This window comes from Mesorhizobium sp. M0904 (genome assembly GCF_040319475.1).
Classification (GTDB): domain Bacteria; phylum Pseudomonadota; class Alphaproteobacteria; order Rhizobiales; family Rhizobiaceae; genus Mesorhizobium.
This window is the reverse complement of sequence record NZ_JAMYOC010000004.1, coordinates 228,261-284,177: the sequence shown is the minus strand read 5'-3', so window position 1 is coordinate 284,177 and position 55,917 is coordinate 228,261. Positions and strand designations below refer to the sequence as shown.

General features: G+C 64.0%; 54 protein-coding genes and 2 pseudogenes (1 of these 56 cut by a window edge). 26 read left to right on the top strand and 30 right to left on the bottom strand.

All coding sequences use genetic code 11. The annotated features are described in order from the left end of the window. Nucleotides 1-213, top strand: a 213-nt coding sequence (locus NKH80_RS06990) for a transposase (RefSeq protein WP_352990421.1), incomplete at its 5' end; no start/stop codon positions are given. Between the two features lie 160 nt (nt 214-373). On the opposite strand, the gene NKH80_RS06985 is transcribed toward NKH80_RS06990, so the two are convergent. From NKH80_RS06985 to NKH80_RS06970, 4 genes are all read right to left on the bottom strand, one after another. Continuing rightward, nucleotides 374-1,972, bottom strand: a complete 1,599-nt coding sequence (locus tag NKH80_RS06985) for a peptide chain release factor 3 (protein WP_502900916.1) — start codon at nt 1,970-1,972, stop codon at nt 374-376. A 157-nt stretch (nt 1,973-2,129) separates the two neighbouring features. Then, nucleotides 2,130-2,432, bottom strand: a complete 303-nt coding sequence (locus NKH80_RS06980; RefSeq protein WP_352990416.1) for a DUF1127 domain-containing protein — start codon at nt 2,430-2,432, stop codon at nt 2,130-2,132. A gap of 108 nt (nt 2,433-2,540) precedes the next feature. Beyond that, nucleotides 2,541-3,056, bottom strand: a complete 516-nt coding sequence (locus NKH80_RS06975) for a hypothetical protein (RefSeq protein ID WP_352479870.1) — start codon at nt 3,054-3,056, stop codon at nt 2,541-2,543. 16 nt (nt 3,057-3,072) lie between these two features. Beyond that, a complete protein-coding gene (locus NKH80_RS06970; RefSeq protein ID WP_254816139.1) occupies nt 3,073-3,354 on the bottom strand; it encodes a DUF4242 domain-containing protein in 282 nt (93 codons plus the stop codon). Between the two features lie 188 nt (nt 3,355-3,542). Between NKH80_RS06970 and NKH80_RS06965 the strand changes: the two are divergent. Then, a pseudogene (locus NKH80_RS06965) lies at nt 3,543-3,827 on the top strand (winged helix-turn-helix domain-containing protein); the annotation flags it as partial. Nucleotides 3,828-3,977: 150 nt separating this feature from the next. Further along, the gene (locus NKH80_RS06960; protein WP_352990464.1) at nt 3,978-5,363 is read left to right on the top strand and encodes an ATP-binding protein; all 1,386 of its coding nucleotides are present in this window, start codon (nt 3,978-3,980) and stop codon (nt 5,361-5,363) included. A gap of 23 nt (nt 5,364-5,386) precedes the next feature. On the opposite strand, the gene NKH80_RS06955 is transcribed toward NKH80_RS06960, so the two are convergent. Both NKH80_RS06955 and NKH80_RS06950 read right to left on the bottom strand, forming a co-directional pair. Beyond that, nucleotides 5,387-6,304: a haloalkane dehalogenase gene (locus NKH80_RS06955; RefSeq protein ID WP_352990413.1), complete on the bottom strand. Its 918-nt coding sequence runs from the start codon at nt 6,302-6,304 to the stop codon at nt 5,387-5,389. 4 nt (nt 6,305-6,308) lie between these two features. After that, the gene (locus NKH80_RS06950; protein WP_352990410.1) at nt 6,309-6,899 is read right to left on the bottom strand and encodes a TetR/AcrR family transcriptional regulator; all 591 of its coding nucleotides are present in this window, start codon (nt 6,897-6,899) and stop codon (nt 6,309-6,311) included. Between the two features lie 117 nt (nt 6,900-7,016). On the opposite strand from NKH80_RS06950, the gene NKH80_RS06945 reads away from it, so the two are divergent. Then, nucleotides 7,017-8,093, top strand: a complete 1,077-nt coding sequence (locus tag NKH80_RS06945) for an NAD(P)/FAD-dependent oxidoreductase (protein WP_352990407.1) — start codon at nt 7,017-7,019, stop codon at nt 8,091-8,093. Here NKH80_RS06945 and NKH80_RS06940 read toward each other — a convergent pair. Together NKH80_RS06940 and NKH80_RS06935 are read right to left on the bottom strand one after the other, a co-directional pair. After that, nucleotides 8,087-9,460: an amidase gene (locus NKH80_RS06940; RefSeq protein ID WP_352990461.1), complete on the bottom strand. Its 1,374-nt coding sequence runs from the start codon at nt 9,458-9,460 to the stop codon at nt 8,087-8,089. The genes NKH80_RS06945 and NKH80_RS06940 overlap by 7 nt on opposite strands. 168 nt (nt 9,461-9,628) lie before the next feature. Next, on the bottom strand, nt 9,629-9,844 hold the full coding sequence (locus tag NKH80_RS06935) for a DUF6356 family protein (protein ID WP_023717932.1): 216 nt from the start codon (nt 9,842-9,844) through the stop codon (nt 9,629-9,631). Between the two features lie 115 nt (nt 9,845-9,959). On the opposite strand from NKH80_RS06935, the gene NKH80_RS06930 reads away from it, so the two are divergent. From NKH80_RS06930 to NKH80_RS06920, 3 genes are all read left to right on the top strand, one after another. After that, a complete protein-coding gene (locus NKH80_RS06930) occupies nt 9,960-10,430 on the top strand; it encodes an Lrp/AsnC family transcriptional regulator (RefSeq protein ID WP_254816142.1) in 471 nt (156 codons plus the stop codon). An 84-nt stretch (nt 10,431-10,514) separates the two neighbouring features. Further along, the gene (dut, locus tag NKH80_RS06925; RefSeq protein ID WP_254816143.1) at nt 10,515-11,000 is read left to right on the top strand and encodes a dUTP diphosphatase; all 486 of its coding nucleotides are present in this window, start codon (nt 10,515-10,517) and stop codon (nt 10,998-11,000) included. Beyond that, a complete protein-coding gene (locus tag NKH80_RS06920) occupies nt 11,000-11,656 on the top strand; it encodes an HAD family hydrolase (protein WP_352990404.1) in 657 nt (218 codons plus the stop codon). Before dut ends, NKH80_RS06920 begins: the two co-directional genes overlap by 1 nt. 33 nt (nt 11,657-11,689) lie before the next feature. Here NKH80_RS06920 and NKH80_RS06915 read toward each other — a convergent pair whose 3' ends face one another. Next, entirely contained in the window at nt 11,690-12,274 is a 585-nt protein-coding gene (locus NKH80_RS06915; protein ID WP_352738676.1) for a TetR/AcrR family transcriptional regulator, read from the bottom strand. Nucleotides 12,275-12,355: 81 nt separating this feature from the next. Between NKH80_RS06915 and NKH80_RS06910 the strand changes: the two genes are divergently transcribed. The 4 genes from NKH80_RS06910 (at nt 12,356) to NKH80_RS06895 (ending at nt 15,593) form a co-directional block, all read left to right on the top strand. After that, complete coding sequence (locus NKH80_RS06910) at nt 12,356-12,766, top strand: SRPBCC family protein (RefSeq protein ID WP_352990401.1); 411 nt, start codon at nt 12,356-12,358, stop codon at nt 12,764-12,766. Nucleotides 12,767-12,841: 75 nt separating this feature from the next. Further along, nucleotides 12,842-13,699: a hypothetical protein gene (locus tag NKH80_RS06905; RefSeq protein ID WP_352738678.1), complete on the top strand. Its 858-nt coding sequence runs from the start codon at nt 12,842-12,844 to the stop codon at nt 13,697-13,699. Between the two features lie 77 nt (nt 13,700-13,776). Beyond that, nucleotides 13,777-14,580: an isocitrate lyase/PEP mutase family protein gene (locus tag NKH80_RS06900; protein ID WP_352506934.1), complete on the top strand. Its 804-nt coding sequence runs from the start codon at nt 13,777-13,779 to the stop codon at nt 14,578-14,580. Between the two features lie 14 nt (nt 14,581-14,594). Further along, complete coding sequence (locus tag NKH80_RS06895; protein ID WP_352990399.1) at nt 14,595-15,593, top strand: proline racemase family protein; 999 nt, start codon at nt 14,595-14,597, stop codon at nt 15,591-15,593. On the opposite strand, the gene NKH80_RS06890 is transcribed toward NKH80_RS06895, so the two are convergent. Together NKH80_RS06890 and NKH80_RS06885 are read right to left on the bottom strand one after the other, a co-directional pair. Continuing rightward, nucleotides 15,590-16,285: a sulfate transporter family protein gene (locus NKH80_RS06890; RefSeq protein ID WP_352738681.1), complete on the bottom strand. Its 696-nt coding sequence runs from the start codon at nt 16,283-16,285 to the stop codon at nt 15,590-15,592. The genes NKH80_RS06895 and NKH80_RS06890 overlap by 4 nt on opposite strands. Before the next feature lie 83 nt (nt 16,286-16,368). After that, nucleotides 16,369-17,259 carry a DMT family transporter gene (locus NKH80_RS06885; RefSeq protein ID WP_502899816.1) on the bottom strand — a complete coding sequence of 297 codons (891 nt, stop codon included), beginning with the start codon at nt 17,257-17,259 and terminating at the stop codon, nt 16,369-16,371. Nucleotides 17,260-17,467: 208 nt separating this feature from the next. On the opposite strand from NKH80_RS06885, the gene NKH80_RS06880 reads away from it, so the two are divergent. Further along, on the top strand, nt 17,468-18,460 hold the full coding sequence (locus NKH80_RS06880; RefSeq protein ID WP_352644526.1) for an adenosine kinase: 993 nt from the start codon (nt 17,468-17,470) through the stop codon (nt 18,458-18,460). A 14-nt stretch (nt 18,461-18,474) separates the two neighbouring features. Here the strand turns inward: NKH80_RS06880 and NKH80_RS06875 are convergent, their stop codons facing one another. Next, entirely contained in the window at nt 18,475-20,754 is a 2,280-nt protein-coding gene (locus tag NKH80_RS06875; RefSeq protein WP_352476062.1) for an NADP-dependent malic enzyme, read from the bottom strand. A gap of 202 nt (nt 20,755-20,956) precedes the next feature. Between NKH80_RS06875 and mutS the strand changes: the two genes are divergently transcribed. After that, complete coding sequence (gene mutS, locus NKH80_RS06870) at nt 20,957-23,605, top strand: DNA mismatch repair protein MutS (RefSeq protein WP_352990458.1); 2,649 nt, start codon at nt 20,957-20,959, stop codon at nt 23,603-23,605. 86 nt (nt 23,606-23,691) lie between these two features. On the opposite strand, the gene NKH80_RS06865 is transcribed toward mutS, so the two are convergent. From NKH80_RS06865 to NKH80_RS06855, 3 genes are all read right to left on the bottom strand, one after another. Next, the gene (locus tag NKH80_RS06865) at nt 23,692-24,537 is read right to left on the bottom strand and encodes an aldo/keto reductase (RefSeq protein WP_352990395.1); all 846 of its coding nucleotides are present in this window, start codon (nt 24,535-24,537) and stop codon (nt 23,692-23,694) included. A 109-nt stretch (nt 24,538-24,646) separates the two neighbouring features. After that, nucleotides 24,647-25,033: a CopM family metallochaperone gene (copM, locus tag NKH80_RS06860; protein WP_352455040.1), complete on the bottom strand. Its 387-nt coding sequence runs from the start codon at nt 25,031-25,033 to the stop codon at nt 24,647-24,649. A gap of 42 nt (nt 25,034-25,075) precedes the next feature. Next, nucleotides 25,076-27,580: a heavy metal translocating P-type ATPase gene (locus NKH80_RS06855; protein ID WP_352506928.1), complete on the bottom strand. Its 2,505-nt coding sequence runs from the start codon at nt 27,578-27,580 to the stop codon at nt 25,076-25,078. 228 nt (nt 27,581-27,808) lie between these two features. Between NKH80_RS06855 and NKH80_RS06850 the strand changes: the two genes are divergently transcribed. The 5 genes from NKH80_RS06850 to NKH80_RS06830 all read left to right on the top strand — a co-directional run bounded on the left by NKH80_RS06850 (nt 27,809) and on the right by NKH80_RS06830 (nt 35,133). After that, nucleotides 27,809-30,607, top strand: a complete 2,799-nt coding sequence (locus NKH80_RS06850) for a [protein-PII] uridylyltransferase (protein WP_352506927.1) — start codon at nt 27,809-27,811, stop codon at nt 30,605-30,607. Nucleotides 30,608-30,653: 46 nt separating this feature from the next. Further along, the gene (gene murJ, locus NKH80_RS06845; RefSeq protein ID WP_352506926.1) at nt 30,654-32,252 is read left to right on the top strand and encodes a murein biosynthesis integral membrane protein MurJ; all 1,599 of its coding nucleotides are present in this window, start codon (nt 30,654-30,656) and stop codon (nt 32,250-32,252) included. Nucleotides 32,253-32,533: 281 nt separating this feature from the next. Continuing rightward, nucleotides 32,534-33,610, top strand: coding sequence for a tryptophan--tRNA ligase (gene trpS, locus NKH80_RS06840; protein ID WP_352506925.1), 1,077 nt, complete (start codon nt 32,534-32,536; stop codon nt 33,608-33,610). Nucleotides 33,611-33,793: 183 nt separating this feature from the next. Next, complete coding sequence (locus NKH80_RS06835; protein WP_023717912.1) at nt 33,794-34,285, top strand: universal stress protein; 492 nt, start codon at nt 33,794-33,796, stop codon at nt 34,283-34,285. A 278-nt stretch (nt 34,286-34,563) separates the two neighbouring features. Further along, entirely contained in the window at nt 34,564-35,133 is a 570-nt protein-coding gene (locus tag NKH80_RS06830; RefSeq protein ID WP_023676386.1) for a NifU family protein, read from the top strand. Between the two features lie 110 nt (nt 35,134-35,243). Here NKH80_RS06830 and NKH80_RS06825 read toward each other — a convergent pair whose 3' ends face one another. The 4 genes from NKH80_RS06825 to NKH80_RS06810 all read right to left on the bottom strand — a co-directional run bounded on the left by NKH80_RS06825 (nt 35,244) and on the right by NKH80_RS06810 (nt 36,893). Then, nucleotides 35,244-35,861, bottom strand: coding sequence for a L,D-transpeptidase (locus NKH80_RS06825; protein ID WP_352506997.1), 618 nt, complete (start codon nt 35,859-35,861; stop codon nt 35,244-35,246). 338 nt (nt 35,862-36,199) lie between these two features. Further along, a complete protein-coding gene (locus NKH80_RS06820) occupies nt 36,200-36,325 on the bottom strand; it encodes a hypothetical protein (RefSeq protein WP_352506924.1) in 126 nt (41 codons plus the stop codon). Beyond that, nucleotides 36,326-36,454: a hypothetical protein gene (locus tag NKH80_RS06815; protein WP_352506923.1), complete on the bottom strand. Its 129-nt coding sequence runs from the start codon at nt 36,452-36,454 to the stop codon at nt 36,326-36,328. A gap of 112 nt (nt 36,455-36,566) precedes the next feature. Continuing rightward, the gene (locus NKH80_RS06810) at nt 36,567-36,893 is read right to left on the bottom strand and encodes a GYD domain-containing protein (RefSeq protein ID WP_023676390.1); all 327 of its coding nucleotides are present in this window, start codon (nt 36,891-36,893) and stop codon (nt 36,567-36,569) included. Nucleotides 36,894-37,043: 150 nt separating this feature from the next. On the opposite strand from NKH80_RS06810, the gene NKH80_RS06805 reads away from it, so the two are divergent. Both NKH80_RS06805 and NKH80_RS06800 read left to right on the top strand, forming a co-directional pair. After that, nucleotides 37,044-37,343 carry a DUF1330 domain-containing protein gene (locus NKH80_RS06805; protein WP_352990392.1) on the top strand — a complete coding sequence of 100 codons (300 nt, stop codon included), beginning with the start codon at nt 37,044-37,046 and terminating at the stop codon, nt 37,341-37,343. A 77-nt stretch (nt 37,344-37,420) separates the two neighbouring features. Further along, nucleotides 37,421-37,921: an MmcB family DNA repair protein gene (locus NKH80_RS06800; protein WP_352990455.1), complete on the top strand. Its 501-nt coding sequence runs from the start codon at nt 37,421-37,423 to the stop codon at nt 37,919-37,921. Nucleotides 37,922-38,318: 397 nt separating this feature from the next. Here NKH80_RS06800 and NKH80_RS06795 read toward each other — a convergent pair whose 3' ends face one another. From NKH80_RS06795 to NKH80_RS06745, 10 genes and pseudogenes are all read right to left on the bottom strand, one after another. Continuing rightward, the gene (locus NKH80_RS06795; RefSeq protein WP_352990389.1) at nt 38,319-38,681 is read right to left on the bottom strand and encodes a nuclear transport factor 2 family protein; all 363 of its coding nucleotides are present in this window, start codon (nt 38,679-38,681) and stop codon (nt 38,319-38,321) included. An 84-nt stretch (nt 38,682-38,765) separates the two neighbouring features. After that, nucleotides 38,766-39,239 (bottom strand): carboxymuconolactone decarboxylase family protein, encoded by a 474-nt coding sequence (locus NKH80_RS06790; RefSeq protein WP_352990452.1) that lies wholly within the window; start codon nt 39,237-39,239, stop codon nt 38,766-38,768. Nucleotides 39,240-40,145: 906 nt separating this feature from the next. Beyond that, nucleotides 40,146-40,307: pseudogene (locus tag NKH80_RS06780) on the bottom strand (alpha/beta fold hydrolase); the annotation flags it as partial. Between the two features lie 173 nt (nt 40,308-40,480). Further along, entirely contained in the window at nt 40,481-40,900 is a 420-nt protein-coding gene (locus NKH80_RS06775; protein WP_352990386.1) for an alpha/beta fold hydrolase, read from the bottom strand. A 105-nt stretch (nt 40,901-41,005) separates the two neighbouring features. After that, a complete protein-coding gene (locus NKH80_RS06770; protein ID WP_352613832.1) occupies nt 41,006-41,314 on the bottom strand; it encodes a formate dehydrogenase subunit delta in 309 nt (102 codons plus the stop codon). Next, on the bottom strand, nt 41,304-42,134 hold the full coding sequence (gene fdhD / locus NKH80_RS06765; protein ID WP_352878293.1) for a formate dehydrogenase accessory sulfurtransferase FdhD: 831 nt from the start codon (nt 42,132-42,134) through the stop codon (nt 41,304-41,306). Before fdhD ends, NKH80_RS06770 begins: the two co-directional genes overlap by 11 nt. Nucleotides 42,135-42,137: 3 nt before the next feature. Beyond that, nucleotides 42,138-45,050 carry a formate dehydrogenase subunit alpha gene (gene fdhF, locus NKH80_RS06760; RefSeq protein ID WP_352990381.1) on the bottom strand — a complete coding sequence of 971 codons (2,913 nt, stop codon included), beginning with the start codon at nt 45,048-45,050 and terminating at the stop codon, nt 42,138-42,140. A gap of 12 nt (nt 45,051-45,062) precedes the next feature. Beyond that, nucleotides 45,063-46,619: a formate dehydrogenase beta subunit gene (locus tag NKH80_RS06755; RefSeq protein ID WP_352990378.1), complete on the bottom strand. Its 1,557-nt coding sequence runs from the start codon at nt 46,617-46,619 to the stop codon at nt 45,063-45,065. Then, entirely contained in the window at nt 46,616-47,095 is a 480-nt protein-coding gene (locus NKH80_RS06750) for a formate dehydrogenase subunit gamma (protein ID WP_352644503.1), read from the bottom strand. The genes NKH80_RS06755 and NKH80_RS06750 overlap by 4 nt, the downstream gene beginning before the upstream one ends. A gap of 133 nt (nt 47,096-47,228) precedes the next feature. Beyond that, entirely contained in the window at nt 47,229-48,128 is a 900-nt protein-coding gene (locus tag NKH80_RS06745; protein ID WP_254816176.1) for a LysR family transcriptional regulator, read from the bottom strand. A 193-nt stretch (nt 48,129-48,321) separates the two neighbouring features. On the opposite strand from NKH80_RS06745, the gene NKH80_RS06740 reads away from it, so the two are divergent. Next, nucleotides 48,322-48,963 (top strand): DUF47 domain-containing protein, encoded by a 642-nt coding sequence (locus NKH80_RS06740; protein WP_254816177.1) that lies wholly within the window; start codon nt 48,322-48,324, stop codon nt 48,961-48,963. Then, nucleotides 48,963-49,967, top strand: coding sequence for an inorganic phosphate transporter (locus tag NKH80_RS06735; protein WP_254816178.1), 1,005 nt, complete (start codon nt 48,963-48,965; stop codon nt 49,965-49,967). Before NKH80_RS06740 ends, NKH80_RS06735 begins: the two co-directional genes overlap by 1 nt. A gap of 38 nt (nt 49,968-50,005) precedes the next feature. Here NKH80_RS06735 and NKH80_RS06730 read toward each other — a convergent pair whose 3' ends face one another. Further along, nucleotides 50,006-50,383, bottom strand: coding sequence for a VOC family protein (locus NKH80_RS06730; protein ID WP_352990449.1), 378 nt, complete (start codon nt 50,381-50,383; stop codon nt 50,006-50,008). Between the two features lie 195 nt (nt 50,384-50,578). On the opposite strand from NKH80_RS06730, the gene NKH80_RS06725 reads away from it, so the two are divergent. The 4 genes from NKH80_RS06725 to chrA form a co-directional block, all read left to right on the top strand. Further along, a complete protein-coding gene (locus tag NKH80_RS06725; protein ID WP_352476039.1) occupies nt 50,579-51,763 on the top strand; it encodes an Mrp/NBP35 family ATP-binding protein in 1,185 nt (394 codons plus the stop codon). 235 nt (nt 51,764-51,998) lie between these two features. After that, nucleotides 51,999-53,804: an IlvD/Edd family dehydratase gene (locus tag NKH80_RS06720; protein WP_352739367.1), complete on the top strand. Its 1,806-nt coding sequence runs from the start codon at nt 51,999-52,001 to the stop codon at nt 53,802-53,804. 271 nt (nt 53,805-54,075) lie between these two features. Beyond that, a complete protein-coding gene (locus NKH80_RS06715; protein ID WP_352739369.1) occupies nt 54,076-54,909 on the top strand; it encodes a chromate resistance protein ChrB domain-containing protein in 834 nt (277 codons plus the stop codon). Further along, nucleotides 54,906-55,917: the 5' portion of a chromate efflux transporter gene (gene chrA, locus NKH80_RS06710; protein ID WP_352739371.1), read on the top strand. Its footprint extends 377 nt past the window's final position; the window shows 1,012 of its 1,389 coding nt (coding positions 1-1,012); it begins with the start codon at nt 54,906-54,908; its stop codon lies beyond the right edge, outside the window. The genes NKH80_RS06715 and chrA overlap by 4 nt, the downstream gene beginning before the upstream one ends.

The following is a 55,917-nucleotide window of genomic DNA, read 5'->3' as shown; positions in this document are numbered from 1 at the left end:
CCCAACAAGCACCATGCGCTGCCGCCGCGGCTCAAACATTACAACCGCCTGATCGCCAGACGGCGAGCGGCGGTGGAGACCACTTTCGCCACGCTCAAGAACCGCATGAAGCTGACCAATATCCGCTATGTCGGACTGGCGAAGGCCACCGCCCAGGTGACATTGGCGGCGATCGCCTTCAACATGCGCCGATGGGCCGCCATCACGGGATAGGTGCGCCCGCAGCCCGGCCGCCCGGGCCGAAACCGCCGCCGAAACCCCAAACAAGGGGGCGGAGCTCACAAAGACGAGCGAAATCCCTGCGATCCCGCCCCATCCAAACATCCCCGGTTACTGCGCAACAGGCCCACAAGGGGAGAAGGGAAGGAGCGCATCAAGCCGCTTTGTCGCGGACCTGATAATCCTTTACCGCCGCAAAGCTGATCGCCTTCCAGCGTTCAGCCTCGTAATTGAGCGAGAAAGCATGCTGGGCGAGGAACACCGGATCGTTGTCGAGATCGCGGGCAATGTCGCCGCGATGCGCCTCGATGAAGCGCTGGAGCTCGGCCTTATCGTCGGCCGAGATCCAGCGGCAGACCGAAAAGCGCGACATCTCGAAATCGACCGGCAGTGTGTATTCGAAGTTCAGCCGCTCTTTCAGGACATCGAGCTGCAGGGCGCCGACGACGCCGACGATGGCCGGCGAGCCGTCCTCCGGCGAGAACAATTGCACGACGCCTTCCTCGGCCATCTGGTGCAGCGCCTCCTTGAGCTTCTTGGCCTTCATCGCGTCGCCGAGGCGGACGCGGCGCAGGATTTCCGGCGCGAAATTCGGCACGCCGCGAAACAGGATCTCCTCGCCTTCGGTCAGCGTGTCGCCGATGCGCAGCGTGCCGTGGTTGGGAATACCGACGACGTCGCCGGCAAACGCCTCGTCGGCGGTGACGCGGGTGCGGGCGAAGAAGAATTGTGGCGCCGACAGGCTCATCGGCTTTCCCGTGCGCACCAGCTTGGCCTTCATGCCGCGCTCGAGCTTGCCGGAGCAGACGCGGACGAAGGCGATGCGGTCGCGGTGGTTGGGGTCCATATTGGCCTGGATCTTGAAGACGAAGGAGGTCATCTTGTCCTCGGTCGCCTCGACCTTGCGGCTATCAGCCTCCTGCGCGCGCGGCGGCGGCCCATAGGCGCCGAGCGCCTCGATCAGGTCGCGCACGCCGTAATTGCGCAGCGCCGAGCCGAAATAGACCGGTGTCAGATGGCCTTCGCGGAAGGCTTCCAGATCGAGCGGGCGGCAGGCCGCGCGTGCCAGCTCCAGCTCCTCGATGAAGGCCTCCCGGTCGTTCTCCGGCAGCAGGCCGGCGACGCGGTTGGAATCGGGGCCGTTGACCGGCGTGCGCTCCTTTTCGGCGTCGCCCTTGCGAACCGCGTTCAGCGCCAGATGGTAGGTCCCGGAAAAGGTCTTGGCGCGGCCGATCGGCCAGGTGATCGGTGCGGTATCAAGCGCCAGCTTCTGCTCGATCTCATCGAGGATGTCGAACGGGTCGCGGCTTTCTCGGTCCATCTTGTTGACGAAGGTGATGATCGGGATATCGCGCAGCCGGCAGACCTCGAACAGTTTCAACGTGCGCGGCTCGATGCCCTTGGCGGCGTCGATGACCATCACCGCGCTGTCGACCGCCGACAGCGTGCGATAAGTGTCGTCGGCGAAATCCTCGTGGCCGGGCGTGTCGAGCAGGTTGAAGACAGTGTCCTCATATTCGAAGGTCATCACCGAGGTGACCACGGAAATGCCGCGCTCGCGTTCGATCTTCATCCAGTCGGACCGGGTCTGGATGCGGTCCTTCTTGGCCTTGACCTCGCCAGCAAGCTGGATCGCGCCGCCGAACAAAAGCAGCTTTTCGGTGAGCGTCGTCTTGCCGGCGTCAGGGTGAGCAATGATCGCGAAAGTGCGGCGGCGCGATACCGCTTGTTCGATGTATTCAGCCAATTTCATGGAATCCTGTCTGTGGCGCGGGCTTTTAGCAGCGCTTTCTCTGCCTGTCGACGGTTTTGGGCTAATGGGCTCGGCCGAAGGGACATGCCGGTTTGTCGTTGCGACCGAATTGACGATAGGACCCTCCTAACGAGCCAACGGCACAGATTGCGGCTGTTCAGATGAGAAGATACTCTCCCGCTATGTCCACGCTACCATGATTTGCTTCTGGTAAGGGTGGCTGGTGGCCGACGCCCCTGCCGCCGAGCCAGGTAATCGACTGGATCTCCGAGCGGTTTATGCCGATGTCGCGCAACAGGTAGTCCGGCAGTTCGTAAAGCAATGCGCGGTCACGCCGGATCCGGATGATGCGGGCTAAGGCGCGTGGAACGGCGAGACACATTTCGACGATTGCGGCGACGAACCGCGAACTATCGGGATGATCGGCGATTAAATCCGGCTCTGTATGTCCGATCAGCATGGCAATATTTCCTGTGGTTCGAGGGATGGGAGACACGGTTCCGAGATGTCGGCCGCGAAATGTTGGGAGAGCCATGCAATGGCCCTCCTGGGCGCTGCGTAACACCAGTCAAGACATGTCGTGTTCGCAGCTCACATAAGGGTTCCAGTCGGCGAACATGCCGGCCGGATTGTGCCGCCAGTGCCAGACGTGAAGCTCGTAGTAGGGGTCCACGGGATGAACGCCCACCGTCGTCTTGCGCTGGAGAGTGCGTCCGAGAAACTCGGGAACGCCCTTGCCCTTCCAGTCCTTCTCGAAGACTATATATTCCATGCCAACGAGCTGCATGGAGCCGTCGGGCTCAGGTTCGTAGGTCAGCACGTCCGGCTCGCCGAGCACCAGCTTGCCGTCACCGGCACGACCGGGATGGATGAAGTGTACACCCATCGTGCCGTGCTCGTCATGTGTCGTGCATTCGAACAACTGCTGGTAACCGTCGGCTTTGGCGACCTCGATGCTGAGGTATTTGGCCGCCATCTCCCGCGACCGGTTGAGGACCGGGTCAGGTATGTCATGGGCATCCGCCGCGCCGCAGAAGAATGCCGAGATTGCCACGGCAAGCACAATATCTGAAAAGAGCTTCACGATCCGTCCCTCCCTGCTAGGCCTGCGCGTAGGCGGTCGTTGGATCGAACAGGCGCTTCACCTGCGTGATCTTTGTGGCCGGGAAGCCGCTCATCTTGGCATGGCGTTGGATGATCGCTTCGTCCTTCGCGAGGTAGACGCAGAACGTTTTGTCATCCGCAACGAACGACTCCACCCACTGGATTTCGGGGCCGAGTTCGGCAAGAACGGCGTTCGAAGCCTTGGATGCCTCGCGAAGCTGCTCTCGCTCGAAAGTGCCGACCTTCGGAATGTCCCTTTCAATGATGTACTTATGCATTTTCCTAGTTTCCTTGTGTTGGGTTCAAATGTCGCCGGACGGCGATCGCTGCCGATGACATCCCCGGGGCTGCTGAGCTAAAATGCTCCTTGGCCGGCCAGGCACATGAAGAATGACAGGAGGGGCGGCCAACAGTCCTTACGCCGCTCTTATCTTCTTCTGATCCTTTGCCCATTGTCGTAGGAGGGATGCTGCCGATGGGGATGTATTGCTTCGGCGACTTCGAGCTGAACGAGGAAGCTCGCGGCCTTCGCCTCGCCGGCAGGGAGATCGAGGCGCAACCTCTGGTCTTCGATTTCCTAGCCATTCTTCTGCGCCATCAGAGCCGGGCTTTGAGCAAGGAAGAGTTGCTCGAAACGCTGTGGCCGGGCGTCACGGTGACCGAAGCCTCGCTGCAGCGTGTTGCCAGCCTGGCTCGCAGCATCCTTCGCCAGGGCGGCATGGAAACGGCACTGCGCAACCTGCCGCGGTTCGGCTACCGGATGTGTCTCGATCCGCCAGCCGTTTCGGAACGAACGCCGGTTCTCCCTGATCCGTCGACTGCGCATTCGAGCGCTAGCTTGCAGATCTTGACCGCCGCGCGGGCGGCTGCTTCGGCCAGGAAATGGTATGAGGCCGCGGCTTTGTTCGCCGAAGCGGACACTGCCGACGAGCTGGTCACCGCCGATCTCGAGGAATGGGCGCTGGCTCTGGAATGCATGGGGCGGCCGGCCGAAGCCATCCCGCCGCTGACGCGTGCCGTGCGGGCATACAGCATTGCTGGGCAAGGTTCGCGGGCCGCTGCTCCGGCAATCACACTTGCGCGGATCCACCTAGAGCGAGGAGAGCTTGCCGTCGCCAAGGGCTGGCATCAGCGCGCGGCAGCATTGATCGGCACCGCCACCGATAGCCGGGAGCACGGCCTTTGGTGTTGGATGGGGTCGCGGATCAAGGCAGCGGACGCGGAACCGGAACAGGCGCTGGCGTTTGCCGAGCAGGCCTGCGTCGTCGGCAAACATCTGGAAGATCCGGTCGTGGAGTCGCTCGGCCTTGTCTATCGTGGTTTTTTCAAGCTTTGCCTTGGCGACACCCAATCCGGACTGGAAGATCAGGACGCCGCCGCCGCCCTCGGTTTGTCCAGCGACGTCGATCCGGTGGTCGGCGGAATTCTCTATTGCAACGTCCTTTGGGCCTGCCGAAATTTCGGCGACTGGTCGAGAGCAAACCAGTGGACCCTCGGTTACGAGAATTGGTGCAGGGGCCACGGGCTAGAGGATCTGTCGGGCTCGTGCCGGTTGCATCGGGCCGAGGTGCTCGGCGTGCACGGCACGCTGAAGGAAGCGGAAGCATTGGTGCGCACCGCCCTCGACCAACTTGCGCTCGATGCGCCTTGGGCGATGGGCGACGCGTTGCGCGTGTTAGGCGACATCCATCTTGCGGCAGGGGACCTCACCGAGGCGGAAGCTGCGTATCGTGGCGCCCATGCGGTCGGCTGGGACCCTCAGCCGGGCCTTGCATTGCTGCAGCTCGAGCAAGGACAGGCAGAAGCCGCGTTCAGCGCTCTCGATCGGTCCCTGATCGGGTCCGCCTGGCCGACCTTGCAGCGTCGGGGTTTGATTCTCGCCACTCTGGCAAAGGTGGCGGCACGAACGGATCGACTGGAGCGCGCGAAGCAGGTCATCGCCGAACTGGAAACCCAGCCACAGCGCTGGCCGATGGCATCTATCCGGGCGCTCACCTCGGAAGCCAAGGCCGAGCTTTTCATACGGGAAGGCCGCTTGGCCGAGGCCATTGGAGAACTGCAAGTTGCATACTCGCGCTGGAATGAGATCGGTTCGGCGGTTAATGCCGCCGACGCCCGGCTCTCGCTTGCGGCTTTGCTCATTCAACTGGGTGATCGCACCGGCGCAGAATTGGAACTTGGCACCGTGCTGACGGTCGCAAGGAAAGTCGGTTCGTCACGGCTTATGCGCCGATACGAAACCTTGAAGGCGCTGCTCGGCGGCACAAATAGAGAGGCACCCGCGTAAGAAGCTACGGCGGCGTGATAACGTCACGCCGGTTCGGCGGCATGGCTCTCGAAGGCTATCTCGGGAATCCACTCGGCAATGGCGGTACCGATCCTGTCGGCATGGTCCTCCTGCAGATAATGCGCGCCGGGTCCGAGATCGATCAACCGGCAGTTCTTCAGGCCCACCGCGAATTCCCGTGCCGCCTGCGGCGAGACGAGGGCGCCCGGATCGCCTGAGAAAAGCAGCTTCGGGTAGGAGGAAGCCCGGAGCGCCCGATGGTCGTGCTCACTGATGGCGGCGACATCGGCGGGCTGGCCTTCGATCGGCAGGTCGCGCGGCAGCCGCAGGATCGGCTTGCGCGATCGCGGTGTCGGGAACGGCGCCCGGTAGGCGGCCATTTCAGCATCGCTCATCGTGCGCAGAACCGAGGCCGGCAGCGCCTTTTCGACGAAGACGTTGTCTTCCAGAACAAGCTTCTCACCGATGCCAGGCGTGCGCATTGCCTTGAACAATTCGCGCGCCTGCGGACGCTGGTGAAAATCGTCCCAGCTCTCGAAGGGGCGGATGAACTCCATGAAGGCGAGGCCGAGGATCCGCTGCGGCCGCCGTGCGGCGAGATGGAAGGCGAGCGCGGTGCCCCAGTCCTGCGCGACGACCACCATGTCGGTGATGCCAAGCGTCTCGATGAAAGCGTCGAGATAGCGGACGTGGTCGAAGAAGCGATAGTCGATGTCCGGCTTGCCGGATTGGCCATAGCCGATCAGGTCGGGCGCTATGCAGCGGCCGAACGGCGCTACATGCGGGATGATGTCGCGCCAGATGTAGGACGACGTCGGGTTGCCGTGCAGGAAGAGTACTGTCGGGCCAGCCGTGCCTGCCTCGACATAGGAAATGGTGGAATCGAGTACCGCGACTTGCGAGCGCGGCAACATTCTGCGCTTTTCGAGTTTCGGGTTCATCGGATCAGCTCCTTTTTGCGAAGACTGTTTTGAAGACGATGTTCTTGAAACGCTCGAGCGGTTCGGGACTGCGCTCCACCTTCATGCGCAGCATCGCGCCTTGCCAGGAACTCAAAAGGAAATCGGCGAGATCCTCGGCATCGAACGCGTCGGTGATATCGCCGACCGCCTGGCCCTCGGCGATGCATTCGGCAAAGGGCTTGCGCCAGCGTTCGAAAATGGCGACGAGTTGCAGCCTCAGCGCCTCACTGTGAGCTGCCGTCTCGAGGCTGAGATTACCGATCATGCAGCCCCGTGCCCAATCATGCGCCTCCAGTTTCGACGTGATGATTTCGAGATAGCGGCGCAAGCGCCCGACCGGGGGCGTGCCGTCCCGGGCAAGGGCCTGCTCCACCAAACCGCTCACATAGGCGAAATAGCGGTCCAGCACCTCGCCGGTGAACGCCTCCTTGGAGGCAAAATGATTGGTGAAGGACCCCGGGCGGGCATCGGCCGCGGCGACGATATCGCGTACGCCGGCGGCCGAATAGCCGGAACTCCAGATGGTCTTGAAACCGGCGTCGAGAAGTTTTTCGCGAAGTGAATGTCTAGCCATGCCGGTATAATACGTACGTACGTATTAAAGTCAAGAAGCATATTTTATACCGCGCGCTCTTGGCAGAACCCACGGGCAATGGCATCGCAGCGGTGGCGTTGGAACGAGGAGTGAAGCATGGCAGCGGCGAAACAAGTCATCGTCATCGGCGCCGGCATCATCGGCGCCTCCATCGCCTGGCACCTGACCAGGGCCGGAGCAAAGGTGACGGTCATTGCCGGCAGCGGTGCCGGCGGCGTCGCGACGCCGAATTCCTTTGCCTGGATCAATGCCAGTTGGGGTAATCCGCAGCCTTACTTCCGGCTACGGACTCGATCGATGGCCGAATGGACGCGATTGGCGAACGAGGTGCCGGGCATCCCGTTGCAATGGTGCGGTGGCCTGTGCTGGGACCTGCCCGCGGCCGAACTGGAAGCCTATGCCGCCGAACATTCCCTATGGGGCTACGGCATCGAGCGTGTCGACCGTGCCGGAGCGGCCCGCATCGAGCCCAATCTGGCCGAACTTCCCGACTTCGCCCTTTATGTCGCCAAGGAAGGTGTCGCCGAGCCGGTCGCCGCCACGCAAGCACTGCTGGCCGACGCCGAACGGCGCGACGCGCGGCTGCTGACGGGAGTTACCGCGACCGCGCTTGTGCAGGCCAACGGCAGGATTGCCGGCGTCGATACATCCGGCGGGCCGATTACTGCCGACGAGGTGGTGATCGCGGCCGGAGCCGGCTCTCCGGCACTAGCGGCAACAGCCGGGATAGAACTCCCGATCGAAACGCCGCTCGGCCTGATCGTGCATTCGCGCCCCTACGAAAAGCTGCTCAACGGGCTGGTGATCGGCGACCGCCTGCATATGCGCCAGACAGCGGGAGGCCGCGTCATCGCCGGCTCGGATTTCGGCGGCGCCGATCCCGGCATGGATGCCGCGGCCACCGCCCGCGACCTGTTTGCAGCGATGAAGGCGATGCTGCGCGGCGCGGATGGGCTGGAACTCGATTTCCACACCATTGGCTACCGGCCGACGCCGGTCGATGGCTTTCCCATCATAGGCCGCGCCGAAGGCACGGGCGGCGTCTACGTCGCCGTTATGCATTCCGGCATCACGCTGGCGCCGGCCGTCGGCCTGTTCGCCGCCCGCGAAATCCTCGACGGCGAGCGCGATCCGCTGCTTGATCCCTACGGACTGGCGCGGTTTACTCAATAACCGGGTGGGCGGCGAAAGCCGCCGGCCAGCGGCTCGATGGCCCTGGCGATCCCGAGCAGGCGCGACTCCGACCAGCGTTTGCCAACAAGCTGTAGTCCGATGGGCAGGCCGTCGCGATCCTGTCCGCAGGGCAGCGACAGTGCCGGATGGCCGCTGTAGTTGAACACCGCGCCATAGGCCGGCAGCATCCAGTAGCTTTGCTTCTCGCCGTCGACCTCGATCGGCGTTCCCGGCTCGCAATGCGGGAAGGCGGTGACCATGGCCACCGGGCACAGCAAGGCGTCGCAACCGTCGAAGAACCGTTCCCATGCCAGGATGGAGCGGTCGCGGCGGGCGAGCGCCTCGAACCAGCGCGAGACCGGCGTCGGCTTCTCCGGTGGTTCGGGCTGCGCCGCCTCCAGCATCATGCCGATCAGGAGGCCGCCCTGCTTCAGGTCGTCGTGCAGGTCGAGCTCCGGCAATTCGGCTTCCTCGACGATGGCGCCCGCAGCCTGAAGCTCTTTTGCCAGACTTTCGACCGCCGCGCTGATCTCGCCGGCCACTGGAAAGCCCGGAAAGGACGGCGCGACGGCAATGCGCAAATTTTTGAGGTCCAGCTCAGGCATGGTTTCGACCGGGACCGGCGCAAGGTCGGTATCGCTTCCATCCGGCCCGGCAATGAGGCCGTAGATGAGCGCCAGGTCCTCGACGCTGCGCGCCAGCGGTCCGAGGCAGGACATCAGCCGCACGCTGCGCGGCGCCCCGCCTGGATCGGGGAAGGCGCCGGCGAGCGAGACGCGGTGCTCGGTCGGCTTGAGGCCGTAGACGCCACAAAAGGCGGCCGGCAGCCGGATCGAATCCTGCATGTCGGTGCCGACCTCGAACGGCGTCATTCCGGTGCTGAGCGCCGCCGCCGCACCGCCACTGGAGCCGCCGGCGGTGCGCTGGAGATCCCAGGGATTGCCGGTGCGGCCGAACAACGGATTGTTCGACTGCCAGTCACCGAGCATCGTCGCCACGTTCGTCTTGCCCACCAGTATGCCGCCTGCCGCCTTTAGCCGGGCAACGACCGAACTGTCTGCCCTCGGGGCATAGTCGGCGAAGGCCGGGAAGCCGACGGTGGTTCTCATGCCAGCGGTTTCGTGCGTGTCCTTCAGTGTGAACGGCAGGCCATGCAGCGGCCCAAGTGCCTCGCCGCGCGCCTGCGCTTCGTCGGCTTTCTTCGCTCGAGCGCGAGCCTCCTCCCTGTCGAGCGTGACGACGGCATTGGCCGCCTCATTGTGCCTGTCGATCTGCGCCAGATGCTCGTCCAGCACTTCTATTGCGGAAACCGTACGGTCGCGGATGGCCGCGGCCAGTTTGGTGGTCGAGGAAAAGACGATATCCATCATGACCGCTCCGGGCTATCGCGTCGCGCTCCTCAAAATGGTGGATTGCGGCGCGGCTTCAAGCCTGGCTCGGCATTTTGACGACGGCGGCGCTTGATCGGATTGCGCTGCCGGGATTTGTTGAGGGGGCGCTGTACCGCGGCCTCCCGCGATCGGCACCTCTACGGCTTACCGTCCCCTGTTATGCGTCCGTTCGTAGAGCTCACGGATGATGCCGCTTGCCGTGGTCTCGAACAGAAACGGCAAGAAAGCATGAATGAGCGCGGCAAAGGCCGCCATGAACAATCGCGACGAGAACCATGCGGCGAAAGCCATATGGCCGAAATAGCTCTCGCCGACCGCGGCCGGGTGAGAGGTGAAAAGTCTTGCGAGCCGTGCTGTCATGTCGATCCCTCCTGCCGGCATGAAGAGCCAGCGATGAATATCCTGCCACGGCTATCAGGGTCATCGGTCTCAAATTGTCCTTGTCTAAAGCCAAATTTTGGGACAAACATCCCGCATGATGGCGGAAATCGACGAAATAGACCGGAGATTGCTGGCCGAGCTGCAACGCGACGGCACGCTGTCCGTCGACCAGCTCTCGGCAAGAATATCGCTGTCGCGCAATGCCTGCTGGCGCCGGGTCAAGCGGCTGGAGGAAGACGGCGTCATTACCGGTCGGGTGGCACTGGTCGACGCCGACAAGCTCGGACTCGGCCTTTCGGTGTTCATCCTGATCCGCACCTCGAACCACGATCCCGACTGGCTGCAAAGATTCCGGGCGGCGGTGACCGGCTTTGCCGAGATCACCGGCGCCTACCGCATGTCCGGCGATCTCGACTATGTGCTGCGCGCCCGCGTCGCCGATGTGAAGGCCTATGACCGGCTCTACCAGCGGCTGATCGCCAAGGTGGCGCTGTCGGACGTTTCGGCCTCCTTCGTCATGGAGGAGATCAAGGAGACCACGGTCGTTCCGATGGAACTGCGCTGAGGCGGAACTGCGCTGAAAGAAAGCCGTTGATAGCATTGCCGCCGAGTTGACTGAACCGGCGTTCGCGACGATAGGATCAGCCTTATGCGCGCAGCACCTTATCCTACCTCCGTCATCGGTCCGGCTGTCGGTTTCGTCAGGCTGCCGCATGGCGAGGGCTTGCCGCTTCCCGCCTATGAGAGCTCGGGCGCTGCCGGCATGGACCTGCGCGCCGCCGTCCCCGACGACAGGCCGCTTTTGATCCTGCCGGGAAAGCGCGCGCTGGTGCCGACCGGGCTGGTCCTGGAAATTCCGGAGGGCGTCGAAGGCCAGGTCCGGCCGCGTTCGGGCCTCGCTTTCAAGCACGGGCTCACCTGCCTCAACACGCCGGGCACCATCGACAGCGACTATCGCGGCGAGGTCAAGGTGCTGCTGATCAATCTCGGCGACGAAGATTTCGCGGTGACGCGCGGCATGCGGATCGCCCAGATCGTCTTCGCCCCGGTAACGCAGGCGACCGTCGAGGAGCGCACATTGGCCGGCGGCACGGCGCGCGGCTCGGGCGGCTTCGGATCGACCGGCACCGCTTGATGAAAATACCCAAACTCGTCATCTTCGATTGCGACGGGGTTCTGGTCGATACCGAGAACCTGGCCAATCGGCGCCTCGCCGAATGGTTGACTGCGGCAGGCTTTCCGGCCAGCTTCGAATATTGCCGCAAGAATTTCTCCGGCCGCAGCATGGTTTCGGTGCAGAAGGAAGTCGAGGCGACCGGCGTCAGCCTTGGCGCCGATTTTGTCGAGCGCTGGAACGCCGGCCTGCCGGACCTGTTCGCACATGGCGTCGAGGCCATCCCCTACGTTCGCGAGTTCATCGAAACCGTGCACGCCGCCGGCATCGCCACCTGCGTCGCCTCGTCGGCACGGGTACCGAAAATGCACATCACACTCGGCCAGACCGGGCTGCTGCCGCTGTTCGAGCATGCGCTGTTCAGCTCGACCATGGTCTCGCGCGGCAAGCCGTTCCCCGACCTCTTCCTGCATGCGGCAGCGACGATGGGCTTCGCGCCCGGCGACTGCATCGTCATTGAGGACAGCGTCGCCGGGACGACAGCCGGCATCGCCGCCGGCATGCGCGTCTATTCCTACCACGGCGACCCGCTTTCCGACCGCAATGGACTGATCGAAGCTGGCGGCATCCTGTTCGACGACATGCGTGAACTGGCCGGGCTGGTGCCGATCCACTGATCGCCTTTGCGCAAGCTGCATGCGCATCCGGTCTCAGACCGGGCGTGGGGCTCCAAGTACTCGGTCGACCGTGTCGCGTATGAGGCTGCGCAGATTGGCCGGCCTGTCGAGATGACTGACGACAAGGAGGCCGTCGGCCGCCACCGTTAGCGCGTCCGCTGTGCGGTCCGGATCGGGATTTGCGTCCGCGATCAGCAGATCCCTGAGGATACCCCACTTCCAGTGACGATGCTTATCGATCGCCTGGCGAACCGGGCTGCTGGGGTCGGGATATTCAGCAGCGGCGTTCTGAAACGGGCAGCCGCGGTAGCCCGGCTGATCTGCCGCATCAGCGATGAGATCGAATATCGCAAGGATCATCGGGCGAGGTGGCCGCCGGCCAAGGCGCGCGATTGCCGCCCGTCCTCCCTTGCTGAGCTCCTCGATGTAGGCGCGGACGAGATCGTCCTTGGCTGCGAAATGATGATAGAACGTCGCCTTGGCAACGCCGGCCTCGGCGATGATGCGGTCGATGCCGACTGCGCGCACCCCCTCCAGAGAAAACAGCGCGGTCGCCGTATCGAGGATGCGACGGCGCGCAAGACTTTCGGGACGATCGTTGATTCGGGCTGCGGACATCCCTTGACTATATAGCAGACAGGTCTGTATACATCCACATGTAGACAGACAGGTCTACCTACTAATGAAGGAAAGGCGAACATGGCTTCGATAGTCAGGGAATTCATCGTAGATGCTTCACCGGAAAGCGTATGGGCGACGGTCGGCGACTTCGCCGGCGGCGCCCAACGGATAGCCCCAGGCGTTTTCGTCGACTGCAGGGTGGATGAGGACGACGTACGGGCCCTTACTTTCGCCGACGGCAAGATTGTGCGAGAGCGGCTCATCGCCCGCGACGAGCAGAGCCGGCGCATCGTGTGGGGATGGCTCGGCGATGAGGTCACCCACGATAACACCTCCATGCAGGTCTTTGCCGAGGGCGAGGGCCGGAGCCGCCTGGTCTGGATCCATGACACTCTGCCAGACGAACTCGGCGCGTGGCTCGCAGCCGCCATGGATCAGCTGGTGCCTGTTTTCCAGCAGACCTTGGCGACCGAAGCCAAACCAACATAGCGGGGTAACGCCAGGTGTTTCCTCTTGGCCGCAAAATGCTCTAGCTTGCGCGCGCCCGACATAACGAGCGCGCGCATGGCCTTCTCGCTGGTTCGTTTCATCCTTGCCTGCCTGCTGCTGCCTTGTCTTTGGACGACGGCCAGCGCCGAGGCCGTCAGTTTCCCGGAGCTCGGCAGCGCTGTCCCCGGCCACGGCGATGTCACCTATCTCGACCTCGCCAGGATGGTCATTCCCGATCTGGCCGCGGACAAGGACGGCTTTTTCCGGGGTTCGACGCCGATCGAGATGCGCCACATCGCTGGTCCGGACTACGGCGGCTCCCCGCCGGCGACGTCGGGTCTTTCCAACGCCGGCGTGCTCGGCATCAAGGCCGGCGGCAAGGAGCGGCTGACCATGCTGTTCGACCTCGGCGACTCGCCTGACAGCGCCGAGGGCTATGCCGTGCTGGCACTCTACGACATCACCGGCAAGCCGGCGCTGCTCGACGCGGTCAATGTCGCCGTCGACCGCATCACCTATCTTCGCGATCCGGGCAAGCTGCCGATCGGGCCTGGTGACGACGCTATCATCAGCATGAGCATGCATTTCAATTCGAGCCAGGGCTATGGGATCACGCCGCTGATCATGGTCCGCAACGACAGGTTCGAGCTGATCGACATGATCTACACGTTCGACGAAAACCTCTGCACTCATAGGAGGACACAGACTGCGGCGTTCCAGGTGATCGCCGACGGCCAGCCTTATGCAGCCATCAAGGTCACAGTGACCGACGCGACGCTACCGGGAGAAGAAAGCTGCGACGGCCAGCAGCCGCCAAAGGCGTCTTCGCGCGACATTTCCGTCACCTATCATTGGGACAAAAATGCTTCGCGCTACGTCAAGGATTCCGATGCGCTGGACCGATTGGCAGATGACAACGCCAAACGCTTCTGAGCCAACCGCATTTGTTTGCCCGGCGCCTTCCGCCGGGCTAGAATTTGCCTCACATTCTGTACTGGAGGGGAGCATCCATGGACAAGGGTAAGATTTTTCGCGACCTGCATGCCTCGATCTTCGTCATGGCCAATTCCTGGGACGTCGGGACGACCAAGCTCTTGGCCTCGTTCGGCTTCAAGGCGCTGGCCACGACCAGCGCCGGCTTTGCCTTTTCGCGGGGCCTGCCCGATGGTGCGGTGACGTTCGAGGCGATGATCCATCATTGCCGTGAAGTGTCGGCGGCGACCGGGCTGCCGGTTTCGGCCGATCTCGAAAAGGGCAAGGGCGACAGCGCAACAAGTGCTGGCGAGACCATCTTCGCCGCCGAGGCGGCTGGCCTCGCCGGCTGCTCGATCGAGGACCATACTGGCGAGCCCGACAAGCCGATCTATGATTTTGCGCATGCCGTCGAGCGCGTCGCGGCGGCGGCAGAAGCGGCACGGGCACTGAAACGCGATTTCGTCTTCACCGCGCGGGCCGAGAATTTCCTGTGGGGCAAGCCCGATCTTGACGATACGATCAAGCGGCTGCAGGCCTTCGAGAAGGCCGGCGCCGACGTGCTCTATGCACCGGGGCTGGGCGACATCGAGATGGTTCGAACCGTCTGCTCGGCGCTGACCAAGCCGGTCAACGTCATGGCCAGGCCCGGCTTCACCATCGCCGACCTGGCCACGGCGGGGGTAAAGCGGGTCTCGCTCGGTCCATGGCTCACCAATTTCGCCTTCGGCATGCTGGAGACCGCGGCGCGCGAGATCCAGCAGGATGGCACCTTCGGCTTCACCCGCGCCGCCATGCCGTTCGGCAAGCTGCAGGCGCTGTTTGCCAAATCTTCAGCCTAGGTCGGGCCCGGCGAATGACCCTCACCGTCGTCGACATGCACACCGGCGGCGAGCCGCTGCGGATCGTCAGCGGCGGCTACCCCGACATTCCCAAGGGCACGATCCTCGAAAAGCGTGCCTATGTGCGCGACCATCTCGATCATCTCAGAAAGATCCTGATGTTCGAGCCGCGCGGCCATTATGACATGTATGGCGCGCTGCTGGTGGAGCCCGACCTGCCGGGCGCCGACCTCGCGGTGCTGTTTATGCACAATGAGGGCTATTCGACGATGTGCGGCCACGCCATCGTCGCGCTCGGCCGCTACGCCGTCGACGAGCGGCTGGTGGCGCCACGCGAGCCGTTGACGACCGTAAACATAGAGGCGCCGTGCGGGCTGATCTCGGCTGCGGTCGAGGTGAGAGATGGCAAGGCCGGTGCGGTGTCCTTCGAAAGCGTGCCGGCGTTTCTGTTCGCCCGCGACCGGCGGATTGAGCTGCCGGGCTATGGTCCGGTCGGCTTTGACATCGCCTATGGCGGCGCCTTCTATGCGCTCGCCGACTGCCGCCAGTTCGGGCTGGAATTCGGCAGGAACCGGGTGCGCGATTTCGTCGATGCAGCGACCGCGCTGACCAATAAGCTCAAGGCCGAATTGCGGCTGTCGCATCCCGACCATGCCGATCTCGCCTTTCTCTACGGCACCATCCTGACCGACGGACAGGATGCGTTCTCCGATACGCCGACCAAAAACATCTGCGTTTTCGCCGAAGCCGAGGTCGACCGTTCGCCGACCGGCTCGGGCGTCACCGCGCGGCTGGCGGCCATGCACGCCAAGGGGCAAATCGAGATTGGCCGGGCGCGGCTGTTCGAGAGCATCGCCGGCTCGCGCTTTTCCGGCGCCGTCGCACGCACGGCCACAGCCGGGCCGCATGATGCCATCATCGCCCGCGTCGGCGGCCGCGCCTATTACTCAGGACGGGCCGAATTCATCGTCGAGGACGATGATGAACTGGGCAGTGGTTTCCTGCTGCGCTAGCTCGCTTCTCGCGCCGAGATCGCCTTGTGCAGATGCACCATCATGGCGGCGGCGAACAGCGGTGTCAAAAGATTGAGCAGCGGCACGGCCAGGAAAGCGGCGACGACCAGCCCGGCCAGGAATACGGTGACTGCGTGCTTTCTGCGCAGCGCCCTGGCCTCGGCCTCCGGGCGAAAGCGCATGGTGGCGAACTCGAAGAACTCGCGCCCGAGCAGATAACCGTTAACGATGAAAAAGGCGGCGATGTTGATGCCCGGCACCAGCAGAAGCAGCAGAGCGATGATGTTGCCGAGGATGACGACGCCGAAGAACCTGATCGCCAGCACCAGCGAGCGCAGCGCCGGCACGGCGCGGCCGGGCGGATCGTTGGGATAGTCGGTGCGCTCGACCACTTCGGCGACGTCGTCAAGGAACAGGCCGGCGATGATCGCCGTCACCGGCGCGATAAAAAGCGCCAGCCCCAGCGCAAGGCCGACGCCGGCGACGAAGGCGCCCAGCCATCCGGCCCAGGAGGGAAGGGCGGGCAGCCATGCATCGATCCACGGCCAGGCCAGCCATTCGAACAGGCTCTTTATCCCGAACCACAGCGCCGCCAGCGCCAGCAAGGTCAGCCCCAGCGTCTTCACGAACACGGAACGGAATTCGGGCGAGAACAGCCGGCTCAAGGCGGCGCGGGCGGCGTCGAGGATCACGGCGTTTCCAATTCCATGTCAAACATGCCCGTGGCTGATATCTCCGAATAGGCGGAGACCGCCCGAGTCGCAAGCGTGGCTTCCTAGCGCGCGACCTTCGCCTGGGGAATGGTCATCGCCGCCACGCCGACGACGACCAGGGCCATTCCCCACCACGCGCTCGGACCAAGGCTTTCGCCAAGGAACACGGCTCCGATAGCAACGCCGATCGGCACCCGCAGATAGGCTTGCGAGGTGGTGCCGACGGAGCCCAGCGTATGGAGGAGGCGGAAATAGATCGAGAAGGCCAGCGCGGTCGAAAACACCGAAAGCCCGAGCAGCGCAAGGACCGAAGTTGTCGATGGCGCCAGGGTCCATGGCCGGTCGAACGCAAGGCTCAACGGGATCAGCATCGCGGCGCCGCAGAGCATGGAACCGGCGGCCGGCACCATCGGGTCGAGCCCCCTGAAGCCGCGGCCGAAAACGGCGGCGCCGGCGTAGCAGATCGTCGCTGCGACCACGGCAAGTTGCGGCAATAATTGCTGTCCGAGGCCGCCTAGCGCCGGGGCGCCGACAACGAGGCATATTCCGGCGATTCCCGCCGCGACACCGAACAGCTTGCGCATGGTCGCCGGTTCATGGCGGGTGATGAGGGCGGTCAGCAAGAAGGTGAAGATCGGCGAGGTCGCATTCAGGATCGTGGCCAGCCCGGCATCCAGCGAGCGCTCGGCCCAAGCGATCAGCGTGAACGGCACGACGCTGTTCAGGCATGCCTGGAATGCAAACCGGCGCCAGCTTGCGGCATCACCCGGCAAGGCCAGCCCGCGCCAGCGGATCAGGGCGAACAGGATGCCACCCGCGACCAGGGTTCGCGCGGCGATCAGCGTTACCGGCGGGATCGTCGCGACGCCGATCTTGATGAAGCTGTAGGATGCGCCCCACAGCAGCGCCAATACGACGAGCAGCAGCAGTTCGATCCTCGTGTCGGTTTTCATGGACATGGCCGGCTGGAACCTCTGGGCATCGCTCATCTCAGCGATGCTTGTAAGCCAGGCACGCGGGAAATGCTTCGGCCGCCATCCAACGATGGTCGCTATGCTGACATTCGTCGGATCGCCGCTAGGCAAAGCCGCATCAAACCGCTAGACCCGCCCGCGCCCGGCGTGGCAGAAAGCCGGTGGCTTTTGTCGGAGACATGAATTGATGCCGGACTATGACGTGCTTTGTATCGGAAATGCCATCGTCGACATCATCGCCCAGTGCGACGAGGCGTTCCTGGAGACCAACGGCATCATCAAGGGCGCGATGAATTTGATCGACACAAGGCGCGCCGAACTGCTCTACAGCCGCATGGGCCCGGCCATCGAAGCCTCGGGCGGCAGCGCCGGCAACACGGCGGCGGGCATTGCCTCCTTCGGCGGCCGCGCCGCCTTCTTCGGCAAGGTCTCCAACGACGCGCTCGGCGAAATCTACGCGCATGACATCCATGCCCAGGGCGTCGCCTTCGACACAAAGCCGCTCAACGGCGAACCGCCGACGGCGCGCTCGATGATCTTCGTCACGCCGGACGGCGAGCGCTCGATGAACACCTATCTCGGCGCTTGCGTCGAGCTCGGCCCGGAGGACGTCGAGGCCGACAAGGCGTCGGGCGCCGCCGTCACCTATTTCGAGGGCTATCTGTGGGACCCGCCGCGCGCCAAGGAAGCGATCCGGCAGACGGCGAAACTCGCCCACGCCGCCGGGCGCGAAGTGTCGATGACCCTGTCGGACTCGTTCTGCGTCGACCGCTACCGCGACGAGTTCCTCGATCTGATGCGCTCCGGCACCGTCGACATCGTCTTTGCCAACAGCCACGAGATCAAGTCGCTCTACCAGACATCGTCCTTCGACGAGGCGCTGGCGCAGATCCGCAAGGACTGCAAGATCGCCGCCGTCACCCGCTCGGAAAAGGGCTCGGTGATCGTGCGCGGCGACGAGACCGTCACCATCGAGGCGACCAGGATCCGCGAGCTGGTCGACACCACCGGCGCCGGCGACCTCTACGCCGCCGGCTTCCTCTACGGCTATACGCAAGGCCGCAGCCTCAAGGATTGCGGCGATCTCGGCTCGCTGGCCGCCGGACTGGTCATCCAGCAGATCGGCCCAAGGCCAAGGCAGAATTTGCGCCGAGAGGCCGAGCAGGCGGGGTTGTTGTAGCCGCTACGCGCTCCTCAAGCTCCCGCGCTATACGCCGCGATCGCCGCCATATTGACGATGTCTGAGTCCTTGGCATTGAGCGAGACGATCTGAACCGGCTTGTTCAGGCCGACCAGCAGCGGGCCGATGACGGTCGAGCCGCCGAGCTCCTGCAGCATCTTGGTCGAGATCGAGGCCGAGTGGAAAGCCGGCATGATCAGCACATTGGCCGGACCGGTGAGGCGGATGAACGGATATTGCGCCATGGCGCGGGCGTTGAGCGCCACGTCGGCGGCCATTTCGCCGTCATACTCGAAATCGACGCGGCGCTTGTCGAGGATGCGCACCGCTTCCTGGACGCGCTCGGAGCGCTCGCCCTGCGGATGGCCGAAGGTCGAATAAGCGAGCATGGCGAGCCTCGGCTCGTAGCCCATGCGGCGGGCAAAGCCGGCGGCCTCCTCGGCGATGTCGGCGATCTGTTCAGCATTCGGCATGTCGTGCACGGCGGTGTCGGCAACGAGGACGGTGCGGCCCCGCGCCAGCACGATCGACACGCCGATAACGCAGTGCCCGGGCCTTGCGTCGATGACGCGGCGGATGTCATCGAGGGCCGTCGAATAGTTGCGGGTGACGCCGGTGACGATGCCGTCGGCATCGCCCAGCGCCACCATGCAGGCGGCGAAATGGTTGCGGTCGTTGTTGATCAGCCGCTGGCAGTCGCGGAACAGGAAGCCTTTGCGCTGCATGCGCTCGTAGAGATAGTCGGCGTAGACCGAGTTGCGCCGCGACAGCCGCGCATTGATGATCTCGATGCCTTGCTTGCCGAGGTCGATGCCGGCGTTGCGCGCGTTTTCCTTGATGATGTCGTCGCGGCCGAGCAGGATGGCGGTGCCGAGCCGCTGGTTCACATAGGAGACGGCGGCGCGCATCACCTGCTCCTCCTCGCCCTCGGCAAAGACGATGCGCTTGGGCTGGCGGCGCACCCGGTCGTAGATGCGCTGCAGCGTCGATGCGATCGGGTCGCGGCGGGCGGAAAGCTCCTGCGCGTAGCGGTCCAGATCGAGGATCGGCTTGCGGGCGACGCCGGAGTCCATCGCCGCCTTGGCGACCGCGATCGGGATCGCCGAGATCAGGCGCGGATCGAACGGCACCGGGATGATGTAGTTTGGACCAAATTTCGGCCGCATGCCCTGATAGGCGGCGGCGACGTCGTCGGGCACGTCCTGGCGCGCCAGTTCGGCGAGCGCTTTGGCCGCGGCGATCTTCATGTCGTCGTTGATGGTGGTTGCCCGCACATCGAGCGCGCCGCGGAAGATGTAGGGGAAGCCAAGCACGTTGTTGACCTGGTTGGGATAGTCGGACCGCCCCGTCGCCATGATGGCGTCGGTGCGGATCTCGGCGACCTCCTCCGGCGTGATCTCGGGGTCGGGATTGGCCATGGCGAAGATGATCGGGTTCTTGGCCATCGACTGCACCATCCTGGTGGTCAGCGTGCCCTTGGCCGAGAGGCCGAGGAACACGTCGGCGCCGTCCAGCGCTTCGGCCAGCGAGCGCGCACCGGTTTTCACGGCGTGCGCCGATTTCCACTGGTTCATGCCTTCGGTGCGACCCTGGAAGACCACGCCCTTGGTGTCGCATAGGATGATATTTTCTGGCGCAAAGCCCATCGCCTTCATCAGTTCGATGCAGGCGATGCCGGCAGCGCCGGCGCCGTTGCAGACCATTTTCGTGGTCTTCATGTCGCGGCCGGTGATTTCCAGCGCATTGATCAGGCCGGCGGCCGAAATGATGGCGGTGCCGTGCTGGTCGTCATGGAAGACCGGTATGTCCATCAGCTCGCGCAGCCGCTGCTCGATGATGAAACACTCCGGCGCTTTGATGTCCTCGAGGTTGATGCCGCCGAAGGAGGGGCCGAGAAAACGCACGCAGTTGATGAATTCGTCGGCATCCTCGGTGTCGACCTCGAGATCGATGGAATCGACGTCGGCGAAGCGCTTGAACAGCACCGCCTTGCCTTCCATCACTGGCTTCGAAGCAAGCGCGCCGAGATTGCCGAGGCCAAGGATGGCGGTACCGTTGGAGATGACGGCGACCATGTTGCCGCGAACCGTATAGTCGAAGGCGCGGCTCGGATCCTCGGCGATGGCGAGAACCGGCACGGCAACGCCCGGCGAATAGGCGAGGCTGAGATCGCGCTGCGTCGCCATCGGTTTTGTTGCGACGATCTCCAGCTTGCCCGGACGTCCCATGGCATGGAATTCCAATGCCTCCTGGGCGCTGACGGAGGGCCCGTTGCTTTCGGATTTCTTGGCCATAATGCTTTCGGTTCCTCGCCCGTACGGCACCGCTTGAGATGGGTGCGCATGCTTTCTTTTGTGGAAGGTTCGGGATTAAGGCTACACTTCGCCGCTGTAAACCGCCAAGCATGGCCTGGAAAATTTTGGAAGCAGCTTCTTGAACGACGAGACGCCCATTCGAAGCGACAATGCCACGCCGGCCTTCGCGCCGGCGACGCCGATGATGGAGCAGTATATCGAGATCAAGGCGGCGAACCCGGATTCGCTGCTGTTCTACCGCATGGGCGATTTCTACGAGCTGTTCTTCGACGACGCCGAGAAAGCAAGCCGGGCGCTCGGCATCGTGCTGACCAAGCGCGGCAAGCACCAGGGGCTCGACATCCCGATGTGCGGCGTGCCGGTGCATGCCGCCGACGATTATCTGCAGAAGCTGATCGGCCAGGGGTTCCGCGTCGCCGTCTGCGAGCAGATCGAGGATCCGGCGGAGGCCAGGAAGCGCGGCGGCAAATCGGTGGTGCGCCGCGACGTGGTGCGGCTGGTAACGCCCGGCACCATCACCGAAGACAAATTGCTGGCGCCGTCGGAATCGAGTTTTCTGATGGCGCTGGGACGGGTCAAGGGCGGGGCCGAGCATTCCTTTGCCTTGGCCTGGATCGAGATCTCGACCGGTGTCTTCCGCGTCGCCGAGACCACCGCCGACCGGGTGCTCGCCGATGTCTTCCGCGTCGACCCGCGCGAGCTGATCGTCGCCGAGCCGGTGTTTTACGACCCGGAGCTGAAACCGGTCTTCGACGTGCTCGGCCGTGTCGCCAGCCCGCAGCCGCCGTCGTTGTTCGATTCGGCTTCGGCCGCCGGCCGCATCGCCCGCTTCTTCGAGGTGGCGACCCCTGACAGTTTCGGCTCGTTTTCGCGCGCCGAGCTGTCGGCGATCTCAGGCGTCATCGCCTATGTCGAAAAGACGCAGAAAGCCGAGCGGCCGCCGCTGTCGCGGCCGGAGCGCGAGGAGCAGGGCTCGACGCTGTTCATCGACCCGGCGACGCGCGCCAACCTGGAACTGCTGCGCACGCTGTCCGGCAGCCGCGACGGATCGCTGTTCAAGGCGATCGACCGCACGGTGACCGGCGGCGGGGCAAGGCTGCTCGCCGACCGGCTGATGGCGCCGCTGACCGATCCGGCGGCAATCGCTGCAAGGCTGGACTCGGTGTCGTTCTTCCGCTCCGAGACGCGCCTTTGCCAGGCGGTGCGGGCAAGCCTGAAAAGCGTTGGCGACATGCCGCGCGCGCTGTCCAGGCTGGCGCTCAACCGCGGCGGCCCGCGCGACCTCGGCGCGCTGCGCGCCGGTTTCGAAGCGGCCGGCGCCATCGCCGAACTGTTCGGCCAAATCGCCTTGCCGGGCGAACTGGCCGCGGCATTGGGAGCTATTAAGGCGCTGCCCAATGAACTGGCGGCGCATCTGGCGCAGGCGCTGAGCGACGAGCTGCCGTTGCTCAAGCGCGACGGCGGCTTCGTCCGCGGCGGCTACCACGCCGAACTCGACGAGATGCGGGCGTTGCGCGACGAGTCGCGGAAAGTGATCGCCGGGCTGGAGCGCTCGCTGATCGACGAGACCGGCATCCGCTCGCTGAAGATCAGGCACAACAATGTGCTGGGCTATTATATCGAAGTCACCGCCAATCATCATGCGCTGATGACCGGCAGCGACGGCGCCAGGGCGCGCTTCATCCATCGCCAGACCATGGCCAACGCCATGCGCTTCACCACCACCGAACTCGCCGAGCTGGAAACCAAGATCGCCAATGCGGCCGACCGGGCGCTGGCGATCGAGCTTGCCGCTTTCGAGGCGCTGACGGCGCAAGTGGTCGGCCACGCCGACAGGATCCGTGCCGGCGCCGAAGCGCTCGCCGTGCTCGACGTTTCGGCCGCACTTGCCTTGCTTTCCGAGAGCGAGGCCTGGTGCCGGCCGTTGGTCGATGCGAGCCTTGCCTTCGAGATTTCGGGCGGACGCCACCCGGTGGTCGAACAGGCGCTGCGGCGTTCCGGCGAAGGCACGTTCGTCGCCAATGATTGCGATCTGTCGCCGCAAGGCGATGCCAAGACCGGCGCGATCTGGCTGCTGACCGGCCCCAATATGGGCGGCAAGTCGACCTTCCTCAGGCAAAACGCGCTGATCGCCATCCTTGCCCAGACCGGTTCCTTCGTGCCCGCGGCATCAGCCCATATCGGCGTCGTCGATCGGTTGTTTTCGCGGGTCGGCGCCTCCGATGACCTGGCGCGCGGCCGCTCGACTTTCATGGTCGAGATGGTCGAGACGGCGGCGATCCTCAACCAGGCAGGCGAGCGCGCACTGGTCATCCTCGACGAGATCGGCCGCGGCACCGCCACTTTCGACGGCCTGTCGATTGCCTGGGCGGCGGTCGAATATCTGCACGAGAAGAACCGCTGCCGGGCGATCTTCGCCACGCATTTCCACGAAATGACGGCGCTGGCCGGGAAACTTACACGGCTCCACAACGTCACCATGCGGGTCAAGGAATGGGAAGGCGACGTGGTCTTCCTGCACGAGGTCGGCAAGGGTGCGGCCGACCGTTCCTACGGCGTCCAGGTGGCGCGGCTGGCCGGCCTGCCGGAAGCCGTCGTCGGCCGGGCCAAGGAAGTGCTGCACCAGCTCGAAGCGGGCGAGGTCTCGGGCAAGGCCAACCGTCTGGTCGACGACCTGCCGCTGTTTTCTGTGGCGGCGCAGCGGGAAGCGTCGAAGCCGGCGAAGAGTGATGGGCTGGGTTTGGCGCTAGCGGAGATCAATCCCGACGAGATGACGCCAAGGGAGGCGCTGGAGGCGCTGTACAGATTGAAGGGGATGCTGGCGAAGTAGGGCTTCTGCAATCGGAGCGGCGTCGCCGAAACCGCAATCTCCCGCACGAGGGACCCACGGGGGGGGGGAGATTGGCAGCTTCACCCTCAAATCATCGCCAAGCCCGACTTCCGCCTCGGCGGTGGGAAGGTGCGGTCAATTTCGGCGAAATCTTCGCTTGTGAGCTCGATGTCCAATGCCGCGACATTCTGCCGGATATGCTCCGCGCGGCTAGCTTTGGGAATCGCGATCACGCCCTCCTGCGCCATCACCCATGCAAGTGCGATCTGCGCCGGCGTCGCACCGTGGCGGGCGGCGATGGCATCTAACCTGGCGTTGCGCGCCAATATCCCCTGATCGACCGGCGAATAGGCCATCAGCGGCATACCGCGTTGCCGGCTCCACGGGGCGAGGTCGAACTCGACGCCGCGCTGCGACAGATTGTAGAGCACCTGGTTGGTCTGGACATTGCCGCCGGCCGGCAACCGAACCAGCTCTTCCATCTCATCGGTATCGAAATTGCTGACGCCCCAATGGCGGATCTTGCCGGCCGCCTTCAACGCTTCGAACGCCTCTACCGTCTCCATCAAAGGAACGCTGCCCGGCCAATGCAAGAGATAGAGATCGATGCGGTCGGTGGCGAGATGCCTCAGGCTGTTCTCGCAGGCCCGTTTCACGCCGGCGCGCGAGGCATTGGACGGCAGCACTTTGGAGACCAGGAAAACCTCGTCGCGGTGCCCGGCGATGGCCTCGGCCACCACCTGCTCGGCACCGCCGCTGGCATACATTTCGGCGGTGTCGATCAGCGTCATGCCGAGATCCAGCCCTAGCTTCAGGGCATTGGCCTCGTCGGCGCGGCGGCGGCCGTCCTCGCCCATCTTCCAGGTGCCCTGGCCGAGCACCGGCACGGCTTCGCCGCAGGGCAGGGTGGTCGTTCTTATCGTCGATGCCATGGCATGCTCCAGTCCGAGGCCCGGATAGCACCATAGCCGCCAAGGGAAATCCAGGTGAAGCAGAAATCCAGGTGAAGCCTCTCGCCAGGATTCCCCGACAGCGTGACGCCTACTTCACCGGATGGGCGGCGAGCCAGTCTTGCATCTGCTTGATCTCGGCTTGCTGCGCGGCGATCACTGCTTCCGCCAGCTTGCGGATTTCCGGATCCTTGCCATTGGCGAGCTCGATCTTGGCCATATCGATGGCCGCCTGGTGATGCGGGATCATGCCGCGGGCGAAATCGACATCGGCATTGCCGGAATATTCGATTGCCATCATGTCGGTATGCATCTTGTCCATCGCCGCCTTGTAGCCCTCGGTCGAGGGGCTCTGCGCGCCCATTGCGCCCATGTCGTGCTTCATCTCCTCGGCTTGTGCCGGAACGCTTTCGAGGAAAACAGCAAGCAGCATTCCCGCCGCCATCATCAGCAGCACGATCTTCTTGGCCAAGGTCATTCATCGTCTCCTTTTTGAACAGGGTCTATCTGGAAGTTTTACTCAGAGTTTCAACGTCCTGAGCCGCAATGCGTTGGCGATGACCGAAACCGAAGACAGGCTCATCGCCGCCGCCGCGAGCATCGGCGACAACAGCGTGCCGGTGAGCGGATAGAGCACGCCGGCAGCGACCGGCACGCCAAGCACATTGTAGAGGAAAGCGAAAAACAGGTTCTGGCGGATGTTGCGGATCGTCGCGCGGGCCAGCGTCCTGGCCCTGACGATGCCGTTGAGATCGCCCTTGACCAGCGTTATTCCCGCGCTTTCGACCGCAACATCGGCGCCTGTGCCCATCGCGATGCCGACATCGGCGGCGGCAAGTGCGGGCGCATCGTTGACGCCATCGCCGGCCATGGCGACGCCCGCACCGCCGGCACGCAATTCCTCGACCAGCGCGTTCTTCTGTTCGGGCAAAAGCCCGGCACGCACCGCGTCGATGCCGAGCTTGGCGGCGATGGCCTTGGCGGTGCGCTCATTGTCGCCGGTCGCCATGACGATCTTCAGCCCGCTGTCATGCAGCGCCTTGATCGCCTCGGCGGTCGTCGCCTTGATCGGATCGGCGACGGCAACGAGGCCGGCGAGCTTGCCTGCGACAGCGACGAACATCGCGGTCTTGCCATCGGCCTGCAGCGCCTCGGCACTGGCCAGGACCGATGCCGTGTCGATGCCGAGATCGGCCATCATCGCGGCGTTGCCGAGCGCCACCTTCTGTCCCGAGACCGTGCCCGAAACGCCCTTGCCGGTGACGGCCTCGAAGCCGCTCGCGTCGGGGACCTTCACGTAGCGTTCGTGGGCGCCGTCGACGATAGCCTCGGCCAGCGGATGCTCCGAGCCTTTTTCCAGCCCGGCGGCGAGCGCCAGCAGATCGTCTTGTGCCATGCCTTCGACGGCGACGACGTCGGTCAGTCGCGGCCGGCCTTCCGTCAGCGTTCCCGTCTTGTCGACGATCAGCGTGTCGACCGAGGCAAAACGTTCGAGCGCCGCCGCTTCCTTGATCAGCACGCCGGCATGCGCGCCGCGCCCGGTGGCGGTCATGATCGACATTGGTGTCGCGAGGCCCAGTGCGCACGGACAGGCAATGATCAGCACCGAGACCGCCGCGACGACGGCAAAGACCAGGCTGGGTTGCGGTCCGATGACCGCCCAGGCGACGAACGCAATGATCGCGACCAGAACGACAGCCGGGACGAAGTAGAACGACACGCGGTCGGCCAGCCCCTGGATCGGTGCGCGTGAACGCTGCGCCTTGGCGACCAGCTCGACGATGCGTGCCAGCGTCGTCTCGGCGCCGATCTTTTCGGCGCGCATGACCAGGGAGCCGTTCTTGTTGAGCGTGCCGCCGGTGAGGTTGTCGCCTTCGGTCTTTTCGACCGGCAGCGGCTCGCCCGTGATCATCGATTCGTCGATGGAGGAGCGTCCTTCGAGCACAATGCCGTCGACCGGCACGGCATCGCCGGGGCGGATGCGCAAGCGGTCGCCGGCCTTGATCGTATCGAGCGGCACGTCGTTTTCGGAACCGTCCGCGCCGATCAGCCGCGCCGTCTTCGGCGCCAGGTCGAGCAGCGCACGGATCGCCGACCCGGTTTTCTCGCGGGCACGCAATTCCAGCACCTGGCCGAGGAATACCAGCGCGACGATCACCGCCGCCGCCTCGAAATAGACCGGCACGGTGCCGTCATGGCCGCGGAACTGGTGCGGAAAGAGGCCCGGAAACAGGGTGGCGACGACGCTGTAGAGATAGGCGGCACCGACGCCGAGCGAAATCAGCGTCCACATATTGGGGCTGCGGTTCAGGATCGAATCCCAGCCGCGGTGGAAGAACGGGAATGCCGCCCACAGCACCACGGGACTGGCCAGCGCCAGTTCCAGCCCGACCTTCGCACCGTCGTCGATGAAAGCCTGGAACGTCAGGCCGAGCATCGGTGCCATGGCGATGACCAGCAACGGCACGGACAGCACTGCGCTCACCCAGAAACGCCTGGTGAAGTCGACCAGTTCGGGGTTCGGTCCCTCGTCGCCGGTAGGCACCCCCATCGGCTCTAGCGCCATGCCGCAGATCGGGCAGGAGCCGGGCTTGTCGCGGATGATTTCCGGGTGCATCGGGCAGGTGTATTGCGTACCTTTCGGCATCGCCTGCGGCGCCGGCCTGTCGCCGAGATACTTTGCCGGCTCGGCCTCGAATTTCGCCTGGCAAGCGGCGGAGCAGAAATAGAAACCCTGGCCCGCGTGCCGCAAAAAGTGCCTGGCCGTGGCGCGGTCGACGCTCATGCCGCAGACGGGATCGTTGGCCGTCAGGTATTTTTCCGGCTCGGCGATGAATTTCGAGCGGCAGCTTTCGCTGCAGAAATGATAGCGATGGCCGCCATGCTCGGCGGTCGGCTTGCCGGCAGCCGGATCGAGGGTCATGCCGCAGACCGGATCGCGGGCGACGGCGTCCGCAGCAGAGGTGGCGCCTTTTGCCGAGCAACAGCTGCCATGGGCGTGATGATGGTGGTCGGAATGCGTCATGCCGAAAGCCCCTGTATTTCGATGTTGCGGCGGAGGTAGTGCTTCCAGTAACTGGAAGGTCAAGGGCCGATTTTCGATTTTTCGCGGCCAATCCCAAGCCGAACCGGCTGCGGGCACGAGACGATCGTCCTGTTCCACCCCTGCGGAGAACGCGTCCGTCAGCCCCATACCCAGCGCCGCGAAAACGCGCTATAGACGCCGCCGAAACGGCGAGGCCGAACGGCATCCATGGCAAGAATATCACTGAAGCTCGAGGAATTGGTCGACGGCGAGGCCTTGCGTCGCGAGATGACCGAAGTGACCGCGGCCACGGCAGGCGACGGTTCGGGCAAGGCCGCGCGCAGCGGTGTTCTCAAGCTCCTCAAAAGCCGGCTCGCCGACGGCCGCACGGTCGCCGAACGCATGCTGATGGACGACGGCAGCGGCACCGCCTGCGCCGCCCGGCTGTCGCATCTGATGGACGAGATCATCCGCGCGCTCTACGATTTCGCCGCCACCCACGTCTATCGCGTGAAAAACCCGTCATCCGCCGAGCGCATGGCGGTCGTCGCCGTCGGCGGCTACGGCCGCGGCACGCTGGCGCCGGGCTCCGACATCGATCTCCTGTTCCTGCTGCCCTACAAGCAGACGCCGTGGGGCGAGCAGATTGTCGAATACATGCTCTACATGCTGTGGGATCTGGGGCTGAAGGTCGGCCACGCCACGCGCAACATCGACGAATGCCTCAGACTGTCGCGCACCGACGTCACCATCCGCACCTCGATCCTGGAAGCGCGTTTCCTATGGGGCGAGCAAAAACTCTATGACGAGCTTTTGCAGCGCTTCGACCACGAAGTGGTGCGCACTACCGGGCCCGAATATGTTCAGGCCAAGCTCGCCGAACGCGACGAGCGCCACGCCAAGGCCGGCGAGAGCCGCTATCTGGTCGAACCCAACGTCAAGGACGGCAAGGGCGGCCTGCGCGACCTGCAGACGCTGTTCTGGATCGGCAAATATTTCTACCGGGTGCGCACCGGCGAGGAACTGGTCGAAAAGGGTGTCTTCACCGACGCCGAATACAGGGAATTCCAGAAGGCCGAGGACTTCCTGTGGGCGGTGCGCTGCCACATGCATTTCCTCACCGGCAAGGCCGAGGAGCGGCTGCATTTCGACATCCAGCGCGACATTGCCGAGCGGCTCGGCTACACCACCCATCCCGGCCTGTCGGCGGTCGAGCGCTTCATGAAGCACTACTTCCTCGTCGCCAAGGACGTCGGTGACCTGACCCGCATTTTCTGCGCCGCGCTCGAGGAGGAGCAGGCCAAGCATGTGCCGGGCTTCAACCGCATTTTCCTCACCTTCTCGCGGCGCAAACGCAAGCTCGCCGGCACGGCCGACTTCATCGTCGACAACCACCGCATCAACATTGCCGACGACGAGGTGTTCGAGCGCGATCCGGTCAACCTGCTCAGGCTGTTCTGGTTTGCCGACAGGCACGGCCTGGAATTCCACCCCGATGCGCTGAAGCTTCTCACCCGTTCGCTCGGCCTCGTCGGCAAGGCGCTCAGGCGCGACGAGGAGGCCAACCGGCTGTTCCTCGACATCTTGACCTCGGACCGCAACGCCGAGCTCAACTTGCGGCGCATGAACGAGGCCGGACTGCTTGCCAAGCTAATCCCGGACTTCGGCAAGATCGTCGCCATGATGCAATTCTCGATGTACCACCACTACACGGTGGACGAGCATTTGATCCGCTGCATCGGCGTGCTGGCCGAGATCGAACGCGGCGACGGCGAAAAGATCCATCCGCTCTCCCACTCGCTGATGCCGGGGCTGAAGAAGAGCCGCGAGGCGCTCTATGTCGCAGTGCTGCTGCACGACATCGCCAAAGGCAGGCCGGAGGACCATTCGCAAGCCGGCGCCAGGATCGCCCGGCGCATCTGCCCGCATATGGGGCTCTCGCCGGCCGACACCGAAACGGTTGCCTGGCTGGTCGAGAACCACCTCGTCATGTCGATGACGGCGCAGACCCGCGATCTCAACGACCGCAAGACGATCGAGGACTTTGCCGCCATAGTGCAGTCGGTCGAACGGCTGAAGATGCTTTTAGTGCTTACCGTCTGCGATATCCGTGGCGTCGGGCCTGGTGTCTGGAATGGCTGGAAGGGCCAGTTGCTGCGCACGCTCTACTACGAGACCGAGCTTTTGTTGACCGGCGGGTTTTCGGAGGTGTCGCGCGCCAAACGGACGGCGGCGGCGCGCGAACAACTGGCCGAGGCGCTTGCCGACTGGCCGGAAAAGGCCCGCAAGCGTTATGTCGGCCAGCACTACGAGAACTATCTGCTGGCGGTCGATCTTCCCGACCAGCTCCGCCATGCCGAATTCATCCGCGAAGCCGACCATGCCGGCAAGAAGCTCGCCACCATGGTGAAAACCCACCAGTTCGAGGCGGTGACCGAGATCACCGTGCTGGCGCAGGACCATCCGCGCCTGCTCTCGGTGATTGCCGGCGCCTGTGCCGCGGCCGGCGGCAACATCGTCGACGCGCAGATCTTCACCACCTCGGATGGCCGCGCGCTCGACACCATCCTGATCTCGAGGGAGTTCGACCGCGACGAGGACGAGCGCCGCCGCGCCGAGCGCGTCGGCCGGCTGATCGAGGACGTGCTGTCGGGCAAGAGCTGGCTGCCTGAAATGATCGAGAAGCGCACCAAGCCGCGGCGCGGCGCCAAGGTTTTCCGCATCCCGCCACGCGCCGAGATCCGCAACACGCTGTCGAACCGGTTCTCGGTGATCGAGGTCGAGGGGCTGGATAGGCCGGGCCTTCTGTCGGAGATCACCGGCATGTTGTCGGACCTGTCGCTCGACATCGCCTCGGCCCACATCACCACCTTCGGCGAAAAGGTCATCGACACGTTCTACGTCACCGATCTCACCGGCCAGAAGATCGACAGCCCGTCGCGTACGGCGACCATCCGCAACAGGCTGATCGCGGTGCTCGAGGGCACGGCGTCCGAGCGCGGCAAGACCAAAACGGCCGCCGAGTGACTGTTACCTTCCATTTGCCCCAATCCCACAGGCAGTCTTCAAGCGCATGAGCCTTGTCAAGAAATTCGCCACGGTCGCTTCCGGCACGCTGATGAGCCGCGCCCTCGGCTTCGGCCGCGAGATGCTGATGGCCGCCGCACTCGGCACCGGGCCGATCGCCGACGCCTTCAACGCCGCCTTCCAGTTCCCCAACACCTTTCGCCGGCTGTTCGCCGAAGGCGCCTTCAACGCCGCCTTCGTGCCGCTGTTCGCCAAGGAGATCGAGACGCACGGCACCGACGGCGCCAAGCGCTTTTCCGAAGAGGTGTTCGGCGTCTTGTTCACCGCGCTTCTGGCGCTGACCATCGCCATGGAACTGGCGATGCCGCTGATCGTGCGCTACCTGGTGGCGCCGGGCTTTGCCGACACGCCGGGAAAATTCGAAACGACGGTGGCACTGGCGACCGTGATGTTCCCCTACCTGATCTGCATGTCGCTCGGCGCCATGATGGCCGGCATGCTGAATTCGCTGCGCCGCTATTTCGCCGCCGCGGTGGCGCCGGTGTTCCTCAACGTCATCCTCATCGCCGTGCTCGCCTATGCCTGGTACAAGGGTTCGGACGCCCGCACCGTTGGTTTCGGCCTGGCCTGGGGTGTGCTGGCGGCCGGCCTGGTGCAACTGGCGATCGTCTGGGCGGCGGTGCGCCATGCCGGCATCTCGATCGGCTTCCGCCGGCCGAAGATGACGCCGAACGTCAAGCGGCTGCTGATCCTGGCGCTGCCGGCGGCTATCACCGGCGGCATCACCCAGATCAATCAGCTGATCGGCACGGCGATCGCGTCGGCGCAGGACAGCGCGGTGTCGTCGCTGGCCTATGCCGACCGCGTTTACCAGCTGCCGTTGGGCGTCGTCGGCGTCGCCGTCGCCATCGTGCTTCTGCCGGAACTGTCGCGGGCGCTGAAATCGGGCAATCTGGTCGAGGCCGCCAATCTGCAGAACCGCTCGGTCGAGTTCACTCTGTTCATGACGTTGCCGGCGGCGGCCGCGCTGCTGGTCATGTCCGAGCCGATCGTGCGGCTGGTCTATGAGCGCGGCGCCTTCGCCGCCAACAATTCGACGCCGACGGTCGCGGCAATCCTGGCGATCTTCGGCCTCGGCCTGCCGGCCTTCGTGCTGATCAAGGCGTTCACCCCAGGCTATTTCGCCCGCGAGGACACGCGCACGCCGATGATTTTTGCCGCCATCTCGGTGGCGGTTAACATTACGACGGCGCTGACGCTGTTTCCGATCATGGGCGCGCCCGGCATTGCCGTTGCCTCCGCCGTCGCCGGCTGGGTCAATGCGGCGATGCTGCTCGCCGTGCTGATCCGGCGCGGCCATTGGGGCCGCGACGTGCCGCTCATGAAACGCATCCCGCGGCTGGTGCTGTCGGCGGCGGTGATGGCCGCGGCGCTCTATTTTGCCGAACACTGGTTCGCCGCAAGTCTCGGCTCCGGCTCGCCGCTGGTGATCAAGGCGGTAATCTTGCTTGCGCTCGTCGCCGGCGGCGCGCTGCTTTACTTCGTCACCGCCTTCGCCACCGGCGGCGCCGATTTCGGCATGATCCGCCGCAATATCGGGCGGAAGGCGTCCCAGCCGGTCAAGGAGCACTCTCCGGATCCGTGAGGGGGAAAATTCATCAGCGCCAATTTTGTTCTTGCTTTGTGCCGGCAGCTATGCTACTAATCTCGGTATGGTGCTAATTGGCTCCAACGACCCGCCCACCGAGGCGGGTTTTTATTTCTGGTCGGCGCCATCCCTCAAACAGCCGTCTGTTCGGCCGACGTCAAAGCCTGCGCGCCCTGGCCAACGCCCCTCTTGATCGTCTCCTCGCTCTCGTCCATAAGCGCGCCGTCGCAAGACTTTCGCCGCGCGCGAAACGGCCCTCCACAAGCCAGGGAAACACCATGACCGATCAGCCCGCCTTCAAACAGCTCGTCTTTTCCGGCGTCCAGCCAACCGGCAATCTGCATCTCGGCAATTATCTCGGCGCCATCAAGAAATTCGTCGCCCTGCAGGACACCTCCGATTGCATCTACTGCGTCGTCGACCTGCATTCGCTGACCGCACAGCTCGTCCATCAGGATCTGCAGGACCAGACGCGGTCGATCACCGCGGCGTTTCTCGCCTCCGGCATCGACCCGACCAAGCACATCGTCTTCAACCAGTCGCGGGTGATGCAGCACGCCGAGCTTGCCTGGATCTTCAACTGCGTGGCGCGCATCGGCTGGATGAACAGGATGACGCAGTTCAAGGACAAGGCCGGCAAGGACCGCGAGAACGCCTCGCTCGGCCTGCTCGCCTATCCCTCCCTGATGGCCGCCGACATCCTCGTCTACCGCGCCACCCACGTGCCGGTCGGCGACGACCAGAAGCAGCATCTGGAGCTGACCCGCGACATCGCGCAGAAATTCAACAACGACTTTTCGGACCGCATCGCAGCGCTTGGCGTCGGCGTCGAGATGCAGGTCGGCGAAGAGACGGTGAACGGCTATTTCCCGCTGACCGAGCCGGTCATCGGCGGCCCGGCGGCGCGCATCATGTCGCTGCGCGACGGTTCGAAGAAGATGTCGAAATCCGATCCGTCGGACCTGTCGCGCATCAACCTGACTGACGATGCCGACGCCATCTCGAAGAAGATCCGCAAGGCCAAGACCGACCCGGAGGCTTTGCCCGGCGAACTGGACGGCCTTGCCGGCCGGCCGGAAGCGGAGAACCTCGTCGGCATCTATGCCGGCCTCGCCGAAATATCGAAAGAGGCGGTGCTGCAAGAGTTCGGCGGCCAGCAGTTTTCGGTGTTCAAGCCGGCGCTTGCCGATCTCGCCGTGGAAAAGCTGGCGCCGATCGCCGGTGAGATGCGCCGCATCTCCGGCGACCGCGCCTATGTCGACGCGGTGCTGCGGGATGGCGGCGAGCGTGCCGGCACATTGGCCGAAGCGACCATGAAGACCGTGCGCGACATTATCGGCCTGCTGCAAGGCTGATGCATGTCGCGCAAAGTGTGTAGCGGTTTGCGATAACGACATGCATAAAACAAGAACCTGAAGCGCGTCGCTGGTCGAACGCGACGCGCTTCAAGCCGCACCAATATCGCCACCGCCGCCTGTCGCTTGCGGGCGGGCTGTGGCGGTGGCAGATTGCGACCGAAACCATCGAACAGGGTGAATATGGTCTCCAAACGCCTCAGCCGCGAAGCCGGTCATCGCCGTAAGTTCCTGGCGATCATCGACGACACGCCGGAATGCGAGCGCGCCGTCGCCTATGCCTCGAAGCGGGCGCAAAGCACAGGCGGCGTGCTGGTGCTGCTCTATGTCATCGAGCCGGATGATTTCCAGCACTGGCTGGGCGTCGAGAAGATCATGCGCGAGGAGGCGACCGCCACGGCGCGTGCCGCACTCGACAGCTATGCCAACAAGGTGCGCCAGAAGCTCGGCATCGAGCCGGAACTGGTGGTGCGCGAAGGCAAGCCGACCGAAGAGATTCACAAGCTGATCGAGGAAGACCAGGACATCGCCATCCTGGTGCTGGCGGCAGGCGCCGGCAAGGAGGGGCCGGGGCCGCTGGTCGGCGCGGTCGCCGGCAAGGGCGCCGCCTTTCCGATTCCCGTCACGGTGGTGCCGCAGAACCTGTCGGACGAAGAGATCGACAGCCTCGCCTGAGATGCGCTGATATTCAGGTGAGGCCGGCCTGCAATTGGCGGCTTCCTGCGCTTCCGGTGCTCACGTACCAAAAGTACGCTCCGCTCCGGTTCTCGGAACCCACCATTTTCGGCTCGGCCTGACCTGAATCTCAACACATCTCCAAGCGTTTCAGGGCGCTAGCAAAACATTCCGCCAGCCAGCCGTTCCCCGCGATGCCTTTCGCTTGAATGTCGGGCGGATAAAGCCTAATTAGAACTATTCCAAACTAGTTGCCCGAAATGGGCACGGAGACGGCCATGTTCATCCAGACCGAGTCGACGCCAAACCCGGCGACGCTGAAATTCCTGCCCGGCAAGGAAGTGCTGCAAGAAGGCACCGCCGATTTCCGCGATGCCGATAGCGCCGCGACGGCTTCGCCGCTCGCCGGCCGGCTGTTCGAAATCCCCGGCGTCACCGGCGTCTTCTTCGGCTATGATTTCATCACCGTGACCAAGGACGGCCCCGACTGGCAGCATCTGAAGCCGGCTATCCTCGGCGCCATCATGGAGCATTTCATGTCCGGCGCCCCGGTGATGGCCAAGGCCGGCCCCGCCGCCGAGACCAGCCAGACCGGCGAATTCTACGACAAGGCCGACGAGGAGTTGGTCGTCACCATCAAGGAGCTGCTCGACACGCGGGTGCGCCCAGCGGTGGCCCAGGATGGCGGCGACATCACCTTCCGCGGCTTTGAGAACGGCACCGTGTTCCTGCACATGAAGGGCGCCTGCGCCGGCTGTCCGTCGTCGACGGCGACGCTGAAGCACGGCATCCAGAACCTGCTCCGGCACTTTGTGCCGGAAGTGCAGCACGTCGAACAGGTCTCCTGACGCACCGTTCCATCGTCAACGTCGATAGACAACAAAAAACCGGGCCAAAGTGCCCGGTTTTCTGTTTGCGACGTCTGTGTTGTTGCCTAGACGGTCCGCGTATAAGGGTTTTATATCACAATGACCTTGGCGCCGACCGAGGTGCGGTCGTAGAGGTCGATAATGTCCTGGTTCATCAGCCGGATGCAGCCCGACGACATCGCCTTGCCGATCGAATTCCATTCCGGGCTGCCATGCAGGCGATAACCCATGTCGCCGCCCTTGTTGAACAGGTACATGGCGCGCGCGCCGAGCGGGTTCTTCAACCCCGGCTCCATGCCACCGGCAAACTTGGCCAACTCCGGCTGGCGCTTGATCATCTGCGAAGGCGGTGTCCAGGTCGGCCATTCGCGCTTCAGCGCGATATGGGCGGTGCCGTGCCATTCGAAACCCTCACGGCCGACGCCGATGCCGTAGCGCATCGCTTCGCCGTCGCCCATGACGAAAAAGAGGAACTTGTTCTGCGTATCGACGATAATGGTGCCCGGCTTTTCCCTGGTGTCGTAGTCGACGATCTGCCGGCGGTATTTGAACGGCACCTTTTCGATCGGAACGCGCGGCAGGTGATAGCCGGCGTCGGTCACCGCGCCGTAGTTGTTGGTGAAGATCTGCGAGCCGATGGTGCTGCAACCGGCGACAGCCGTCGACAGCGCCAGGGCCGCGACGATTGCAAGTGACTTCATGCGCATGAAAAGGTCCGATGCCTGCCCAAACAACAGCGGCTCGAGTCGGCCGCTTTTTTCATCTTCATTCATGCTGGCATTTGCTTTGCTTGCCAAGCGGGCGATGCCTATATCCTTGCGCTTGCGTGCTGGTAAACCTGCGACTATGGCATTTCGGCAACAGCCCCCGCAGGATTATGTTGCAAAATCAATGGGCCAGGAACAAGGACCAGGAGACGAAGAAATCACCCATGAATGTCGGTGACGCTGCCCGGCGCTCTGGCCTGCGGCCAAGACCATCCGTTGCTACGAGGAGATCGGCCTGAGACGCGGCCGCCGCAGGGGAAAGTCCAGACAGGCCGGGTTTAATAAAGGACGCCGCGAAGCACGGCCCAAGCCAGAAGCCCGAACGTGCCGATCACCACCAATGCACCAAGGACCGTGCCGATCTTTTCAGGCAATCCATCGGGGCGACCAGGATCGTTGGCCATTCAACTATCGATCATGACGTAGGCCGCACCAAACACGGCAACGATAATTGCCCCAAGCACCGCCCAGCCTCCGATGGCCGAGCGGATTTCCTCCGGCGTCGCCGATTTCCGGTCGTCATCTTCCGTCATCTAATGCTCCTCCTAAAATCCGTGGCAGACATTGAAAGCGCAAGCTGCAACGTGCGCCGTCCGAGAGCAAGCGTTCCCCAGCCTTCGACACTCCGCAAAGCGCGGGCGGCGGTCACGATCCCGGTGGGCGATACCGGATCGACTTGGCTTTCCCAAGAGCGTCCATCGTCTCTTCGACACTTAACAGCACGGTGGTCTGGTACGAGCTGAGCGCGCCTCCCGCACCGATGGCGAGCATGACGGATGCCATCGACACGTTGTCCGGCGCCTCCCATAGGTTCCAGCCGTCGTACTCTCCGAAGGCATACCAGAACCCGTGCAGCTTTCCGCCGACCGACTCGATATAGGAACGGGCAGCCTCGCGTCTATCCTCGGGATTATCCATCAAGCGCGCCCAGGTTTCGGGCCTGTAGCTGAATCGCGTGAGATACATCGGCATGGTTCGTCTCCTCCCAGAGCTGCCCCCACCAAGACAGTTAAGCGCCCCAATCCGGGAGAACGCGAGTCGTTTCCGAGGCGTAGTACCGCTGGCTTAGTTGCGGGGCCGCTAATAGACCTGTTTCAATGTTTTTTTCAGGGAGTAAGGTCAATGGCCGCATATCTCATTGCTGATGTCGACATAACCGACGCCGCCGTTTTCGAGGAATACCGCCGGGACGTGCCGGCAACCGAAGCCCGCTATGGGGGGAGGTATATCGCTCGCGGCGGCGCCACCAAAGTTCTGGAAGGCGATTGGGAACCTCATCGCCTCGTCATTGTCGAATTCCCGGACATGGCTTCCCTCCTGGCATGGTACGACTCTCCGGAATACGGCCGCCTCAAAGCCATCCGCGAACGCTGCGCAACGACGAGAATTATTGCTCTGGAGGGCTTGATGCCGGTTAGCTAGAGGCTGGGTTTGTCAACCGGATAATCACCCTGAAAAACCGGGTTCAAACCGTGAACAAAATCTGGCATGGTGCGGCCATGCCGATCATCTCGCCGATTCCCCTCAACCCGCTCATCGACGGCCGCCAGTCGGAGCGCGCCATGCTGGTCAGGCGCGGCGTGCAGCGGCTGCTCAAGGACATGGGCGCGCATGTCTTGCCCGAACTGTCGCTGGCCACCGGGCGGCGCGCCGATCTCGTGGCTCTGACCCGCCAGGGCGACATCTGGATCATCGAGATCAAATCCTCGGTCGAGGATTTCAGGGTCGACCGCAAATGGCCGGACTACCGGCTGCATTCCGACCGCTTCTTTTTCGCCACGCATCCCGGCGTGCCCCAGGAAATCTTTCCGGAAGAATGCGGCTTCATTCTCTCCGACGGCTATGGTGCCGAGATTTTGCGCGATGCGCCCGAGCACCGCATGGCGGCCGCGACACGCAAGGCGCTGATGCTGAGGATCGCGCGCGCTGGTGCCGCGCGGCTGCTGGCGGCGGAACTTGCCGGGGTGTCCGTGCCGGCGCTGGAAGGTGAGAGCGAGTAGGGGGTCTCCCTCATAGTGTCGCGCTGCCCCTCATCGGGCTGCCGCCACCTTTTCCCCGTAAGTGACGGGGAGAAGGGACTAAGCCGGACTGCTATTCCACGATGCGGCAGATGTTCCACAGGCTGGTGTCCGACACGCCGTAGGGCTCCATTTCCTTGCCCATTTGGCGTGCGCGTCGATCTAGGTGATCCTGGCGAAGAACGCCTCCAACTGGGCGAGGCCTTCGACCTGGTGACTCGACCGTCGGTTCGCGCCGATCGATCCGGCCATGATCTGGACCTGAGGTCGTCGAGACCGACCTGCGGGCCGATCTCGCTTCCCGGTTCTTCAACAGAGCACGGTCTGCTTGTGGTCGAATTTGGCGTCGATCTGCCATCTGGCACTGAACATCGCCGCCTCACTCGTCCCATGCCTGCACGACGGTCTGCCGCGCGATCTGGCCGTTCTTCAGCTCCAGCATCGCCGCGCAGAACACCTTGGTCCCGTCCGGATAGGCGCAGGCCTGGGTGAAGGCGAGATTGTTGCCGTCGGCGATGGTGGTGTCGACCTTGTGGGTCATCGCGCGGCTGCAGATGTCGTCCCAGAATGTGGTGATCGCCGCGCGCCCGCGGATTTCGCGCGGCTTGCTCGGCGGGTTGTTGCGGTCGATCACCCGCACCAATGCGTCGTCGGCATAGAAGCTCGCCAGCAATTTTCCGTCACGGCCCTCGATCGCCTTCTTGATCGCCGCGCCGTCTACCGCCTGTGTCTTGGTCAGCATTTTTGTCCTCCATGGGCCCGTCTTGACGATCGGGCGGTTGCTTGATCAGCCGCTGCCTGGCGCTCGCCGCCGGGCAGCGGTTTTTCACTGCGACTTCGCCTTGACGGCCGCGAACACCTCATCGGACTGCTTCTTGAAGGTGGCGAGATCGACCTGGCTGCCGTTGAGCATCGTCGACCAGTGGCGCACGATCGCGGCCATCGCCACCGCCTCCTTGATTTCCTCGTCGCTGGCGCCATTGAGCTTGGCCGCCTGCGTGTGGAAATAGATGCAGTACTGGCAGGGGATCTGCGAGGCGACGGCGAGGCCCATCAATTCCTTGGTCTTGCCGTCGAGCGCGGTTTTCGGGTTGAGCTGCACGCCCTTGATCTCGGCCCAGGCGCCGGCGACAGCGACGTCCGGCAGCGTCTTGAACATGTCCGGCACCGAGCCGAGCGTGGCCTGGATATCCTTGTAGGCGGCCGTCGCCGAGGCGTCCTCGGCCTTGGCAGGAACTATCGCCAGCAGCGCGCCAACGCCTGCCGCCAGCACCAGCGATTTAAGTGTCGACTTCAGCATTTTATTTCTCCCTTCGCAGCGCCTTTCCCGGCGATATCCGCCTGGCCTGCATGGGACGAAGTGATAGCGCTTAGCATGCCCAGCCGCTTCGCCCGAAAGCGCCATGGCTGCTATGGCCCGTGCGGGCCAGCGTGCCGGGCCGAGAACGCCGCCGCCGCCGCCCGCGACGGCAGGTCCAGCTTGAGCAGAATATTGGCGACGTGGCGCTTGACCGTGTGTTCGCTCAGCCCGAGTTCGGCGGCGATCGCGGCATTGCTCTTGCCGTCGGCAATGAGGTTCACCACCTCGCTTTCGCGCGCTGTCAGTGCGGCCGGCTCGGCAGCCTTGGCCTTCAGCCGGCAGGCCGGCTCGAGATGCTGTTCCGAGGTCGCCTGCACCAGCGCCAACTTCATCCAGCTCGTCAAGTGCGATGCGCCCGGCGTCGTTGAAATGAAGACCTGAACCGGCGGCGAGGTCGGCGACCAGCCGCGATGCGATTATGTCGCCGCGCCCGGCATGTGCGGCAAGCTGCATCGTCACGCGCGCAGTCAATCCCGTCGGCGGCCCACGCAGCTCGACCTCGCCGACATGCACGCCCTGCGCGCTGGCGACGCCGATTTCCTGCGCCGCATCGCGCAGCGCCGCCGCGCAGCGGACGGCCCGCGCCGGGCCGTCGAAGCGCGCCATTATCAGTTCGCCATGCGTGCCGGCCGGGCGGCCGCCATGGCGCCCGACCAGCAGGCGCCATGTTTCCTGAAAACGCTGGCTGCGCTCGCTCCACATGCGGTCGCCAAGCCGCGCCGTGTCGTAGATCCGGGTGACCAGAAGTGCTGCCAGCATTCGTTCCACCTCGGCAACGGCGCGCGCTCCGGTCAGGAATTCCTCGATCACATCAGCCACCCGGTCGACATCGCCGGTCCAGATCGGGTGGTCGCGCCCGGGTACCTCGACCAATCGCGAATTCGGGATCTTCCTTGCCAGGAAGCGGCTGGCCTCCGGGTCGACGCGTGCATCGTTTCGGCGGTGGACCAGCAGCGTCGGCGCGCTGATCGTCGCCAGCACGCCGCGCACGTCGATTGCTGCATTCATGCGGGCCAGGGCGATAGCCGCCGTCGGACTCGCCGACAGCCGCTCGAAGCGCGCCCACCATGTGGCGAAACGCGGATCGTCGACGCGACCGGGCGCGAAATGCGGCAGGGTGGCGCCGGTGCCCCATGCGGTCTCCGCCGTCGCGATGAACGCCTCCAGGCGTTCCGGCGGCATCACCCATTTGTGGAAATGCGCATAGCCGCCATAAAGCGCCAGCGCCCGCGTCCGCTCCGGTAGGTGGCGGCGAACAGCATTGCCATCGGCGCGCCTTCCGAAGCGCCGAGCAAGGCGGCGCGGCCGCTGCCGGTCGCATCCATCACCGCGCGTACATCGTCCATGCGGGTTTCGAGGCTGGGCAGGTGGTGGACATCGACGCGGTCGGACAGACCGGTGCCGCGCTTGTCGAACAGGATCAGCCGTGAGAACGCGGAAAGCCGCTTCAACAGCCGGGTGTAGCCCTCGTCTTCCCAGTGCAGGTCGAGATTGGAAATGAAACCCGGCACGAAGACGAGATCGAGCGATCCCTGGCCGACCACCTGATAGGCGATCCGCACGTCGCCACTGAGCGCGTATCGAGTTTCGATCGGCCTCACGAGTTGTCCGCCCGACCCGACGATTTCTTATCGCCGGATCATAGCAGAGGCGCGCGGCTTGCGGCAGATGAAACTTTAGAGAGTGTGAATGTGGGCCCGCGGCGCCTACTTCTGTGACGCGGCGGCAGTCTCGGTGTTCGCTCCGCCAGCGCTGAAACCTGCGCCCTCCGGCGCGCCCGGCCGCTTGATGTGTGGCGCGGCCGCGACGACAAGCTCGTTGAACCCCTCGCCACCGCTGTCCAGCATCTCGAACAATTGCCGGCGCATCCTCGGCTCCCAGAACTTGTTGATGTGCTCGGCGACGCCGGCAATGCCTTGCTCGCGCGGCTTTGAGTGGAAAAAGGCGGCAATCTGGTTGGCCATGCGAACCAGCTTTTCGCTGGTGCTCATGAGGTGGCCTTCGTCATGCGACATGCTTGGCAACTCCGGAAACCACGCGGTCAGGATGGGTGAAAATATCGAAATCGTCGCCGCGTACCAGCGCCACCAGCGTCATGCCGGCCTCGTCCGCGGTGCGGATGGCAAGTGCGGTCGGCGCCGAGACGGCAATGATGACGGCCGAGCCGATCGCCGCAGTCTTCTGCACCATCTCGACCGAAACGCGCGACGTGACGACGACGGCACCGCTGGCGCCGTCGATACCGGCCCTGGCCAGCGCGCCGGCCAGCTTGTCCAGCGCATTGTGGCGGCCGACATCCTCGCGCGCCATGACGACGCCCCTGTCGGGAAGGTAAAAACCGGCGGCGTGGACGGCACCAGTCTCGGTGTGCAGCGGCTGCACCTTCGACAGCAGCTTGACCGAACGGACGATATCGTTGGCCTGAAGCGTAAGTGTTGACGCACCGACCGAGTTTACCGAGCGCATCGCCTCCTCGATCGATTCGATGCCGCACAACCCGCAGCCGACCGGGCCGGCCAGCCGTCTTCGCCGCGCTTCGAAGCGGGTGTTGGCCTGGTCCTTCAGCCGGATCTGGATGTCGATGCCGGCGCCGTGATCCTCGACCTCGATGGCTTCGATTTCGTCCGGCGAGGCAATGATGCCTTCGGTCAGCGAGAAGCCGAGCGCGAAATCCTCGAAATCAGCCGGACTTGCCATCATCACCGCATGCGTGGTGCCGGCAAAGGAGAACGCCACCGGCGTCTCTTCCGGCACCATCCGGTTGGCGGCCGCGGTGCCGCCGGCGCGGCGCGCCAGCCGCGAGATCTGCGCAATGGCTTTGCGGCGCGCGGTCAAGGACTACTCCGCCGCTTCCAACTTCGCGATACGGCGGCTTTGCTTTGCCTGCTCGTCATAGTCGCGCTGCCATTCCGACGGGCCGTTGGACGCGCCCACCTGCACTGCGGTCACCTTGTATTCCGGGCAGTTGGTCGCCCAGTCGGAGAAGTCGGTGGTGATGACGTTGGCCTGGGTGTCGGGATGGTGGAAGGTCGTATAGACGACGCCTGGCGACACCCGCTCGGTGATCAGCGCGCGCAGCGTCGTCTCGCCTGAGCGGCTGGTCAGCCGCACCCAGTCGCCGTCGCGCAGGCCGCGATTTTCCGCATCGTGCGGATGGATCTCCAGCCGGTCCTCGCTATGCCAGACCACGTTCTCGGTACGCCGGGTCTGCGCGCCGACATTGTATTGCGACAGGATGCGGCCGGTGGTCAGCAGCAGCGGGAAGCGCGGCCCGGTCCTTTCGTCGGTCGCGACGTATTCGGTGCGGATGAACTTGCCTTTGCCGCGCACGAAGCCGCCAATATGCATGATCGGCGTGCCCTCCGGCGACTTCTCGTTGCAGGGCCACTGCACCGAGCCCACTCTGTCGAGGAGGTCGAAGGAAACGCCGGCGAAGCTCGGCGTCGTCTTGGCGATCTCGTCCATGATCTGCGATGGATGCGTGTAGGTCCAGCCGAGGCCGAGCGCCTTGGCGAGCTCCTGCGTCGTTTCCCAGTCGGCATAGCCGCATTTCGGCTCCATCACCTTGCGCACCATGTTGATGCGGCGCTCGGCATTGGTGAAGGTGCCATCCTTCTCGAGGAAGGTCGAGCCGGGCAGGAAGACATGCGCGTAATTGGCCGTCTCGTTGAGAAAGAGATCGTGCACGACCACGCATTCCATCGCCGCCAGTCCGGCGGCGACATGCTTGGTGTCGGGGTCGGACTGCAGGATATCCTCGCCCTGCACATAGAGCCCCTTGAACGAACCGTCGACGGCTGCGTCCAGCATATTGGGGATGCGCAGGCCAGGCTCGTCGTCGAGCTTGACGCCCCACAGGCTCTCATAGATCGCGCGCACCGCGTCGCCTGAAATGTGGCGATAGCCGGGAAGCTCGTGCGGGAACGAGCCCATATCGCAAGAGCCCTGCACATTGTTCTGGCCGCGCAGCGGGTTCACGCCGACGCCCGGCCGGCCGATATTGCCGGTCGCCATGGCGAGGTTGGCAATGGCGATGACGGTGGTCGAGCCTTGGCTGTGCTCGGTCACGCCGAGGCCGTAATAGATCGCGCCGTTGCCGCCGCGGGCGTAGAGCCGGGCCGCACCGCGTATGTCGTCGGGATCGACATTGGCAAGCTGGCCGACGACCTCCGGGCTGTTTTCCGGCAGTGCCACGAACGACGCCCAGTCCTGGAACTCGTCCCAGTCGCAGCGCTCGCGGATGAAGGCCTCGTCGAACAGGCCTTCGGTAACGATGACATGGGCAAGTGCCGTCAGCATGGCGACGTTGGTGCCCGGCTTCAGCGGCAGATGGTACTGAGCCTCGACATGGGCCGAGCGCACGATGTCGGTGCGGCGCGGATCGAGCACGATCAGCTTGGCGCCCTGGCGCATGCGCTTTTTCATGCGCGAAGCGAACACCGGATGGGCATCGGTCGGATTGGCGCCGATCAGCAGGATGACGTCCGTCTGCTCGATCGAATCGAAGTCCTGCGTGCCGGCTGAGGTGCCGAAGGTCTGGCCGAGACCATAGCCGGTCGGCGAATGGCAGACCCGGGCGCAGGTGTCGACATTGTTGTTGCGGAAGCCCTGCCGGACAAGCTTCTGGACGAGGTAGGTCTCCTCATTGGTGCAGCGCGAGGAGGTGATGCCGCCGATCGAGGTGCGGCCGTACTGGTATTGGATGCGGCGGAATTCATTCGCCGTGTGGGTGAGCGCCTCTTCCCACGACACTTCGCGCCACGGATCGCTGACCCGCTCGCGGATCATCGGCTTCAGGATACGGTCCTTGTGCGTCGCATAGCCATAGGCGAAGCGGCCCTTGACGCAGGAGTGGCCGTGGTTGGCCTTGCCTGCCTTGTAGGGCATCATGCGAATGACCTCGTTGCCCTTGACCTCGGCCTTGAACGAGCAGCCGACGCCGCAATAGGCGCAGGTGGTGACGGTCGAGCGCTCGGGCAGGCCTTTCGCCAGCACGGTCTTCTCCCTCAGCGCATCGGTCGGGCAGGCCTGCACGCAGGCCCCGCACGACACGCACTCGGAATCGACGAACGCCTCGTGCATGCCGGCCGAGACCCTGGATTCGAAGCCGCGGCCCTCGATGGTCAGCGCGAACGTGCCCTGCACCTCCTCGCAGGCGCGCACGCAGCGCGAGCAGACGATGCATTGCGCCGGATCGTAGGTGAAATAGGGGTTGGATTCATCGCGGGCGATATAGTCGATGGTCAGCGAGCCATGCCCGGGCGCCACGCCGTTTTCCTGCTTGACGTGGTTGCGCCCGTCGACGCCATAGCGGTTCTCGGTCAGGCCGACCGTCCTGACGACCTTGTCGAACTCGCTGGCGCCGGTGCCGGCCTTCTCGCCCCACGCCACCGGGTGGTCAGAGACGTAGAGTTCCATCACGCCGCGGCGAATGGCGTTCAGCCGGTCGCTCTGTGTGTGCACGACCATGCCCTCGCCGACCGGCGTCGTGCACGAGGCCGGCGTGCCGCCGCGCCCGTCGATCTCGACGAGGCAGACCCGGCAGGAGCCAAACGAATCCAGCATGTCGGTTGCGCACAGCTTCGGGATTTCAACGCCCGCTTCCATAGAAGCGCGCATGATCGAGGTGCCCGCCGGCACCGTCACCGACTTGCCGTCGACTGTCAGTGTTACCTGCTGTTCGGCTTCGGAGGCGGGTGTGCCGTAGTCGATTTCCTGGACCAGCGATTTGATGTCGAATGCCGCGTTCATGCTTGTCCGCTCCTATTCCGCTGCTTCGGCGACTGGCGTCGGCCGAAAGTCGTCCGGGAAATGGTTGAGTGCACTCATCACTGGATATGGGGTGAAGCCGCCGAGAGCGCAAAGCGAGCCGAACTTCATCGTGTTGCAAAGGTCGGTGACCAGTGCGATCTGCTTTTCCGGTTCGATGTTCTGGGCGAGCCGGTCCAGCACCTCGACGCCGCGCGTCGAGCCGATGCGGCACGGCGTGCACTTGCCGCAGCTTTCGATAGCGCAGAATTCCATGGCAAAGCGTGCCTGCTTCAGCATGTCGGCGCTGTCGTCGAAAACGACGATGCCGGCATGGCCGATCAGCCCGTCCTTGGCGGCAAACGCTTCGTAGTCGAATGGCGTGTCGAACAGGGCGCGCGGGAAATAGGCGCCGAGCGGGCCACCCACTTGCACAGCCTTGACCGGACGCCCGGTCGCCGTGCCGCCGCCGATATCGTCAACGATCTCACCCAGCGTCATGCCGAACGCCGCCTCGTAGAGACCGGGATATTTGACGTTGCCGGCAATCTGGATCGGGATGGTCCCGCGCGAACGGCCCATGCCGAAATCCTTGTAGAAGGCGGCGCCCTTGTCCATGATCACCGGCACCGAGGCCAGCGAGATGACGTTGTTGATCACCGTCGGCTTGCCGAACAGGCCCTTGTGCGCCGGCAGTGGCGGTTTGGCCCGCACCTGTCCGCGCTTGCCTTCGAGGCTGTCGAGCAGCGCCGTCTCCTCGCCGCAAACATAGGCGCCGGCGCCGACGCGGACTTCCATGTCGAATGAATTGGCCGAGCCGAGCACATTGACGCCGAGCACGCCGGCCTTGCGGGCGATCTCGACGGCCTTCTGCATCACCGCCACCGCATGCGGATATTCGGAGCGGATATAGATGAAGCCCTTGGTCGCGCCGGTGGCGATGCCGGCGATCACCATGCCTTCGATCAGCACGAAAGGGTCGCCTTCCATGATCATGCGGTCGGCGAACGTGCCGGAATCGCCTTCATCGGCATTGCAGACGATGTATTTGCGGTCGGCCGACGTATCGAGCACCGTCTTCCATTTGATGCCAGTCGGGAAGCCGGCGCCGCCACGACCGCGCAGCCCGGACTCGGTCACCTGCTTGACGATGTCGGCCGGCATCATCGCCACTGCATTCTGCAAGCCGTTCAGCCCGCCATGCGCCTTGTAGTGATCGAGCGACAGCGGATCGGTGACGCCGCAGCGCGCAAAGGTCAGCCGCGTCTGCCTCGCCAGGAACGGAATCTGGTCGGGAGCGCCGAGCCAGCGTTTGTGGTGACAGCCGGTGAGGAAGCCGCAGTCGAACAGGCTTTTGACGTCGGATGGCTTCACCGGCCCATAGGCGACACGGCCATTGGCCGTTGCCACCTCGACCATCGGCTCGAGGAAATAGGCACCGCGCGAGCCGTTGCGCACGATCTTGGCCTCGATGCCGCGCTCGGCCAATTCCGCCCGAACCGCCTTGGCAACCTTTTCCGCACCCAGCGCCAGCGCGCCGGAATCGCCGGGAATATAGATACGCGGGATCATGAGCGCACCTCGGCAACGATTTCATTGAGCTTTTCGTCGTCGAGCCGCCCGATCACCTCGCCGTCCAGCATCGCCGACGGCGAGCAGGCGCAAAGGCCGAGGCAATAGACCGGCTCCAGCGTCACCGAACCGTCGCGGGTTGTCTCGTGGAAGCCTATGCCCAGCAATGATTTGAGCCTGGCGGCAATCGCATCCGAACCCATCGACTGGCAGGCTTCCGCCTGGCAGAGCTTCAGCACATGCCGGCCGGCCGGCTGGCTGCGATAATCGTGATAGAAGGTGACGACGCCATGCACCTCGGCCCTGGAGATGTTCAGCGCCTCGGCGATGACCGGCAGCGCATCCTGCGGCACATAGCCGAACTCTTCCTGTATGCCGTGCAGGATCGGCAACAGCGGGCCTTCGAGGCCTTTCAACTCGTGGATGATCGCCGCGGTGCGCGATGCGATCTCGGTACTTGCAGGCTGCATCGACATGCAGCGCCCTCCCTGGTCGTGGCGGTCTTCCGCTAAGTGCTTAGGAAATCAGAGGAAACCCGCTAAATCAATAAAGCCGATCCGTTGCTCGATAGAAATTTTCTATCGTTCGCGATCACCAGCATTGTCTAGCCTAGCGACGGGTGCGGAAATCGTCCGCCAGCGCCATTGCCTCGTCCAACAGCGCCGAGACCAGCGGCGTGTGCGGTTCGCGCGGCGCCGCCACCAGCCCGACGGTGTGGCTGGCATCCGGCTCGACGATCGGGATAGCCCGGATCGGCTCGGAAAAGCCGAACGTTTCCGCAAGGTTAAGCGGCATGATGGACGACCATTTGCCGGTGCGGATATGCGAGAACAGCACGATCATCGAGTTGGATTCCAATGTCGGCCGCACCTGCACGCCGGCTTCGGCCAGATGCTGGTCGATGATGCGGCGGTTCTGCATGTCCGGCGTCAGCAGGCAGAGCGGCAGCTGACTGAGCTCGGCCCATGTCACTTTGTCGCGGTCGAAATACGGGTTCCCGACGGCGGTGATCAGCTGATAGCGCTCGTCATAGAGCGGTACGCTGGTGACGCGTCCGAGCGGCTCGTTGTCGAGATAGGTGATGCCGGCGTCGATATCGAAATTGCCGAGCAGCGACAGCACCTCGATCGAGGTCCGCGACAGCACCGAGAAGGTGACGCCGGGGTGTTTTGCCCGAAACGGCGTCGTCAATCGCGCCACCATGGCCAGCGCCGTCGGGATCGCCGCGATGCGGATACGCCCTGACAGGCCGTGACGCGCCGCCCGCATCTCCTCGCGCATGGTCCTGCTGTCGCCGACGATGCGGCGCGCCCACACCAGCACCTGTTTGCCTTCCGGCGTCAGCCCCTGGAAGCGCGAGCCGCGCAGCACCAGCATCACGCCGAGCTGGCCCTCCAGCTGCTTGATGCCGGCCGAAAGTGTCGGCTGGGTGACGCCGCATACTTCGGCCGCCCGGCCGAAATGCTCTTCCTTGGCAAGTGCTATGAAGAATTCCAGCTTGTCGATCATGCCGTCGGGAGCCTGTCACGGACGATATGTCCTGTCGTAGCGCGCAAGGTCGTGGAAATCGCCTTCGGCCGCAAGCCGCCTGTGTAAATCGTCCGCATCCACATCTTTCAGCCGGCTTACTGTTTCCCGCAATGGAATGCGGCGCTATGTGGATCAGACGGGGTCGTGGACTGGACACGACGGGAGACCGAACATGCTGGGCTGGTTCCGCAAGCTTTTGCCGCGCGAAGATCGCTTCTTCGACCTGTTCGAGCGGCATTCCCGCACCGTGGTCGGTGGCGCCGAGGCACTGCAGCAGCTTCTGCAGGGCAACGACATCGACCGCTGGTGTCAGACGATCATCGATCTCGAGGACGAAGCCGATCAGATCACCGCGGAGGTGCTGCTTGCGGTGCGGCGCTCCTTCATCACGCCCTTCGATCGCGGCGACATCAAGGACCTGATCCAGTCGATGGATGATGCCATCGACATGATGCACAAGACCGTCAAGACGGTAAGGCTGTTCGAGAAGAAGGAATTCGACCCGCTGATGCAGGAAATGGGAGGCGTCATCGTCGAGGCCGCCAAGTTGGTGGCCGAGGCGATCCCGCTGCTCGGCAAGGTCGGGGCGCACACGGTGCGCCTCAATGCCATCGCCGAGGAAGTCATGCGTGCCGAAGGCCGGGCCGACGACCTGCACGAGCAAGGCCTGAAGGACCTGTTCAAGCGGCATGGCCGCAGCGACCCGATGGCCTATCTGATCGGCAGCGAGATCTACGGCCAGCTGGAGAAGGTGGTCGACCGCTTCGAGGACGTTGCCAACGAAATCAGCGGCATCGTCATCGAGAACGTATAGTGGAAGCCGCGATAGCCTTTCCCGTGCTGGTCGGCCTTGTCGTCGTCGCGCTGTTCTTCGATTTCCTCAACGGCCTGCACGATGCCGCCAACTCCATCGCCACCATCGTCTCCACCCGGGTGCTGCGGCCGCATTATGCGGTGTTCTGGGCGGCCTTCTTCAATTTCATCGCCTTCATGTTCTTCGGTCTCCACGTGGCGGAGACGCTGGGAACCGGCATCATCGACGCCAGCATCGTCACGCCGGCCGTGATCTTCGCAGCACTTGTCGGCGCCATCGTCTGGAACATCGTCACCTGGCTCGTCGGCATCCCGTCCAGCAGTTCGCACGCGCTGATCGGCGGTCTGGTCGGCGCCGGCGTCGCCAAGGCAGGCACCGGCGCCATCGTCTGGGCCGGGTTGGGCAAGACCACGGCGGCCATCGTGCTATCGCCGGCGGCAGGCTTTCTGCTGGCGCTCGTCCTGATCCTCGCGGTCTCCTGGCTGTTCCTGCGGCAGACACCGTTTGCCGTCGACAGCACCTTCCGCGTCATGCAGTTCTTTTCCGCCTCGCTCTATTCGCTCGGCCATGGCGGCAACGACGCGCAGAAGACCATGGGCATCATCGCCGTGCTCCTCTATTCTCAAGGCATGCTCGGCGCGAATTTCTACGTGCCGCTGTGGGTCGTCATCACCTGTCAGTCGGCGCTGGCGCTGGGCACATTGTTCGGCGGCTGGCGCATCGTCCACACCATGGGCTCCAAGATCACCCGGCTGAACCCGATGCAGGGTTTCTGCGCCGAGACCGGCGGTGCGATTACCCTGTTCGCCGCCACCTGGCTCGGTATTCCTGTATCGACCACGCACACGATCACCGGCGCCATCATCGGCGTCGGCGCCGCCCGCCGCGTCTCCGCCGTTCGCTGGGGCATTGCCGGCAACATCGTGGTGGCATGGATCGTCACCTTGCCGGCAACCGCGGCCATCGCGGCTCTCACCTACCTCGCGGTCGGCCTGGCATGGTGACAGCACCGTAGCACTGCGCGGCAGGCGATGCGCCGTATCTACCTATCCACAAGGTTCAGGATGTTGCCGTCCGGATCCTTGAACCATGCGACCTTCATGCCCTGGCCGACATGGACATCGCCCTCAAGCGTCAGGCCTGGCATGTCGTAATGCTCGAATGTCACGCCCTTCGATTTCAATGCCTCAACGATTTTGCCGAGTTCATCGCCGACCGTCCAGGTCACAGCCGTCGCCTTGTTGGTCCCAGCGAAGTTCGAACGGTAGACGTTGATGGCGGTATCGCCGCTTTCATAGACGATCAGTTCACCACCCTCATTGTGCACTTCTTTCAGGCCGAGCGTTCCTTCGTAAAAAGCCCTGGCCTTGGCCAGGTCCTTCACCGCGAGATTGGCCGTTGCGTTGCTGTTTGCGAGCATGATTCGTCTCCTTCGCTGGCGGTCATTCCATGTCCACTGAAATAGGTTGCGTTGACGATTTGGCGACGGCCACTCCCGCTGGAAATGCTGTCGTATGGTCGCTTCCTCCCCCATACGCCGCTGCAACTGTTGGTCCATCGCTTGGTTCTGTTCCGGAACTGCATTATCTGGAGCGGAAAAGTAGAGGAAAAACTCATGCCCGCCGCCCATGAAAACGTGACCAAGGAAATGGTTATCGAGCGCCTGAAGACGGTCAATGGGCCGGATTTCACCGGCAATATCGTCGATCTCGGCATGGTTTCAGAGATTTTCATTGCCGATGCCAAGGTGTTCTTCTCGATCACCGTTCCCGCTGCCCGTGCCCAGGAGATGGAGCCGCTGCGTGCGGCGGCCGAACGTGTCGTCAAGGCGATCCCCGGTGTCGCCGGCGCCGTGGTCGCGCTGACGGCGGAAAAGAAGGGCGGCGGCATGGAGGCGCCGGTTCCGCAAAGACCGGCTCAGAGGCCCGCTCCACCAGCCGCACCTGCCCGTCCCGCCCCACAGGCGCCTGCCTCGCACAGCCAGGGCAAGCGCGGCGTACCCGGCATCGAGGCCATCATCGCCGTCGCTTCCGGCAAGGGCGGCGTCGGCAAGTCGACCACCGCCGTCAATATCGCCCTTGGGCTTGCCGCCAACGGGCTGCGGGTCGGCGTGCTCGATGCCGATATTTATGGCCCTTCCATGCCGCGTCTGCTCAACATTCGAGGCAGGCCGCAGACCGTCGACGGCAAGATCCTGAAACCGATGCAAAATTATGGCCTCAAGGTCATGTCGATGGGCTTTCTCGTCGATGAGGAGACGCCGATGATCTGGCGCGGGCCGATGGTGATGTCGGCATTGACGCAGATGCTGCGCGAGGTCGAATGGGGACCGCTCGATGTGCTCGTCGTCGACATGCCGCCCGGCACCGGCGACGCCCAGCTGACCATGGCCCAACAGGTGCCGCTGGCCGGCGCCGTCATCGTCTCGACGCCACAGGACCTGGCCCTGATCGATGCGCGCAAAGGCCTCAACATGTTCAGAAAGGTTGACGTGCCGCTATTGGGTATCGTCGAAAATATGAGCTATTTTCTCGCCCCCGATACGGGAAAACGCTACGACATCTTCGGCCATGGCGGCGCGCGCCGCGAGGCCGAGCGTCTCGGGGTCACCTTCCTTGGCGAAGTGCCGCTCGAGATGGGCATCCGCGAAAGCTCGGATGCTGGCACGCCGGTGGTGGTCTCGAAACCCGATGGCGCCGAGGCGAAAATCTACCGCGACATCGCCGCCAAGGTTTGGGACCGCGTCAATGAAGAGCGCGGCGCGGCCGAGGCTGCAGTGCCGAGCATCGTGTTCGAGTGATGCGGATGTCCTCCCCCAAGTGGGACCTTGAGGGGAGGGCGGCCGGAAGGGCCCGGTAGGTCCGCGGCGACACGTTCCAGCTTTTCCGGGATAGCGGGCTGACAAACCACGATCCCGTCTAGCGCGGAGGCAGATGTGTGTCTATCGCACCAAAGTGCGGATTCGGATTGCGCGTGCCCCTTGCCTGCTCCCGCGCGTTGTCATATCGATTTGTCATACAAATACGGAGACCACGATGGCAGGCGCCCCCACCAGCAAGAAAAAATTTCGCTCGCAGGAGTGGTTCGACAATCCCGACAATCCGGGCATGACGGCACTCTATCTGGAACGTTACCTGAATTACGGGCTGACGCGGGCCGAACTGATGTCCGGCAAGCCGCTGATCGGCATCGCGCAGACCGGCTCGGACCTGTCGCCCTGCAACCGCCACCACATCGAACTGGCCAAGCGCGTGCGCGAAGGCATTGTCTCGATGGGTGGCATCCCTTTCGAGTTCCCTTGCCACCCGATCCAGGAGACCGGCAAACGGCCGACTGCTGCACTTGATCGCAATCTTGCCTATCTCAGCCTGGTGGAGGTGCTCTACGGCTATCCGCTCGACGGTGTGGTGCTCACCATCGGCTGCGACAAGACGACGCCGGCCATGCTGATGGCCGCGGCCACCGTCAACATCCCGGCCATCGCGCTTTCGGTCGGGCCGATGCTCAACGGCTGGCACAAGGGCAAGCGCACGGGCTCCGGCACTATCGTCTGGGAATCGCGCCAGCGCCTGTCGGCCGGCGAGATTGGCTATGACGAGTTCATGGATATCGTTGCCTCCTCGGCCCCGTCGACCGGCTATTGCAACACGATGGGCACCGCCACCACGATGAATTCGCTGGCCGAGGCGCTCGGCATGCAATTGCCGGGCTCGGCCGCTATCCCCGCCCCCTATCGCGAACGCGGCCAGATCGCCTACGAGACCGGAAAGCGCATCGTCGACATGGTGCATGAGGATCTGAAGCCCTCCGACATCATGACCCGTAAGGCCTTCGAGAACGCCATCGTCGTCAACTCGGCGATCGGCGGCTCGACCAATGCGCCGATCCACCTCAACGCCATCGCCCGCCATCTCGGCGTGCCGCTCGACAATGACGATTGGCAGAAGGTCGGCCTCAACATACCGCTCATCGTCAATCTGCAGCCGACGGGCGAATATCTCGGAGAGGACTATCACCATGCCGGCGGCGTGCCGGCCGTGATCGCCGAACTGATGAAGGGCGGCCTGCTGCCCTATCCGGAAGCCACGACCGCTAACGGCAAGACCATCGGCGACAATTGCCGCGGCGCCGTTAACGAGAACCTCGACGTCATCCGCCCGGTTGCCGAGCCGCTGAAAGCCAATGCCGGCTTCATCAATCTCAAGGGCAATCTGTTCGATTCGGCGATCATGAAGACCAGCGGCATCTCGCCCGAGTTCCGCGAGCGCTATCTGTCGAACCCGAAGGACCCCGAAGCCTTCGAGGGCAACGCCATGGTCTTCGACGGCCCCGAGGACTATCACGCCCGCATCGACGACCCGGCACAGGGCATCGACGAGCACACCATCCTGTTCATGCGCGGCGCCGGTCCGATCGGCTATCCCGGCGGCGCCGAAGTCGTCAACATGCAGCCGCCTGCCTATCTGATCAAAAAGGGCATCCACGCGCTGGCCTGTATCGGCGACGGTCGTCAGTCGGGCACGTCGGGCTCGCCGTCGATCCTCAACGCCTCGCCTGAAGCCGCCATCGGCGGCGGCCTGGCGCTGCTGAAGACCGGCGACCGCGTCCGCATCGACCTGCGCAAGGGCACCGCCGACATCCTCGTCAGCGACGACGAGATCGCGCGGCGCCGCGCCGAGCTGCAGAACAATGGCGGCTATCACTATCCGAAGCACCAGACGCCCTGGCAGGAAATCCAGCGCGGCATGGTCGACCAGTTTTCCGAAGGCATGGTGCTGAAGCCGGCGGTGAAATACCAGGATGTGGCGCATACAAGCGGCGTGCCGAGGGACAATCACTGACCAGGGTCCATCGCACGGGCCAGCCGTCAGGTCGCCGGTGTTGCGGTCACCTCATTTCTCCCCGTTAACAGCCCGCTAACGGGGAGAAATGCCCGGCACAGAGTTGGACGCCATCGTTTGTCAAAAACGATTGTCCTGCGACAGCAGGGACAAATGCTTGACAAGCGAGCGTGACAAATCCACGATCATCGCAAGGGGTGCATCGCGACGACCCCGTGAGGCGTCAGCCCAACGTTCGCGTCCAAGCTTCTCTTTCAAGGAGGTGGACGCCATGCCGTCAACAACCGCTATCACCGTATCGCAACTATCCCGTCTGATTGGGCTGCCGGGTGCGCCCGCAGTCATCGACGTCCGCATCGATGATGACTACAACTCCGATCCGCGCCTGCTGCCGGGGTCGGATCGGCGTGATTTCAGGACTGTCTCGAACTGGGCTGCCGACTTCGCCGGCAGGCAAGTGACAGTCGTCTGCCAGCAGGGGAAAAAGCTCTCGCAAGGCGTCGCCGCATGGCTGCGCCACGAGGGCATAGCCGCCGAATCGCTCGACGGCGGGTTTGAAGCATGGCGCGATGCCAAGGGCCTTCTCGTTCACGCCGACAAGATACCGCCCGTTGACGCCAAGGGCCGCACCGTTTGGGTGACGCGTACGCGCCCGAAGGTCGATCGCATCGCCTGCCCTTGGCTGATCCGACGCTTCATCGATCCGCACGCGGTCTTTCTCTTCGTCGAGCCGGCTGAAGTGTCGGCCGTCGCCGATCGCTTTCAGGCCGTGCCTTTCGACATCGAGAACGTGTTCTGGAGCCACCGCGGCGAACGCTGCACCTTCGACACCATGATCGAGGAGTTCGGGTTTAAATCCGAAGCGCTCGATCGCCTGGCCACGATCATACGCGCTGCCGATACTGCGAGCCTCGATCTTGTTCCACAGGCGGCCGGGTTCCTGGCGGCCTCGCTTGGCCTGTCACGGATGTTTCGCGACGATCTGGAGCAGCTCGAGGCCGGCATGCTGCTCTACGATGCGTTCTTCCGCTGGTGCCGCGATGCCACCGAGGAGACGCATAACTGGCCGGCCGCCGGCGCAGTCAGCACGGGCAAACCATCGTGAGCGCCGTCCTTTCGAAAAAGCCGGCGGAGATCCGGGAGCCGGTTGTGCCGAGCTTCCGGCAGGCCGTGAAGGTCTGGGCGAAAATCGGGGTGCTCAGCTTTGGCGGCCCGGCCGGGCAGATCGCGCTCATGCACAAGGAACTGGTCGAGGACCGGCGCTGGATCGGCGAACAGCGCTTCCTGCATGCGTTGAACTACTGCATGCTGCTGCCTGGCCCTGAGGCCCAGCAGCTCGCCATCTATATCGGCTGGTTGCTGCACAAAACGGTCGGCGGCCTTGTTGCCGGCATTCTCTTCGTCATGCCGGGCGCGCTTGTCATGCTCGTCCTGAGCAGCCTCTATGCGCTCTATGGCGACGTACCACTCGTCGCGGCGCTGTTTTTCGGGGTCAAAGCGACCGTGCTCGCCATCGTCATCGAGGCGGTGATCCGGATCGGCAGACGCGCGCTGAAAAACCCCGTCATGGTGTCGATCGCACTCGCCGCCTTCATCGCCATCTACGCGTTGAACGTGCCGTTTCCGCTGATCGTCCTGCTTGCCGGGCTGGCAGGCTGGATCGGCAACCGTAGTGCGCCGGCATTTTTTTCCGGCGTCTCGCATGGCAAGGGCGATGTTCCCGACGTTAAGGGCGCGGTCGATCTGATGTTCGAGCGCGGCGAACTGACCCACGTCAGGCCGACGCGATGGCATGCGCCGCGCACTTTGGCGATCTGGCTACCGATCTGGCTCGGGCCTGTTCTGCTCGTCTGGGCTGTCACCGGCTCTGCCAGCGTATGGACGCAAATCGGTGGCTTTTTCAGTGTCATGGCGGTCGTCACCTTCGGCGGCGCCTACGCCGTCCTTGCCTATGTCGCGCAGGCAGCGGTCGAATCCTTCGGCTGGCTCGCCCCGGGTGAAATGGTCGACGGCCTCGGACTTGCCGAAACCACGCCGGGTCCGCTCATCCTGGTCTTGCAGTTCGTCGGCTTCGTCGCCGCCTTCCGCCACTCCGGCGCGCTCGCGCCGCTTC

Excerpts from the sequence above, each read along its gene's own strand:
- NKH80_RS06985 (WP_502900916.1), bottom strand. The coding sequence starts at position 1,972 with ATGAAATTGGCTGAATACATCGAACAAGCGGTATCGCGCCGCCGCACT.
- NKH80_RS06980 (WP_352990416.1), bottom strand. The coding sequence starts at position 2,432 with ATGCTGATCGGACATACAGAGCCGGATTTAATCGCCGATCATCCCGAT.
- NKH80_RS06970 (WP_254816139.1), bottom strand. The coding sequence starts at position 3,354 with ATGCATAAGTACATCATTGAAAGGGACATTCCGAAGGTCGGCACTTTC.
- NKH80_RS06955 (WP_352990413.1), bottom strand. The coding sequence starts at position 6,304 with ATGAACCCGAAACTCGAAAAGCGCAGAATGTTGCCGCGCTCGCAAGTC.
- NKH80_RS06950 (WP_352990410.1), bottom strand. The coding sequence starts at position 6,899 with ATGGCTAGACATTCACTTCGCGAAAAACTTCTCGACGCCGGTTTCAAG.
- NKH80_RS06945 (WP_352990407.1), top strand. The coding sequence starts at position 7,017 with ATGGCAGCGGCGAAACAAGTCATCGTCATCGGCGCCGGCATCATCGGC.
- NKH80_RS06940 (WP_352990461.1), bottom strand. The coding sequence starts at position 9,460 with ATGGATATCGTCTTTTCCTCGACCACCAAACTGGCCGCGGCCATCCGC.
- NKH80_RS06935 (WP_023717932.1), bottom strand. The coding sequence starts at position 9,844 with ATGACAGCACGGCTCGCAAGACTTTTCACCTCTCACCCGGCCGCGGTC.
- NKH80_RS06930 (WP_254816142.1), top strand. The coding sequence starts at position 9,960 with ATGATGGCGGAAATCGACGAAATAGACCGGAGATTGCTGGCCGAGCTG.
- dut (WP_254816143.1), top strand. The coding sequence starts at position 10,515 with ATGCGCGCAGCACCTTATCCTACCTCCGTCATCGGTCCGGCTGTCGGT.
- NKH80_RS06920 (WP_352990404.1), top strand. The coding sequence starts at position 11,000 with ATGAAAATACCCAAACTCGTCATCTTCGATTGCGACGGGGTTCTGGTC.
- NKH80_RS06915 (WP_352738676.1), bottom strand. The coding sequence starts at position 12,274 with ATGTCCGCAGCCCGAATCAACGATCGTCCCGAAAGTCTTGCGCGCCGT.
- NKH80_RS06910 (WP_352990401.1), top strand. The coding sequence starts at position 12,356 with ATGGCTTCGATAGTCAGGGAATTCATCGTAGATGCTTCACCGGAAAGC.
- NKH80_RS06905 (WP_352738678.1), top strand. The coding sequence starts at position 12,842 with ATGGCCTTCTCGCTGGTTCGTTTCATCCTTGCCTGCCTGCTGCTGCCT.
- NKH80_RS06900 (WP_352506934.1), top strand. The coding sequence starts at position 13,777 with ATGGACAAGGGTAAGATTTTTCGCGACCTGCATGCCTCGATCTTCGTC.
- NKH80_RS06895 (WP_352990399.1), top strand. The coding sequence starts at position 14,595 with ATGACCCTCACCGTCGTCGACATGCACACCGGCGGCGAGCCGCTGCGG.
- NKH80_RS06885 (WP_502899816.1), bottom strand. The coding sequence starts at position 17,259 with ATGAAAACCGACACGAGGATCGAACTGCTGCTGCTCGTCGTATTGGCG.
- NKH80_RS06880 (WP_352644526.1), top strand. The coding sequence starts at position 17,468 with ATGCCGGACTATGACGTGCTTTGTATCGGAAATGCCATCGTCGACATC.
- NKH80_RS06875 (WP_352476062.1), bottom strand. The coding sequence starts at position 20,754 with ATGGCCAAGAAATCCGAAAGCAACGGGCCCTCCGTCAGCGCCCAGGAG.
- mutS (WP_352990458.1), top strand. The coding sequence starts at position 20,957 with ATGATGGAGCAGTATATCGAGATCAAGGCGGCGAACCCGGATTCGCTG.
- NKH80_RS06865 (WP_352990395.1), bottom strand. The coding sequence starts at position 24,537 with ATGGCATCGACGATAAGAACGACCACCCTGCCCTGCGGCGAAGCCGTG.
- copM (WP_352455040.1), bottom strand. The coding sequence starts at position 25,033 with ATGACCTTGGCCAAGAAGATCGTGCTGCTGATGATGGCGGCGGGAATG.
- NKH80_RS06855 (WP_352506928.1), bottom strand. The coding sequence starts at position 27,580 with ATGACGCATTCCGACCACCATCATCACGCCCATGGCAGCTGTTGCTCG.
- NKH80_RS06850 (WP_352506927.1), top strand. The coding sequence starts at position 27,809 with ATGGCAAGAATATCACTGAAGCTCGAGGAATTGGTCGACGGCGAGGCC.
- murJ (WP_352506926.1), top strand. The coding sequence starts at position 30,654 with ATGAGCCTTGTCAAGAAATTCGCCACGGTCGCTTCCGGCACGCTGATG.
- trpS (WP_352506925.1), top strand. The coding sequence starts at position 32,534 with ATGACCGATCAGCCCGCCTTCAAACAGCTCGTCTTTTCCGGCGTCCAG.
- NKH80_RS06835 (WP_023717912.1), top strand. The coding sequence starts at position 33,794 with ATGGTCTCCAAACGCCTCAGCCGCGAAGCCGGTCATCGCCGTAAGTTC.
- NKH80_RS06830 (WP_023676386.1), top strand. The coding sequence starts at position 34,564 with ATGTTCATCCAGACCGAGTCGACGCCAAACCCGGCGACGCTGAAATTC.
- NKH80_RS06825 (WP_352506997.1), bottom strand. The coding sequence starts at position 35,861 with ATGCGCATGAAGTCACTTGCAATCGTCGCGGCCCTGGCGCTGTCGACG.
- NKH80_RS06820 (WP_352506924.1), bottom strand. The coding sequence starts at position 36,325 with ATGGCCAACGATCCTGGTCGCCCCGATGGATTGCCTGAAAAGATCGGC.
- NKH80_RS06815 (WP_352506923.1), bottom strand. The coding sequence starts at position 36,454 with ATGACGGAAGATGACGACCGGAAATCGGCGACGCCGGAGGAAATCCGC.
- NKH80_RS06810 (WP_023676390.1), bottom strand. The coding sequence starts at position 36,893 with ATGCCGATGTATCTCACGCGATTCAGCTACAGGCCCGAAACCTGGGCG.
- NKH80_RS06805 (WP_352990392.1), top strand. The coding sequence starts at position 37,044 with ATGGCCGCATATCTCATTGCTGATGTCGACATAACCGACGCCGCCGTT.
- NKH80_RS06800 (WP_352990455.1), top strand. The coding sequence starts at position 37,421 with ATGCCGATCATCTCGCCGATTCCCCTCAACCCGCTCATCGACGGCCGC.
- NKH80_RS06795 (WP_352990389.1), bottom strand. The coding sequence starts at position 38,681 with ATGCTGACCAAGACACAGGCGGTAGACGGCGCGGCGATCAAGAAGGCG.
- NKH80_RS06790 (WP_352990452.1), bottom strand. The coding sequence starts at position 39,239 with ATGCTGAAGTCGACACTTAAATCGCTGGTGCTGGCGGCAGGCGTTGGC.
- NKH80_RS06770 (WP_352613832.1), bottom strand. The coding sequence starts at position 41,314 with ATGTCGCATGACGAAGGCCACCTCATGAGCACCAGCGAAAAGCTGGTT.
- fdhF (WP_352990381.1), bottom strand. The coding sequence starts at position 45,050 with ATGAACGCGGCATTCGACATCAAATCGCTGGTCCAGGAAATCGACTAC.
- NKH80_RS06755 (WP_352990378.1), bottom strand. The coding sequence starts at position 46,619 with ATGATCCCGCGTATCTATATTCCCGGCGATTCCGGCGCGCTGGCGCTG.
- NKH80_RS06750 (WP_352644503.1), bottom strand. The coding sequence starts at position 47,095 with ATGTCGATGCAGCCTGCAAGTACCGAGATCGCATCGCGCACCGCGGCG.
- NKH80_RS06745 (WP_254816176.1), bottom strand. The coding sequence starts at position 48,128 with ATGATCGACAAGCTGGAATTCTTCATAGCACTTGCCAAGGAAGAGCAT.
- NKH80_RS06740 (WP_254816177.1), top strand. The coding sequence starts at position 48,322 with ATGCTGGGCTGGTTCCGCAAGCTTTTGCCGCGCGAAGATCGCTTCTTC.
- NKH80_RS06730 (WP_352990449.1), bottom strand. The coding sequence starts at position 50,383 with ATGCTCGCAAACAGCAACGCAACGGCCAATCTCGCGGTGAAGGACCTG.
- NKH80_RS06725 (WP_352476039.1), top strand. The coding sequence starts at position 50,579 with ATGCCCGCCGCCCATGAAAACGTGACCAAGGAAATGGTTATCGAGCGC.
- NKH80_RS06720 (WP_352739367.1), top strand. The coding sequence starts at position 51,999 with ATGGCAGGCGCCCCCACCAGCAAGAAAAAATTTCGCTCGCAGGAGTGG.
- NKH80_RS06715 (WP_352739369.1), top strand. The coding sequence starts at position 54,076 with ATGCCGTCAACAACCGCTATCACCGTATCGCAACTATCCCGTCTGATT.